Below are 55,626 nucleotides of genomic sequence, written 5' to 3'. Positions count from 1 at the left end.
GAGGAGTTTTACGCGGCGGTCGAGAATTGGCGGACATCACCTCTGTTCAGCCCGCGCGAGCGGACGGCGATCGAATTTGCCGAGCGTTTTGCGCAGGAGCCCAAATCCATCGCCCAGGATGAGGATTTCTGGGCACGGGCGCATGCGCTGTTTTCCGACGAGGAGATCGTGGACCTGGCGCATAGTGTTGCGGCCTGGGTTGGACTGGGTCGGGTGGCACATGTGCTGGGGTTCGACAGCGTGTGTCTGCCTTTTGCCGAGGTGGCGTGAGTTTAGCGCCTACCCATTTTTAATGAACGGAGTGTTTTAAGTACGTGCTCCCTCTCCCCTTTAGGAGAGAGGGGCAGTGCGGGGAGAGCGCTATTATTCTCCCCCTCTCCCGGCTTCGCGTCGCTCGCCACCTCGGCCAGAGTCACGTGCCTCTCGCCGACCCCTAAAGGGGAGAGGGGAGTTTTCGCTAAGGCCTGCGAAACCCGACCGATTAACCGAGATTGCCGGGCTCAGCGTGGAGGATCATCGGATCGCCGGTATGCGCGGCCCAGATCGCGTCGCGGCGCACGATACGCCATCCTTCGGCACGCCGTTCCCATTGGTCGACATATTCGCCATTGGAATCAAAGATCGGGCCAGCCGGGTCGTCCATCCGCTGGTGCCGGGCCTGCACATAGGAACGGCTCGTCGCGCGATCGCCTTCGACGTCTACCAGGATGCTGCCGATCAGATGCTGGGTGCCGCCGCAGCGGTCGAGAAAACGGCGCATGTTGGTGGTGAGCGCCGCCATGCCACGCTGATCGCCGCCCGTGCCATAATCGAAGCTGAGATCATCGGCGAAGACATCGCTCAAGCGATCCCATTGCTTGTTGTCGAGGATGCGGGCGAAGCGGGACAAGCCGCGCATGATCTCCCGTTCGTCCAGCAGCGCCTGAGGTGTGATGGCCTTGGCCATGTCCGCGCCCTTTTCATCGACCACCATCATGCGGGTTGCCGCACGATCCAGGAAATTTTCCTCATCCTGCGCGATTTGCCGGGCGATGTCCTCTTGCGCGGCGGCCGCGGTGAAGCGGTCATAGGCGGCGCGGTCGGCAAGCCATATTTCGGTGATGACGTCGAAGTCGATGGGGGCGGCTCCAGGAAACAGGAACGCGCCCTCCAGTTCGACATAGTTGCGGCGATAATCGACTATGCCCGGCAGCAGGCGCCGGATCAGGGGCGCGTGCTGCCTTTCATAATAGTCGATGAACGCTTCGCGGGAGAGATCCGGCCTGCGCCTGAGCAGTGCGATGCATTTGAACATCGGCCACCTCCCTTAAAGGATCAGGGCGCCATCCACTGGCCGCCATTGACGTCGAGCGAAGCGCCGCTGACGACGCGCGAATAGTCCGAGATCATCATCAGGACGGCGCGGGCGCAGTCATCTTCCGGCGGGATGATGCCGATCGGGATGTTCTTGGTAACGCCAGCGACCACATCCTCGCGCTTGAACCCGGCGTCGACCTGCGACGCGATGAAACCTTCGACCGGCTCGCCATGAATCCAGCCCATGCGGCAGGTGTTGACGCGGATGCCGTGGCGGCCAAGATCGCTGGCCATATATTTGCCCAGGGTATTGAGCGCGCCCTTTGCCACTGCATAGGGCATCTCCATGCCGCCTTCGTGGCCATAGGGGTTGACCGACGCCATGGTGGACACGTTCACGACTGCGCCGCCGTCGCGCAGATAGGGGATGCAGGCGCGAGTGAGGCGGAGGGCGCCGACGCAGTTGACGTCGAACGCCTTCGTGAAGTCGCCAATGTCGGCATTGTCGACGAAGCACCAGTCGCCATGATAATAAGCGCTGTTGACGAGGCCATGGACCCGGCCGCCAAATTCCGCGGCGGCGCGTTCTGCCAGCGCCTTGCACTGACCCTCATCGCTGACGTCGCAGGCGACGGCGATCGCCTTGCCACCCTTTGCCGTGATGTCGGCGCACACTTCATCGAGAAAGGCCTGGTTGCGGGCGGCGAGGACGACGCTTGCGCCTTCGGAGGCGGCGATGCGGGCCAGCGCCTGGCCCATGCCGGGGCCGACGCCGCTGACGATCACGACTTTGTCCTTCAGCAACATCCTCTTTCCTTTCTCATTGCTTGCGCGGCCGATCCGCGAAATCCGGTCGGCAGCTTTGCGGCGCAGGATAAGAGAAAAAAACATTTGTTCAATGCGCTTTTTGCGGGAAGCGCCCGCTTCTATTCGGGATATGCGTAGCGGCAGGCGGAATCGCGCACGAAAGAGATTGCCGCCGCTGTTGACTGTATTTTCCGCCGAAGGGATAAGGTGAGGAGCACCCGGCGCTAGCAAGCAAAGCCGCCGCGGATGAATAAAGCGAGATGGAAGGAGAGGGCGATGCGCTTTCATTTGGGCGAATCGATGACCGCGATCAACTATTACGCGCCGCTTGCCAAGGCGGCGGAAGCGGCGGGCTATGCGGGCTTCACGGTGCCCGACAGCCTGATCTACCCGAAAAGCTCTGGCACCAAATATAGCTATACCGACGATGGCGGGCGCGAATTCCTGGAGAACAAGCCGTTCCTGGAGTCGTTCATCCATGTGACCGCGATGCTCGCCGCGACCGAGAAGCTGGAGGTCACGACCAACGTCGTGAAGCTGCCGGTGCGCCCGCCGCTCTATGTCGCGAAGATAGTGGCATCGATCGAGGCGCTCTACGACAACCGCTTCAACTTTGGCGTGGGCCTGAGCGTTTGGCCTGAGGATTATGAGGTCATGGGCGTGGCATGGGAAGGGCGCGGCAAGCGCTTCGACGAGTGCATCGACATCGTGCGCGGCCTCACCAATGGCGGCTATTTCGAATATCATGGCGAGTTTTTCGATCTGCCGCCGGTAAAGCTCAATCCTGTCCCGACCAAGCCGGTGCCGATCCTGATCGGTGGCCATTCCGACGCGGCGCTGAAGCGGGCGGCGCGCAATGATGGCTGGATGTTCGCAGGCGGCGGAATGGACATGATGCTGCCGATGCTGGATAAGCTGTCCACCTATCGCGAGGAACTGGGGCGCAAGGACGCACCGTTCCGCATCTTCGGTTCGGCGATGGGGGGTGCCGATCTGGATATGATCCGGCGGCAGGAAGATGCGGGCGTGACCGATGTCGTCGCTTCTTTCCGCAACCTTTATGCGGTGGAAGAGGACAGCCAGCCTCTGCAGGAAAAGATCGACGATCTCAACCGCTTCGCCGACGATATCATCGCCCGCTATTGATCGGCTTGCCCGCCGCCCTGGCGCAATTCGCGCCAGCGGCTCGGCGATGATCCGGTCCATTGCTGGAAGGCGCGGCGGAAGGCGCCTGTGTCGCTGAACTGCGTCCGGCGACCGACTTCGGTGATGGTGAGGCGGGGATCGTCCAGCAGCCGGGTGGCGAGGGCGCGCCGTGCCTCGGTCTTGAGCTGGACGAGGGACGTGCCTTCATCGGCCAGGCGTCGCTTCAGCGTGGCGACGCTGATGCTGAACTGGCGCGCGAGCCTGGACGCGGTGGCGGGCGCTTCGCCACTGGCGAGCATCGCGCTGAAGAGATGCTGGATGCGTTCCGACAGCGGGGCATCCAGCGACTGAGGCTGTTCGACGTCGAAAGGGAAGCGTTCGAGCAGATGCTCAAGCTCATGATGGCTGCGCAGCACCGGGCGGTCGAGATAGCTGGCGGGGAAGCGCAGGCTGTTTTCGGGCGCGCCATGCTGCATGGGGACGGGCATGAGGTAGGAAATGGTCTGCTCGTCCAGCAGGGGCGGATAGCGCATCGCCGCGCCCAGTAGCGGAATATCCTCACCGATGAGCCAGCCGAACAGGCGGTAGTAGGTAGAGAGGCCCGCAAGGTCCGACACATAGGCGCTCGCATTGCGGATTTTACGCGGCGTGGCCATGTCCAGACGCGCGACCCCGTCATCGACCTTCAGCCGCAGTCGACCGGCGCGCGGGCCGATAAGGGCGGAAAAGCGATCCGTGCGCTCGATCACGTCCGCCAATGTGCGGCAGGTGATGATGCAGTGGCACAGCATGTCCACCCCTTCCTTCGTCAGCGGCTCGCGTCCTTCCTGCCGCGCCGCCTGCGCGTCCAGAGCCCAGGTGCAATGGGCATAGAGGCGGGTGAAGTCATCCTGGACAACCCCGCGCTGCGCGGCGGCTCCCCCGATCGGCGGCCCAATGAGATGGGCGAGGCTCGCCTGCCGCAGTAGCTCTGCCGGATCGACGCCGATCTCCTCGACCAGCCGCAGCAGATCGCGGGCGATGGCGACCGGAACGCGGGTCGCGACCGGGCGGGACAGATGTTTGGTGTTGAGCCTTTTTGTCATGACCTTTGAGCTATTTTGGCATTTTCAGAACCAAGGGGATAGCGGAAACAAGCGGTCCAACGAGAAAGGATCGAGAGGGTGGCGGACGAGAGCCTGATTGCGCGGATAGACCGACTGGAATCGCTGGATGCGATCCGGCAACTGGCCGCGAAATATTCCCTGGCGCTGGACATGCGCGACTCCGATGCCTGGGTGAACCTGTTCCCCGAAGATGTGAAGGTCGGCGGCGGCAAGCAGGGCCGCAAGGCGCTGCGCGACTGGTTCGACGAAACCCATTCGATGCAGTTCGACGGCACGTCCCACCATATTGGCGGGCATGTCATCGATTTCGACGATCCGGACCATGCGCAGGGCGTCGTCTATTCCAAGAATGAGCATGAGACGGGCGCCGAATGGGTCATCATGCAGATGATGTATTTCGACAAATATGAGCGGATCGAAGGCCGCTGGTACTTCCGCCGCCGCCTGCCGCTTTATTGGTACGCGACCGACCTCAACAAGCCGCCGATTGGCGATCGCAAGATGCGCTGGCCCGGCGTGCAGCCCTATCATGGCAGCTTCCACGACCTGTTCCCGAGCTGGAAAAGCTATTGGGACCGTCTGGGGCAGCCGCATGACGGCCCGGTCGAAGCGCCCGCTCCGCTGGAAAAATTCATCGAAACGATGCGTCGGGGCGCGCCGCTGCCCAAGCCGCGCGTGCGGAGTTGATTGCCATGACGGATATTTTCTCACCCGTGACGCTGGGTGACATTGCGCTGTCCAACCGGATCGTCATGGCGCCGATGACCCGCGACCGGGCGGGGCCGGGCGACGTGCCGACCGACATCATGGTCGAATATTACCGCCAGCGCGCCAGTGCCGGGTTGATCGTGACGGAGGGGACGCAGCCGTCGCCCACGGGCAAGGGATATTGGCGCACGCCTGGCATCCATAGCGAAGCGCAGGTCGAAGGCTGGCGCAAGGTTGCCGACGCTGTCCATGGCGCGGGCGGAAAGATCGTCATGCAGTTGATGCATGTCGGCCGTGCTGCCGTGCAGGCGAACAAGGATGCGGACGCGGAAACCGTTTCGCCGTCAGCCATTCAGTGCCCGGACAAGATTCCCGGACCCGATGGCGTTCCGGTGGAAACGGTCGTGCCGCGCGCGCTGGAAACCGACGAAATTCCCGGCGTCATCGCCGAATATGTGAAGGCTGCCCGCAACGCGATCGCGGCTGGTCTGGACGGGATAGAACTGCATTGCGCCAGCGGATACCTGCCGATGCAGTTCCTTTCTTCGAACAGCAACCAGCGCACGGACCGCTATGGCGGATCGGTCGAGAACCGCATCCGTTTCGTGGTCGAGTTGTTGCAGGCACTTGCCGCAGCCGTGGGTGCGGGCCGGGTCGGTTTCCGCATCTGTCCCGGCGTCAAGTTCAACGGCATGGACGATGCGAACCCGCATGAAACCTATGCGGCATTGCTCAGGGCCATCGATGGCCTGGGCCTTGCCTACTGCCATTTGATCCACATTCCGCTGGAGGGGCAGGACGCGCTCGACCTGGTTCGCGACAATTGGAGCGGCCCGCTGATCGAGAATGGTGGCCTCAACCTGGAAAAGGCGTCTGCCGTGATTGCGGAGGGCAAGGCGGAGGCAGTGTCCTTCGGCTATCTCTACATCGCCAATCCCGATCTGGTCGAACGTTTCCAAACGGGTGCGGCGCTCAACAAGGCGAATCGCGCCAATTTCTACACCGGGGATGGCGACGATCGGATCGGCTATCTGGATTATGCGCTGCTGGACGCCTGAAGCGTCGAGAAACATCACAAGAATATAGGAGAGCTAAAATGGCAAAGCTGCTGGAAGGGCGCACGGCGCTCGTCACCGGGGGCGGGCAGGGCGTGGGGCAGGGCATCGCCCGCGCGCTGGCCCACGCCGGTGCGAATGTCGCGATCGCTCAGCGCAAGGCTGATCAGGGCGAGGAAGAAGCGCAATATCTGCGCGACACGCATGGGGTGGACGCCTTTTTCATCCGCACCGATGTGACGCAGCGCGCCGAGGTGGAAGCCATGGTTGAGGCGGTCCACCAGCGGTTCGGACGGCTCGACATATTGGTCAACAATGCTGGAGCCAGCTTCCCCAAGCGGATCGAAAAGCATAGCGACGAGGACATGGAGGGTTCCTTCGCGCTCAACTATTATGCCGTGTTCTGGGCGATGAAGGCGGCTTTCCCGATCATGAAGGCGCAAGGCTATGGCCGCGTGATCAACCTGGGGTCGCTGAACGGCGTCAATGCGCATATGTTCACCGTCGCCTATAATGCCAGCAAGGAAGCGATGCGGGCGCTGACCCGGACTGCGGCGGTGGAATGGGGGCCGCACGGCATCACCTGCAACACCATCTGTCCTTCGGCGACGAGCCCGCAGGCGCGCGACTATTTCGCCGCCAACCCGGAAATGACGCAGGCGATCCTGCAGCAGGTTCCGGCAGGCCGATTTGGCGATGCGGAAAAGGATATCGGCCCGGTCGCCGTCTTCCTGGCCAGCGAAGGCGGCGGCTATATGAGCGGCAACACCCTCTTTGCCGATGGTGGCGCGCAGGTGAACGGCGTCGCCTGGCGGCCTGAAGTAGAGGATTGATCCCATGGAAGGGCTGAAGGGAAAGCGCGCGGTCGTGACGGGCGGCGCGCAAGGGATTGGCGCTGCCATCGCGCGCCGTCTTGCCGCGGAAGGCGCAACGGTCGCGGTGCTGGACCTGGATGCGGCGGCGGCTGGCGCAGTGCTGCCCGCGCCGCATGTCGGCATCGCTTGCAACGTGGCGGACACGGCGTCGGTGGACAGGGCCTTTGCCGAGGTGAAGCAGGCGCTGGGCGGCGTTGATGTGCTGGTCAACAATGCCGGGCGGGGTAGCGCGGCGGGCGACGGCATGGACCGCTATTATGCGGCACAGGCGGAGAGGGCGGAGCAGATCGCGCGTGGCGAGGAGCCGACCACCTTTGTCGACCAGACCATCCATTGCGGGGATGATGGCTGGTCGGGCGTGCTGGCGGTGACGCTGGACGGTACGTTCAAATGCAGCCGGGCTGCGGTTCGGCTGATGGCGGAGCAAGGCACCGGCGGCAACATCGTCAACATCGGATCGACGTCCGGCGTAAAGGGCGATGGACCTATCCCCTATTGCGCGGCGAAGGCAGCGGTGCTGGGCATGACGAGGGCCATGGCCCGGGAGCTTGCCGATCGCGGTATCCGAGTGAATGCGGTCAATCCCGGCGCTACCGAAACGCCGATCTATGCAACCTTGCCTGCCGAGATGAAGGACATGATCGCCGCCGACAGCCTGATGAAGCGTCTTGCCCATCCGGACGAGATCGCCGGGGCGGTGGCGTTTCTGGCCGGGGATGACGGCAGCTTCGCCACCGGGAGCATCGTGACGGTGAACGGCGGGGCCTATTTCACATAACAAGGCTGATGGGAGCAGGACATGAAGGCACTGGAAGGCAAGGCAGCGATCGTAACAGGCGGCGCGCGCGGGGTGGCCAAGGGTGTGGCGACCGCCTTCGTCAAGGCGGGTGCGCGTGTTCTGATCGTCGACCGGGAGGAGGAGCTTGGCCGCGCGACCGAGGCCGAGCTGCGCGCTCTGGGCGGAGAAGCGCATTTCCTGGCGGTTGATCTGGCGCAGCGAGCCGAGTTACCGAAGATCGTCGAGGCGGCGATCGGCCATTTCGGCGGGCTTGATGTGCTGGTGAACGCGGCGCAGGCTTCGCGCCAGTTGCCGCTTGCCGAGACGACTGACGAGGCCATGGAGGTCGCGTTCGACACGGGCTTCTGGCCGACCTTCGTGTTGATGCGCGAGGCCTATCCGCATCTGGTTAGAGCCAAGGGATCCGTCATCAACTTCGCGACTGGCGCGGCGTTTGATGCGATCCCGACGCAGGGCTCCTACTGCGCGGCGAAGGAAGCGATCCGCGCCATTTCCAAGATCGCTGCCAGCGAATGGGGTGCGGAAGCGGTGCGGGTGAACATCATCTGCCCGTTCGCCAATTCTCCGGGCGTGATGGCGTGGAAGGAATGGGCGCCCGCCGATTATGATACGCAGATCAACAAGGTTTCCTTGAAGCGCATTGGCGATTGCGAAAAAGACATTGGAGCAGCCGCCGTATTCTTGGCAAGCGATGCGGCAGGCTATATCACCGGGCAAACGCTGATGGTGGATGGGGGGCAGACAAAGGCTTTCTGATACCGATCGCACAAGGAGAGGACAGTCTTTCGTGGCCGACATTTCGCTTCATCGCCCCTATCCCGCCAGCAAGGTTGAACGGTGGGATTTCGAAACCGACGTCGCGGTTATCGGCTTTGGCGCGACGGGTGCATGCGCGGCGATCGAAGCGGCAGCCGGTGGTGCGCGGGTCATGCTGTTTGAACGGGGTTCGGGCAGCGGCGGGGCGTCGGCGCTGTCGGGCGGCGAAATCTACATCGGCGGTGGCGGCGGCACGGATGCTCAGCGCGCGGCGGGGTTCGAGGACAGCACGGAGGATTTGGCCGCCTATCTGAAGGCGGCAGGCGGGCCGTGCGCGGATGAAGCGAAGTGCGACCTTTATGCGCGGGAATCGCTTGGCCATTATGCCTGGCTGAAGGAGCAGGGCATCCCCTATCGCGGCAACTTCCTGCCTGGCAAGCATATCGAGCCGACCGACGATTCCACGCTGATCTGGTCGGGGAGCGAGGCGGCATGGCCGTTCTGCGAGATCGCGAAGCCTGCGCCGCGCGGCCATGTGATCGCTCATATGGGCTGGGGCGGGGGTCGGCCGCTGGTCGATCTGCTGGAGGCTCGGGCAAAGGCGCTGGGCGTTGAAGTGACAACCGATGCGCGCGCCGTTGCGCTGGTGCAGGATGACGATCGGCGAGTGGTCGGCGTCATCGTGCGCATCGACAATGTCAATCGCTTCGTCCGTGCGGCAAAGGGCGTCATCCTCTGCACGGGCGGCTTTGCCTTCAACGAGGATATGCGGCGGCGCTATTGCCCCGACACGTTCAAGATCAGCAGCCCGATCGGCGATCAGGATGACGGCGTGGGCATCGAACTGGGCGTCAGCGCGGGCGGCGACGCCATCCATATGGAACAGTTCTTCACGACCTGTCCCTGGACCATGCCCGAACCGCAGGCGCATGGCGTGTTCGTCAACCAGATGGGCCAGCGCTTCATCAATGAGGATTGCTATCACGGCCGGGTCAGCCGCGTTGCCATCGACCAGATGGGCGACAGGGTCTATCTGCTGCTGGACATCGCTCATTTCGACGAGCCGCTGCCGATGGCGGGGATGACGATAGCGGGTACGGGCGACAGCTGGGAAGAAGTCGAGGCCGAGCTGGAAATGGCGCCGGGTACGCTCTCTGCCACCATGGCATTCTACAATGCGCATGCGCGGGAAGGGCGCGATCCGCTGTTCCACAAGCGCGCGCCGATCCTGACGCCGCTGGATCAGGGGCCGTTCGTGGCCCTGGAGCTGAATTTCGCGACCAGCTATTTCAGCTTCTTCACGCTGGGGGGCTTGAGGACCTCGACCGATGGCGAGGTGCTGGACCGGGCCGGTGCGCCGGTCGCTGGACTGTTCGCGGCGGGGCGCTGTACTTCGGGGCTGCCGGCATGGGGGCATGGTTATAGCTCTGGCCTCAGCCTTGCCGACTGCACCTTCTTCGGACGGCAGGCGGGGCGGAAGGCGTCGCGGGGGTGATCTTCGCCTGTTGGTGAGGGCCTGATCCATTTGAATGATGTGCGGCATTGCCGGTTGCGGCATCATGATGGTCAGGAACACAGCCAACAGGAGAGTGACTTGTCCATCGATCAGGGCCGCAAAGGCCTGCGCTTCGCCGTTATCGGAGCAGGCATGGCTGGCATCCTTGCCGCCATTCGCCTGCGCCAGGCGGGCGAGGATTTCACGGTTTTCGAAAAGGCCGGGCGGCTAGGCGGCACCTGGCGGGAAAACCGGTATCCGGGCCTGACCTGCGACGTGCCCGCGCACGCCTATACCTATAGTTTCGAGCCCTATGCGGAATGGGACGCCTATTATGCCAAGGGCGGCGAGATCCAGACCTATTTCGAGAAGACGGCGGAAAAATACGGCATCATGCCGCACGTCCGCTTCGACAGCGAAGTCGTGTCCACGGTATGGGACGAAGGCGCTGGCGTCTGGCGTCTGAGACTGATCACCGGTGAAGAGGTCGAGGCGGAGGTCGTCATCGCGGCTTCGGGCGTTCTGCACCATCCCAAGCTCCCCGATATCGAAGGGCTGGACAGCTTCGAGGGGCAGGCGTTCCACAGCGCCCGCTGGCAGGATGATGCGCTGGTCGACGGCGCGAGGGTGGGTGTGGTCGGCAACGGGTCCACCGGCGTGCAGATCGTCACCGCGCTGAGCAAGCGTGCATCGAAGCTGGTGCATTTCCAGCGCTCGCCGCAGTGGATCATGCCTGTCCCCTATTTCCAGTATAGCGAGGAAGAAAAGGAAGCCTTCCGCCGCGACCCTGCGCTGATCGAGGATATTCGCAACAACAAGGAATATTGGGACAGCATCTTCCGCTTCACCCATGCCATCACGGATACGCATGGTCCGGAGATCGCGGCGATCGAGCAAATCTGCCTCGATAATCTGGAGAACAGCATCCGCGATCCCGAGCTCAAGGAAAAACTGCGCCCCAATTATCGCGCGGCGTGCAAGCGGCTGATCTACAGCTGGTCCTATTATGACGCCGTGCAATCGCCGAACGTAGAGGTGGAGCGGAATCGCATCGCCCGCGTCGAGGCCAAGGGCGTGCGGATGGAAGACGGGCGGCTGCACGAACTTGATACGCTGGTGCTGGCGACCGGCTTCCATGCGGACCGCTTCATCCGCCCGACAACGGTTCTGGGCCGGGGTGGCGTTTCGCTGGACGATGTGTGGTCTGTTCGTCCGACTGCCTATTATGCCGTGACCATCCCAGGCTTTCCGAACTTCTTCATGTTGAATGGTCCGACCGGTCCTGTTGGCAACTTCTCCCTGATCGACATCGCAGAGAAGCAATGGGCCTATGTGGATCAGCTGATCGATCTGCTGCGATCGGGCGAGGCCCGGACGATCGAACCGAGCGCTGACGCTCACGCCGATTATGAGGAGCGGCGGATCGCGGCGGCGCGCACGACGATCTTCGGATCGGGTTGTAACAGCTGGTATCTGGATGCCACCGGCGTTCCGGCAAGCTGGCCCTGGAGCTATGAGGCATTTGCCGATGCCATGGCGGCTCCGGTGCTGACGGATTATCGAGTTGAGGCTGCGGCTGAACTGGTTGAGCGGTGAGGGGTTTTTAATCCACCAAATCCGTTCGGGCTGAGTTTGTAGAAGCTATTTACTTCTAAAAAAGTAAGGCCCTTCGACAGGCTCAGGGCGAACGGTTGTTGGGTGGTCTCGATAAGGGGCAGCTTAGATACAAAAAGGGGAGCGTTGCGGCGCTCCCCTTTTCTTTGAGCTTGAAGATCCGATCAGCGGCCCATGGCGGCCACGGCTTCGGCCGCACCACGGATTGCGCCTTCGATATAGGTTACGCCCGTGCCGTCGCCGACCTCCACCACATCATGGCCCTGCGCACGGAGCGCATTGGCAAGGGTGGAGTCGCCATGCGCGCCCATGGCCACCACCACATGATCGGCAGCAACGCTCTTATGCTCACCGTCTGCGCTGGTGAAGGTGACGCTGTTCTTGCCGATCGCGATGCCGCTCGCGCCGGGGAACATGGCCACGCCATGTTCGCGCAGTTCCGCCAGCAGGCGCATGCGGCGCACCAGCAGCAGGCCGCCGCCGAACCTGGGTGCTTCGCCGACAACCGTAACTTCACGGCCGCGTTCCATCAGGAATTCGGCCAGCTCAACGCCGACCAACTCGCCGCCGATGATCACGACGCGCTTGCCGAGCGGCATCCAAGCATGGGTCGCCTTGCGCACCAGATCGAGATTAGCGGTGGCGCCGGTCGCTGCGCCGAGCTTTGTCGCGACGCGGGTGGTCCAGCTGGTCTTGCGGCGGATTTCAGCAGAGTCCTCACCCAACATCATGCCGCGCAGATCGTCGCCCGACAGCACGAAGTCCTGATCATTGCCGGGGATCGGCGGCATGTCGCGCACGGCGCCGGTCGCGACGATGACCTTGTCGGGCTTCAGGCTGGCGATGAGGTCCGGGGTCGCGACAGTCTTCAGGCGCACATCGACCTTCGACTGACCGATCTGGTCGCGCAGCCAGTTGAGCAGCCGTTCATTGGGTTCATAGGCGAGCCCTGCGAAGCGCAGCGTGCCGCCCAGGCGATCGGATTTTTCAAGAAGCGTGACCTTCGCGCCCGCAAGGTCCAGCCTGCGCGCGGCTTCCATGCCGCCGGGGCCGCCGCCGATAACCACGACATGGCCGGGAACCTTGGCCGGGGACCAGTCGAGATCCTCATAACCGGTTTCCGACCGCACGGCGCAGCGCACCTGTTCGCGAAGATAGGCGGTGCTGACGCAGGTGTAGCAATAGATGCACGGGCGGATATCGGCCACCCGGCCTTCGGTCAGCTTGCGGGGCAGATCAGGGTCGGCGAGGAGCTTGCGACCCATGGCAAGGAAGTCGAACTCGCCCTGCGCCAGCCCCTTGTCACCACGATCGAGCTCGACCCGACCCGACGCGATCACGGGGATCGAAACCACCTTCCGGATTGCGGCGGCGGCTTCCAGGTTGAAGGCGGGCTCATGCGGGATGTTGGAACCCGAATGGAGCTTGCCCTGGCCGACGTCATGATAGGCAGTGACGGTAAGCGCGTCGGCACCGGCCGCTTCGATCATAGGCGCAAGTTCAAGCGCATGGTCGATGGTGATGCCGTTTTTGCCCAGCTCTCGTGAATCCATCTTCACCCAGACGGGGAAATCTGGGCCGACCGCAGCGCGCACCGCGCGCACCACCTCAAGGAGCAGGCGCGCGCGACCTGCCACGTCGCCGCCATATTCATCCTCGCGCGTATTGGTGTAAGGCGAAACGAAAGAGGAGAGCAGATAGCCGTGGCCACCGTGGATCTCCAGGCCGTCCATTCCAGCGCGCTTAGCGCGTAGCGCGGCGTCGGCGAACTGGCGGATCGCATGATCAATGTCGGCCTTCTCCAGCACCTTGATCTGCGGCACCACGCCTCCGGCGAAAGCGGCCATCTCTTCGGGCAGGAAAAAGTCTGGGAAGTCGCCCGCGAAGGGGGGCGGATATGCCGGAGCCCAGAGAGGATGCCCATCCTGCGCGCTGTGCCCGGCGACAAGGCCGCCATGGTGAAGCTGAGCAGCGATGCGCCCGCCTGCTGCATGGACGGCCTCTGTCAGCTTCGTCAGGCCGGGCAGGAAGCGATCGTCCGAGATGGCGGTCTGGTTTGGCTGGACCGCGCCTACCGGCCACGCGACGCCGGTCACGCCCATGATGATGAGGCCAGCGCCGCCCTTAGCCTGGGCAACATGATAGTCGATCAGGCGCTGGCCGACCGTACCGTCGGCTTCTGCCAGGCTGACGCCCATGGCGGTGACGATGATGCGGTTGGGAAGGGTGAGCGTGCCGATCTGGCCGGGCGTGGTGAGAGATGCAGGCGCTGCGCCCGAACGGGATTGTGAAAGGGCAGGGGCAGCAGTCATGAGAGTCTCCTAATTCGCCACATGCGTATGGTCTGCTCGTCTTTTACCGCCTTGTTCACTGTTAGTCAGGCGAAAATAACGGCGATCGCGTAAGAATTTGTACGATTCTTTCCCGATTGATCGATTCGCAAAAGAATGATCGGATCTGACAATAAAAAGGGGAGCGATCGTATCGATCGCTCCCCTTTCCATTCTTTCAGGCTTAGAAGATCAGCCGATCTTAAGCGCCGCCAGTTCGTCGGCCGACAGGGTGAGCGAGGCGGCCTTGACCGCTTCCTCGATACGGGCCGGGCTCGACGCGCCGAAGATGGGGATCACTTGCTGCGGCTGGTTCAGCAGATAGGCGAGCACGACGTCCGAAACGCTGACGCCATGCTTGGCGGCCACGTCCTTGGCAGCGGCCAGACGGTCCTTGTTGACCGGGTTGTCGTAGAAGCCCTGGAGATGCTCGGGCACTTCGCCCTTTTCAGCGAAGGCGAAGTAGCCGCGGCTCTGCGAGCAATAGGGGATGATGGCCAGGCCAGCGTCCTTGAGCTTGCCGCCATGATCTTCGAAATACATCTGGTAGCCCTGTGCCGTGGCAGCCTCTTCATTGGGCTTGGCGAGGCCCCAGAAGGGTTCGACGGCGACGAAGCCAGCCTTGCCGTTCGCCTTGGCATAGTCATTGGCTTCCAGCACGCGGGCGTCGGACCAGTTGGACGCGCCGAAATAACGGATCTTGCCCGCATTCTTGGCTTCGTTGAGGAAGTCGACCAGTTCGGCAACCGGGGTTTCCGGATTGTCCATGTGGACCCAGTAAAGGTCGATCGTGTCGACGCCGAGATGCTCAAGGCTCTCGTTCAGGTCGTTGCCGATGTCGGCCGGGTTGACGCGGTTGCGATAGTCGCCAGCGCGCATGTCGAAATGACCGCCCTTGGTCGCGACGATCACGTCTTCGCGCTTCTTGCCCTTCAGCCAGGCGCCGATGGCGCGCTCGCTGGCACCCTTGGGCGCGTCGGGCATCCAGTCACCATAGGAACGGGCGGTGTCGACGAAATTGCCGCCCAGCTCCAGGAACTTGTCGAGGATGGCGTTGCTGCGGTCCTGGTCGATCGACCAGCCGAGCATGTTGGTGCCATAGCACAGACGGCTGACCGAGAGGTCGGTATTGGCGAGCGTGACCTTTGAAAGCATGGCTAACTCCTGCATGGCGGCGTCTCTTGCGGGTGCAAAAGCGTGCCCTAAACTACCCCGCGAACCGGGACCGGATCGCATCCGAACTAGCGCTCAGCGCCGTTCCGGACATCCCGCAACGCACAGACAACCCTTGTTGCGCGCGTCATGGCGAGAGCGGACAGTTACGCAGCAGTTGGGGAAAAGGAAAGGGGGATTGTTCATATTCGTAGACGTTACGGAAGGGTGGAGCGCCAGGCCCGTCAATAGCTGCCGTTGGTGACGATGACGGTCGCGCCGAGCGTGGTCGAGGGCAACGGAATGAAGCTGGCATAGCGTATCAGCGGCGACCTGCTCATGTCGTAGCGGACCTGCACCTTGAACTGTCCTACGCCGTCGGGTTGCGCCTGAATGTCCGGCGCGCCTCCGGAGCCGAGCAGCGCGCCGTAGCCGTTGATCACTGCTTGGGCTCGGCTGCGCGCGAGGTCGGCGCGTTCGCTGCTGGAAAGGCCCGCCATCGCCGCCCTTGCTCCTTCGGCCGCGGCATGGCGCACGCCGAGCAGCGCGGAGAACCAGAAGGAATAGATGATGATCGCGAAGATGAGCATCAGCAGCGCTGGAGTGACGAGTGCGAACTCCAGCGCGGCTATGCCTTTCTGACAGTGGAGGAGCCGGAGCGCGGGCGTGCGGCTCCTCCTGCGGCGGGTGGTCATTGGCGGGTCAGCTGACGCTGTTGAACAGGGCGGTGAAGGCGCCCTTCAACCCATTGGTGAAGTCGGTCTGAAGCGCGGTGATCGCGGCCACGATCACGCCGCCCAGCACGGCATATTCCACCGCCGTCAGGCCCTTCTGGTCGCGTGCAAGCCGCTTCATGAACTTGCGTACCGGTTCGATCTTCATCGTCATTCTCCTCTTATCCCTCCGGTTGAAGATCGTCGGCGCGTGGAGGGGGTCGCGCCGCCGATTTCCCTAAATCAGCACCGGCACGCCGCAGCGCGCTCCCGTGACCCACACCGTCGCATGGCCAAGCTGAATGCCGAGCGCAGCCAGCAGATTGTCGAGCAGGGGATCGGCGGTGCTGCCGAGCAGCGCCCCCAGTGGGGCCGTGATCGCGCCGAGCAGTTGGGATCGCGTGGCGGTGGCGTCGCAGACCGGCCATAGGCAGAGGTCGAGCGCTTTCACCTGAATGCCGCTTGGGGCCCCGAGGCTGTTGGTGAGCGACGTCAGCAGCGTTCCGGTCTGCGCGCCATTGCCGATGCTGGCGGCCGCGCCCGGCGTTCCGGGGCGGCCGATCGTCCCCGGGCCGCCTGGGCCGAAGACCAGCGTCCCGCTGTTGCCGGTGACTGGCTGGGCGATCGCGCGGACGTCTGCGGTGATGAGGTTGAGGACGTTCAATATTCGTGCAGGCGCTATGTCGCTGGCTGAGAGCGGCGGCATCGGGCGGGTCATGGCGCTGGCGGGGGCCTGACCGATATAGGCGTTGACGAGGCCCGAGCTGGCAAGCACGCTGACCCGGCTGTCGCGCGCTTGCTCGGCTGTGCTGGCGCAATCGATCGCGCTGACGTCCGCCCTTGCTGCGGCGACATCGATCAGGACGGGCACCGCGCCGACGCTGATCCCCAGAATGTTGAGGTTGAGGCCCAGGTTGAGCTGTAACCGCAGCGCCGAAGTGCTGGCGCTGGTCTCGCCTGCCGGGCCGAAGGAGAAGCGTGGCCTGTCGATCGGGCCAGTGGCGACGGCGGCGAGGCGGATCGTGCTGCCCGCCGCGACGCGGCTGATCGCGTCAGTGAGGTCAATGCTGCCCTCGCCCGCCTGCACGGCGAAAGTGAACAGCTGATAGGCGTTGATCCCGGCGCGAAGGCCCGGCTGCTCGTTCGCCTCGCCCACGGGCATGTTCTTCCACACGCCGAGCCCGAACAGGCCCTGAAGCGGAACGGGGTAGCCATTGGTGATCCGGCCTGCGACGAGGTTCAGGGTAGCTGCGGTCGCGGGCTGATCGGCAGCCTCCGCCGCTGCCAGCATCAGCGCGCGCAGGTCCACGGTGCGGCTGGTGAGCGCGCCATAGGTGCCGGTCTCGCCCACGCGCGCCGCGAGAGCGTCGAAGAAACGCCCGGCGTCGACATAGCCGTTCGCCAGGGTCTGAACGTCATTCGCGCCCAGTTGCAACTTGATGCCAAGAAGAGCGCCGAGCAGGTCGTTGACGCTGTTTACCAGCGCGTTGGTGACGGTCAGGATGCCGGAACTGACGCCCACGCCCGCTTCGTCGATGCGCGCGGCGGTAGCGGTGGCGGACAGGTCCGGGATGGGATCTGCTCCGCCCAGGACGCGGGTGAAGAATTGGCGGCTGGGCTTTCCGGTGCGGATGCGGACGGCGGTGGATTGTCCGTTGCCGGGGCAGCGGGTGAAGCTGGCGTCGAACCGCTGGGGCGAGGAAAGGGCTGCGTCAGCGCAATAGCGGCCAAGCTCCACCGAACGCAGGATAGCCGGATCATAGCCGTTGCGGCTGAGGCTGTCGCGCGCGCGCGCCTCTGCCTGCGCGGGATACATGGCAGCGGCGAGCGCGGCGCTTTCGGTCGCGGCGCGCAGGTCGCGGCTCCCCGCATAATAGAGGCCTGCGTCGAGTGCAAAGCCCATCGCGCCGACCAGCGCGGCCCCGAATGCCGCGACCATCGGCACCACGGAAGCGCGCCGGTCGTGCCACAAGGCTGGGAGGCGGCGGAGCGGCATCATGGGATGGTGGTGGCATCCTGATCGGCGGATCGGGGAAGGGTTTGGCCGATGGATTGCAGATAGCGGCTGCGGATGACCTCCGCTTCTTCGGCGCTGAGACCGGTGCTTTCCTCGGCGCGGGGCGGTGAGCGCAGCTGCCATTCGACGACGCGGCGCGCCTGATCGGGCTGGGGGAGCGTGGGGGCGGAAGCCAGCAGGAGACACAGGCAGAACATCAGCGGTCTTTCGGGGTAGCGAGGCGAGCAGCTTCGAGGGCGATCTGACGGCGCAAGGCGTCGCGTTCGCTCCCATCGCGGACGGTGGAGAGGAGGGCTTCGGCTTCGGCATTCTGACCGGCAGCTCTAAGTGCCAGCAGCAGATTGTTGCGGATCACCGCCGTCCCGGGCGACAGGTCCAGCGCGCCGCGCAGGCTCTCTATCGCCTCTGCCGCGAAGCCAGCGCGCAGCTGGGCGAAGCCGAGTGCGTTGCGGAGCATGGAGTCGGCGGGGCTCGCCTGAACGGCTTGCTGGTAAGGCGTTATTGCCTCTGCCCAGCGGCCGCGCGCGGCGAGCAGATGGCCGCGTATCGCGCTGCCGCCGCCATCGGGGAGCGCCGCTGCCGCTGCTTCCGCTCCGTTGAGATCGTTAAGGTCGAGCAGGCTGTTGACGCGCAGGATGCGCGCGTCGCGGTCGCCCGGGTAGCGGCGGTCGAAATCGTCGAGATAGGCGATGGCGGCGCGCGGCCTGCCATCGGCGCGCGCCTGATGGATGAGTTGCAGATAGAGGCTGCGCGTCGATCCCGAGGTGTCGGCGGCTGCAAGCAGCAGGGGAAGCAGCCACATCATCGCGCGCTTGCCCGCAAAGTGTCGAGGATGGCGACGACCGGCGGCCCGCCCAGAACGATGAAGAGGGCGGGCATGAAGAAGAGGATCATCAGCACAACCATGCGCACAGTGATCCCGCCCATTGCCTCCCGCGCGCGCGCAACGCGGCGCTGGGTGAATTCGCGGGCGAATTCGCGCAGGGCCGGGGCAAGTTCGATCCCCTGGAACATGGCCTGGCGGAACAGGGAGGCAAGTTCCTTAGCGCCGCTGACGGCTACCCGCGCGGCCCAGCGGTCGAGCGCCAGTTCATAGCGCATGCCCCGATCAAGGTCGCTCACCAGCAGGCCGATCAACTCGCCATGATGCGGCACCGCCACCTGCTCGTCCCGCGCGATCGAGCGGAAACATTGGTCGAGCGACACGCCGCTTTCCAGCATCATCAGCATGAGGTCGAGCAGAAAGGGAAATTCGGCGGTGATCTTCCGTGCCCGTCCCGAAGCGAGCAGGTTCAGCATCTGTCGCGCGCCGACAAAGGCAAGCCCTGCGGCGATGACGATCAGCATCGGGCGTGACAGAAATTCGCCCCATGCGATGCGGCACAGGAGCGCGGCCAGTAGCGCCGCCAGTATCGTCCCGGCCAGCCGCAGCCAGAGGAACCGGTTGACCGCGCGGGGATCCTGATAGCCTGCCAACTGCAACTGGCGCTCCAGGCTCGACCGGTTGCGGCCTTCCGCGCCCAAAATGGTTGGCAGGCGGATGGCTGTCTTCGCTTGCGCCGACGTTGAGGGCGCCAATCGCGACAGCCGCGCCTCCAGCCGCCGATCGGCCATCAGCATCCGGCCGCCGAGCACGGCTATGCCAAGCCCCAAAAGCGCCATGAGGAAGCAGGCGAGGAGAAAGGGCGAAGGCATCAGAAGGCGAGCCTCATCACGCGGCGCATGACGAGCATGCCCGCGATCTGGAGTCCGATCGCGATGACCGCCATTCGATGCCCCCGCGCATCGTCGAGGAAGAAGTCGATATAGGCGGGGTTGGATGCCATCAGCAGCGCCATTGCGACGATCGGCATGGCGATGAGCACGCGGGAACTGACCTTGGCTTCGGACGTCGCGGCTTTCAGTTCGCGGGCGATGCGGATGCGTTCGCGCAGGATCGCGGAAAGGTTCGACAGGACGGCGCTGACCGGGCCGCCATAGCGCATGTTGGTGCGGATCGCCGCTGCCAGCATCGACATTTCAGGAACGTGGAGACGGTCGGCGAGCTGCTGCATCGCCTCGCTCACCGGCGCGCCGAGTTCAAGCCGCCGTGCGGCTGGGGCAAGATAGCTGCGCACGATCGCGGGGGCATCGGGGAGCGACCGTTCCAGCGCCTGGGGCAAGGAGCTGCCGACCGCCTGCATCTGCCGCACGGCATCGATGTAGAAGGGCAGCGCTTCGATGAGGGCGTTCACCCGGCGCTGCGCCCGTGCCCTGATCCACAGGAACAAAATGGCGGGGGGCAGTGGCAACAGGAGTACCGTGGCCACCGGACCAGCGGCGAGCAGCACCGCAAGGGCGAACAACACCATGCACCCGCCGAAGATACCGATTGCGCGCGTCGTCACTTCCAGCTGTGCCCGCGCCAGCATCGGCGCGGCGAGACTGGGCACTGTCAGGCGGGCGCTTTGGCGAAGAGCCGGGGCGTCGCCGGGCGCGATCGCCGCCAGCCGCCGCGAAAGCCGCGCCCTTTCCCGCGCTCGCAGGGCGAGCAGCGGCGAGACCGCCGCCGCCAGCGTCAACAGCCCGAGCAGGAGGAACGCCGCTGCCTTCACAATATGCCCTGCCGGACAGCAGCCGCCGTGTAGTCGCGCAGACGCGCTTCGAAATAGGGGCGGGGCGAGTGGCTGCGAAATTCGCCCATGCCGGACATGGCGGGCTGTTCGTGAAAGCTGAACAACTCGTTGAAGGAGTATGCCTCGCCCTCGATGCCGGTGACTTCCGTTACGCCGGTCACGCGGCGGCTGCCGTTCGCCAGGCGTTGGATATGCACCACGACATGCACGCTGCTGGCGATAAAGCGCCGGATTGCGCGAATGTCATTCTGAACCCCGGCAAAGCCCATCAGCATCTCCAGGCGAGCAAAGGCGTCGCGCGGGGAATTGCCGTGCAGCGTCGCCATCGACCCGTCATGGCCGGTGGACATGGCTTGCAGCATTTCCACCACTTCCACCCCGCGCACTTCGCCCAGGATGATGCGGTCGGGCCGCATGCGCAGCGCGTTGCGGACCAGTTCCCGCGCGCTGATTTCCCGATTGCCATCGACATTGGGTGGGCGGGTTTCCAGCCGGACGACATGATCCTGCCGCAACTGCAATTCGGCGGCATCCTCTATGGTGATCAGCCGCTCGCGGTCGCTGATGAAATGGGACAGCATGTTGAGCAGGGTGGATTTCCCCGCGCCCGTGCCTCCGCAGATCAGGATGTTGAGCCGCGACCGCACGGCGGCGGCGAGGTAGGCGGCCATTTCGGCGCTCATCACCTGACGATTGATGAAATCCTCCAACCCCAGCGCCTGCATGCGGAACTTGCGGATGGACAGCAGCGGCCCGTCGAGCGCGACCGGCGGGATGACGATGTTGACGCGCGATCCGTCGGCCAATCGGGCGTCGACATAGGGGCTGGCTTCATCCACGCGGCGGCCGATCGGGCCGACGATCCGCTGGATGATGTTCATCAGGTGGGCGTCGTCGCGGAAGCGCCGGTCGACCTTCTCCAGCATGCCGCTGCGTTCGACATAGATGGTGCCGGGGCCGTTGACGATGATGTCGTCGATGCTGCCATCGCGCAGCAGCGGCGCGAGCGGGCCGAGCCCGGCGACCTCGTCCTCCACATCCTCGATCAGCAGCAGCCTTTCCGCTGCATTGAGCGCGAGTTGCCCGCGCCTGCTGCGGCTGGTGATGACCTGCTCGATTTCGGTGCGCAACGCCCGCGGCCCGAGCGTTTCAGCGGTGCTGCCGCGTGCTTCCAGCTGTTCGATGACCTGCGCGCAGGTTTGGGCCATCACCGCCTGATAGCTGTCGCTCATCCGCTGGGCGGCTGGCTGCGCCACTGGAGCGGGCCGCGCTGCGCCGCGCGGCAGGCTTGTGTCGAAGAGCAGGCTCATGCCGCTGGCTCCACCGTTCGCTGGAGCAGGCGGCGAAGTCGTTCGAGGCTTTTGGACGATCGTTGCGGTTCGATGCCGCAGGCGGTGCGGATCGCGCGCATGTAGCGGTCGGGCGCAGCCTCCAGACCAAGCGGGCGACCGGCGTTCAGGGCATTGCGCAAGCGTATCTGGTCGATGGGGAGCGGCAGGGTGCTGCTGGTGCGCAAGATCTCGCCCATGCGGCGGCTGTCCAGCAATATGCCGGGTTGATGATCCCACACCAGCAGCCGCGTTCGTGACAAGCTCGCCTCGTCATCACCGATGCGCTCCAGCAGGCGGCGGCAGGCGTCCATCTCGCGGATCGACTGCGCGCAGACCAGTTCGACGCGGTCGGCGAGCGAAGCCAGCGTGCGCAGCAGCACCGGATGGCGCAGGCTGCCCGCGCAGATGACAAGATCGCCGCAGCATGCCCGGAGCAGCCGGACCAGCGCGGCGATGTCGGCAGGCGCGATGCCCGCAGGCTCGGCACCCGAACCGCCGTCTAGGGTGAGGAGCATCAGGCCGCTTGGACCATGCCGGGCCAAGGTGCTGGACAGCAGGCTGGCGTCCAGCCGCTCTATGTCGGCGATGGCTGACGCGATGCCGTAGCTTACCGGCAGGTCGAGATAGGCCTCAGCCGCGCTGGTCGGCATGGTGAAGTCTATCAGCAGCGTCGAAGACCCGGTGCGGGCGCGGCTGACCGCCATGTCGGTTGCGACTAGCGCGGCGGCTTCGGCGTCGGCGCCAAGGATCAGTGTCAGTCGGCCGCCCTTGCCATGATCGGCGGTCGAGCGATTGAGCAGGCGTCCGATTATGGTGGCGATTTCGTCGCCTCCTGCGTCGCGGCGGATGACGTCGTCAGCGCCGGATCGAATGGCGTGCAATATTTCTTCCGCGGCGGTTTCCCCGGTCACGAGCACCACCGGCCGCCCGGCTGCGCCTTCCGTCGCTGCCGACAAGGCCGTGGCTATCGAGCGCTCTGGCGGCACGGCGTCTCTGTCCACCAGAATGACGCAGGGCCCTTCGACCAGATCCGGCGTGACCGCCTGCGCCAGTTCGACCGCCGCGCGGCCCTGCATCGCGTCGCCGATCCGCCCGGCGAGGCTGTGATCGACCGATAGAAGGATGATCCGTGCCATGGTCATGGCCTCACCACGCCGAAGGGCACGACCGGGTCTTTCGTGTCGAGCAGCGATCCGGGCAATGCGGGGATGTCCTTCGCCTGCACCGGTCCTACCAGGCGGGGGGTGGCGACGATCACCAGTTCCTGCCGTTCCTTTTGCATCTGTTGCCGCCGGAAGAAGGCGCCGATCACCGGGATGTCGCCCAGCAGCGGCGTCTTCTCCCGCGTTGTCGACTGGCTCGAATAGCTTAAGCCTGCGATCACAAAGCTCTGGCCGCTGCCGAGTTCTACCGTGGTTTCGGCCGACCGGCGGCGCAGGCCCGGCACGACATAGCCCTGCAACTGGACGCCGCTATTATAGTCGAGTTCGCTGACTTCCGGCGCGATCTTCAGCACGATCTGATCGGGCGACAGGACGAAAGGGGTGACGGACAGGCGGACGCCGAATTCCTTATATTGGATGGAGATGGCATTGCCGGTTCCCGACGCCTGCGGCACGGGCACGGGAATCTCGCCGCCAGCAAGGAAGCTCGCCTGTTCGCCGGAGCGCACCAACAGGGTGGGCTGGGCCAGCAATTCGGACAGCCCGTTGGAGGAGAGGGCGCTCAGCACCGCATTGATGCCGCGATTGGGTGCGGACAGGAACAGGTTGAACGCGTTCTGGATCGGGACGCTGGCGTCGAGTGATGAGCCAACGGGCGCGAAGCTGGCGCTCTTGAAGCTGCTGGGCGATACGACCGCGCCCTGTATGTCGCCGCTGAGCTTTGAGAAGTTGAACCCCAATGCCTTCAGGGTAGAGGAGGACACGGCGGCGAACTGCACATCGACGGCGACGACCTGCTCGCCTGCGACGATGCGGGGGCCGACAAGAGCGCCCGGCTCCCGGGCGCTTGCGGTTGGCGGCGATATGGCGAAGCGCGTCTCCGCCATCAGCGTACCGTCCCTTCCAAAGACGCTGATCGTCGCGCTTCCCGCGCCGATGCCAGTCACGCTCAAGGACCGCGCGGTAGGCGCGGTGACCGAAATCACGTCATCGCGATCCACCTCGATCCTCCCGATGGGGCGCGGATAGCTGAGCGTGCGCTTCTGCTGGATGGCAAGCGGCCTTTGTTCCTGTGCGCGCAGGATTGCGGGAGCAGTCATGGCAAGCACTGCTGCGAGGGCGTGGATGCACTTCAACGCTGGGCGCTCCCCGAATAGATGGTTTCGCGCCGGTCGCCGATGACCAGCTCTATGGGTTGCCGCGGGGCGGGGGCGGGACGTGCCTGCATGGGCGCGGTCAGGGCTTGCGCCGGGAGCGTTGCGGCGACCGGGGTTGGATCAGGGCCTCTGGAGCTTGCGGGCGCGACTGCCACTTGCTCGCTGTCTACGGGGTTGCGCAGCGACAGAGTGAGCGCGCCGGTGCTTTTCGCGAGTGACAGGGTGGAGACCTGTTCCGGGTTGAGCGCCAGCGTCACCGTTCGTGCGGGGACTGGCGCTGCGGACAAGGCGTCCTTCGCGCCGGAAGGAGGAGCGGTGCCAAGAACCGCGTCACCCACTGCAAGCACCTGGACCATCTGCAACAATGTCTGGGCACGGCTGCGCCCTGCTCCGCGCGCGCCGCTGATGGCGTCTGCGCCGGGATAGACGACCTGCACGTCCACCCGGTCACCGGGGCGGACCAGGCCTGCGACGGCGATCTCCGCCGTGGTGTCTATGCTGATTGCCCGCATGCCAACCGGCACGCGGATGGCGAGCTTTTCCTCGCCGCCGACCGCATCACGCGGGATGAGCGCGCCTGCCGCAATCGTGCGGGTGGCGACCTTGCCAATCAGTTCGGCAGGCGTGGCGGCAGCGGGATGGCGCGCAGGGTCGGCCATGGCATTGCGGATCATGGCGGCGGTGATCGTCTCGCCGGTCCGGATTGGCCGTGCAGCAGCCGCAAGGACCACCGGCTGCGGCGATATGTGTTGGGCCGACTGGTCAGGCGCGATTTCGGCGGCGGAGGACCGCTGCATTTCCCGCATGCCGAGCATCAGGAACAGCAGGGCGCACAGCGTCCCTGCCACCATCATGATCCTGGCTTTCCATCCCCAATGCATCAATTCCCCCTTGATCTTGCGTCCACGCAAAGCGGGTCGCCGGGACAGACAAGATCCTGTTTCGAAGGGGATATTATGCTTTACGCTACGGACATGGGATCGGAGATGCCGCCGATTTGAGGGGATCGGATGGGCAAAGATTGCCGCGCGTTAACCTCTGACCCGCTGCTTTATGTGAAGCGTCGGTGGCAACGGCATTTGGTCCGCCCGGCCATTGAAGGGAAAGGTCCGATCTGGCGCAATTTCCAAAGGGCCGGATGGCTGCGGACGGTCAGTGCGCCAGCAACAAGGGAACCTGTGCGTCGCGGAGCATCGTCCGCGTCACGCCGCCGAACACAAGCTCCCGCCAGCGGCTATGTCCAAAAGCGCCCATCACCATCCAGTCCGGCTTCAGCACGCCGATCGCAGCTTTCAAAGTCGCTTCCACGGTGCGGCCATCCTGCGGCCAGCTATGAAATTGTGACTTGATGCCGTGGCGGCAGAGATATTCTGGCGCATCCGTTGCCGGGAAGGGGTATTTGCCCGCTTCCTCGACCGTCACCACATGCACTTCACCGGCATGTTTCAGCAGCGGCACACCCAGCCGGAGTGCGGCGGAAGCTTCTCGCGAGCCGTCCCAGGCGACGAGCGCGCGGCCCGTGATCATGACGCCCCGCGCCGCATCCGGCACGGCAAGGACTGGCGTGCGCCCGCCTATCGCCAGATCTGCCGCAAGATCCAGCGGATCGCTCATGTCGCGGCGGGGACGGCCCGGCAGGGTCACGACCATGAAGTCGCACAGGGGGGAGGCGGACAACAGACCACTGACGATATCGCCATCGGCGTGCCGCCAGTTCCAACTCACGCCCTCACGATGAAGCCGCTGCTCGAGCCGCTGCCGCATCCGCATGTCGATTTCGTGCAATTCCGCCATGATCGATGGCGCCATGGCCGCCCCGCCATAGACATCCCCCGCCACCAGATTGGGCATGGCGGTGATTTGAACGCAGTGAATATGCGCGTCCGTTGCGCGGGCAATGTCGCAGGCGGCCTGCAATCGGCTTTCCATGCCGCTATCGTCATGGATGTGAAGCAGAATGGATGTCATCGCATCTCTCCATATGCTGCTGCCTGGCGAAACGTCTTTCCCAAGCCGTTTCCTTATACCCTCTTTTTGCCGGTCCTTGTTAGAGGCTTTTGACCGCTGCCCGCGCGCTGCCCTCCCCTTTGGAGCGGAACGGCGCGGAAACATGTCTGCCTGCCGGTTCCTTATTGCGAACTATTCGGATGTGCAGGAATAAAAATTTTGCAATTGTCCAACTGCAAGGGCCTGTTTTTGCAGTCTCGTGCGTATTATATTCGTAACATGACTACTGCGGCGGGAGTCGTCAGTGACGAAAAACGAACTGTTTTCGAGCTTCACGCGGAATTTTGACGAACGGCGTCAAGCCGAAATGTCGATCGAGGATTATTTGCTGGGATGCCGCAATGATCCTCTCATGCACGCATCAGCACCGGAACGCCTGCTGGCGGCGATCGGCGAACCGGAGATCATAGATACTTCCCGCGACCAGCGGCTCGGCCGGATCTTCATGAACCGCACCATTCGCCGCTATAAAAGCTTCGCGAACTTCTACGGCATGGAAGCGACGATCGAGCATATCGTCAGTTTCCTGCGCCACGCGTCCCAGGGCCTCGAGGAACGTAAGCAGATCCTCTACCTGCTCGGGCCTGTGGGCGGCGGTAAGTCCTCGCTCGCCGAACGGCTGAAGTCGCTGATGGAGGCGCACCCTATCTATGCGCTGAAGGCTGGGGACGAGATCAGCCCCATCTTCGAAAGCCCGCTCGCCCTGTTCGATGCGGAACAGCATGGCGCCTTCATCGAAGATAATTACGGCATCCCCCGCCGCCGGCTGACCGGCATGATCAGCCCATGGGCGCGCAAGCGGCTGGATGAATTTTCCGGCGATATCTCCCAGTTCAAGGTCATCCGCCTGATGCCGTCGCGCATGCGGCAGATCGCGATCGCGAAGACCGAGCCGGGTGATGAGAATAATCAGGACATCAGTTCGCTGGTCGGCAAGGTCGATATCCGGAAGCTGGAAATGCTGTCGCAGAACGATCCCGATGCCTACAGCTATTCGGGTGGTCTTAACCGCGCCAATCAGGGCATGCTCGAGTTTGTCGAGATGTTCAAGGCGCCGATCAAGATGCTGCATCCGCTGCTGACGGCGACTCAGGAAGGCAATTATATCGGCACCGAGAATATCGGCGCTATCCCCTTCAACGGCATCATCATGGCCCATTCCAATGAATCGGAATGGGCGAATTTCAAGAATAACAAGAATAACGAAGCTTTCATCGACCGTATCTACGTCATCAAGGTGCCCTATAGCTTGCAGGCGACCGAGGAGCGGCACGTCTATGAAAAGCTGCTGCGCGAGTCCGACCTGAACAAGGCTCCGTGCGCGCCGGGCACATTGGACATGCTGGCGCGCTTTTCGGTGCTTACCCGGCTGCGGGAGCATGAGAACAGCAACCTTTATTCCAAGATGCGCGTCTATGATGGCGAAATGCTGCGGGAAATCGATCCGCGCGCCAAGAGCATCCAGGAGTATCGCGACGCCGCTGGCGTGGATGAGGGCATGTCCGGCACATCGACGCGCTTTGCCTTCAAGGCGCTATCAGCGACGTTCAATCATGACAGTAGCGAGATCGCCGCCGATCCGGTCCATCTCATGTATGTGCTGGAACAGATGGTCCGGCAGGAACAATTCCCCGCCGACGTCGAGGCCAAATATCTGGAGTTCATCAAGGGCGAACTGGCGCCGCGCTATGCCGAATTCATCGGCAACGAAATCCAGAAAGCCTATCTGGAATCCTACAATGATTATGGCCAGAACCTGTTTGATCGCTACGTCGCCTATGCCGACGCGTGGATAGAGGATCTGGATTTCAAGGACCCGGACACGGGGCAGCTTCTCGACCGCGAAGTCATCAATCAGGAGCTGACCAAGACCGAAAAACCCGCCGGGATCGCCAATCCCAAGGATTTCCGGAACGAGGTTGTGAAATTCGCCCTGCGGATGCGGGCCAGCAATGACGGGCGCAATCCCAGCTGGACCTCTTATGAAAAGATCCGCGAAGTCATCGAAAAGCGGATGTTCAGCCAGGTCGAGGACCTTTTGCCCGTCATCAGCTTCGGGTCTAAGAAGGATGGCGATACCGCCAGCAAGCATGACGAGTTCGTCGCCCGCATGGTCGAGCGCGGCTATACCGAGCGGCAGGTCCGGCGGCTCGTCGAATGGTATATCAGGGTCAAGCAGGCGGGATAGACAGATGGAGGCGCCCTCTTCGTGACAGCGCAGTGGCCACCATGCACATAGTCGACAGACGGCTGAACCCGGGGGGCAAGAGCCTGGTAAACCGGCAACGGTTCCTGAGGAGAGCGAAAGCCTATGTCAGTCAGGCGGTGCGTGACAGCCTGAAGGATCGCAGCATCAAGGACCTGGCCGGAGAAGGCGAGGTGACAATCCGCCGCGACGCGATCCATGAGCCCACGCTGCACCGGGCGGAAAAGGGCGGTAATCGGGAACGGGTGCTGCCCGGCAATCGCGAATTTCTGGAAGGGGACCGGATCAAGCGGCCGGATGGTAGTGGTGGCGGTGGGTCTCAGCCGGGTGAGGGCGAGGATCAGGACGACTTCCGTTTCGCGCTCAGCCGGGAGGAGTTTCTCGATCTTTTCCTGGAAGACCTGGAACTGCCCGACATGGCCAAGAAGAAGCTGGTCGCTGGCAAGATCGAGGGCGTACGCCGCGCGGGTTACGCCACCATCGGAAACCCGTCCAATCTTTCGGTTCCGCGCACGATGCAAAAGGCGATGTCCCGCCGTATCGCGCTGCGCCGCCCGAGTGGGCGTGACTTGAGCCGCATTGAAGATGCCATTGCCGAGATTGAGGGGCGCGCGGTGCCTCTGCCGGATGATGACGTTGCGCTGGAACGGCTGCGGGAGGAGCGGGCGCACATCATCCGCCGCCGTAACCTCATTGCTTATATCGACCCGGTGGACCTGCGCTTCCGCCGTTTCGAACCCGTGCCCCGGCCGGTCGCCCAAGCGGTCATGTTCTGCCTGATGGACGTGTCTGGCTCCATGACCGCGCATATGAAGGACCTTGCCAAGCGCTTCTTCGCGTTGCTGCACCTCTTCCTGTCGCGCTGTTATGAGCATGTGGAGGTGGTGTTCATCCATCATACTGACCGCGCGGCGGAGGTGGATGAGGAGACCTTTTTCTATAGTAGCGTAACCGGCGGTACGCTGGTGTCGAGCGCGCTGGACAAGCTGATCGAGGTGGTGAAGGACCGCTATAGTCCCACCGACTGGAACATCTATGTGGCGCAGGCTTCTGACGGCGACACGCTGGCATCCGACAATGCCCGGGTGGTCGGCCTGATGCAGGACGAAATCCTGCCCTTCTGCCAATATTTTGCCTATCTGGAGGTCGGTCGCGAGGAGTTTGCTTCGATCGAGTCCGCGACCTCCACCACCGGTTTGTGGGACGCCTATCTGCCGGTTTCGCAGGCCAATCGGCAATTCACGATGCGAAAAGTGTCGCATCGCCGGGAAATATATCCCGTTTTCCGCGAGCTTTTCCAGCGGCGCGGCGTGGGTGAAAGGGCCTCTACCTGATGGCGTCGGTTGCTCCCGCTCCGCTGTTCACCGGCAGCGACTGGGACTTTTCGCTGATCAACCGCATCTATGATACGGTGGAGCCGATCGCGCTTCAGGAGATGAAGCTCAACATCTATCCCAACCAGATAGAGATCATCAGTGCCGAGCAGATGCTGGACGCCTATTCGTCCATCGGCATGCCGTTGTTCTACAAACATTGGTCATTCGGCAAGCAGTTCGTGACCAATGAAATGCTGTACCGCAAGGGACTTCGCGGCCTTGCCTATGAGCTGGTGATCAACTCCAATCCGTGCATCAACTATCTGATGCAGGAAAACAGCGCCACCATGCAGACGCTGGTGATTGCCCATGCGGCATTTGGACATAATCACTTCTTCAAGAATAATTATGTGTTCCGTCAATGGACGGATGCGGAGGGCATTCTCGATTATCTGGAGTTCGCCAAGCGCTACATATCGCAATGCGAAGAGCGCTACGGGCAACTCGCGGTCGAGCGGGTGCTGGACGCCGCCCATGCCCTGATGAACCAGGGGGTCCACCGCTATCCGCGCATCCGCCCGCGCGACATGCGGGCGGAGGCCGAGCGTGAGGCAGAACGGCAAGCCTATCGCGACCGCATCTATGACGACCTTTGGCGCACGGTGCCGGTGGGCGCGAAGGCGGCGGCCGTGCCGTCGGACGAACGCCGCGCAGCGCTTGGGCTGCCGCAGGAAAATATCCTCTACTTCCTGGAAAAGACCGGACCGCGCCTCGAAAGCTGGCAGCGGGAAATCCTGCGGATCGTCCGGCTGATCGCGCAATATTTCTATCCGCAGCGCCAGACCAAGGCGATGAACGAGGGCTGCGCGACCTATACCCATTATCGCATCATGACGATCCTGCATGATCGCGGCTGGATTACCGATGGCGCGTTCATGGAGTTCATCCAGTCGCATACCAATGTCGTCTATCAACCAACATTCGATTCCGGCCATTTCGGCGGCTTCAATCCCTATTCTCTGGGCTTTGGCATCATGTCCGACATCGAGCGGATCTGCATGGACCCGACTGCGGAGGATCGCGAGTGGTTCAGCGACATTGCCGGGTCACGCGATCCGGTAGAGGTGCTAAAGGACATCTGGATCAACTATCGCGACGAAAGCTTCGTCTCGCAGTTCCTCAGTCCTCATCTCATACGCCAGTGGCGGCTCTTCAAGCTCCTCGACCATGAAGGCGAGTCGGAACTGCGCGTCGACGCCATTCATGACGAGCGCGGCTACAGGCGTATTCGCCGCGCGCTCGCCCGCGAATATGACATTGCCCGGCAGGAGCCCGATATCCAGGTGGTCGATGTCGATCTGGCTGGCGACCGTACGCTGATGCTGGAGCATGTGGTGAATGACGGCGTGGTGCTGGACGCTTCGGACGCGACGATGGTGCTGCAAAGCCTGGCCAATCTGTGGGGCTACGAAGTCGCCCTGAGCGAGGTGCATGGCGAGAGCCGCAAGGAGTTGAAAAGCCATCGCTGCCAACCGCAACAGGGATGGATCGGCTGAAGCGGTGCGCGGCGGCGGCAGGCCCAACGGCAACAAGAAGATTCCATTTCCAAAGCTCTGCGGAAAGGCGTAAATTCCGCCGGGTTTCGTAAGTGGCTTCCTTGGCTGGCCGCGCCCTGCGCCGCTTGGGATTGGCTCGAAACCTTTAGCAGGAGAGCATTTTCATGACACATGCCCTCAATGCACAGGAATGCCTGGAAAGAGCGCGGATGCATGAGCAATTGGCGGCGACGACCGCCGACGCGTCCGCGCGAACCATGCATCAGGCCATGGCCGCCGAATTTCGCCGCCGCGCTGCGATGGGTTCGATCGACGGTAGTGGACCGATGATCAGCAAGCCAATGATCGAGTTGAGAGTTCCGGCCGCCTGATCCTGAATCGTCAGGCGTCCTGCCGCAGCAAAAAGACGTCCATGATCCATCCATGCTTCTGCCGCAATGCTGCGCGGCGCTCGATGATCTTTGGTCCTGCCAGCGCGAGTGGCCCCTTTGCCAACGCCTGATGTTCCATGCCGAGATAGGCGCCCCACCAGATCATGAGATGCTCCGGTTCCAGCGTTTGAAAGGCGCAATGTCCGTCGAGCATTACGACGATGTCCCGCACGCCGTTCGGCCAGCCGTGATCGCGCAACTGCCTGCCTGTGGTGATCAGCACCGGGCCGGCCAGGCGGTTGAGGCAAATGCCATGCGCGGCCGTCAGCGCCTGAATACTGGTGATGCCTGGAACGACGCTTATCTCAACGGAGGGACCTAGCCGCTCGGCGATGCGCAGGCTGCTGTCGTAGAGCGAAGGGTCGCCCCAGACGAGCAGCGCTACGGTGCCGCCATCGGGCAGGTTCCGGGCGATCTGTTCCATCCAGATTGCGGCGATCGCGTCATGCCATTCCATAACCACATCGACATACATGCCCTGCTCCTCTCTGCTGGGCATGTCGAACTCTGCGATGCGCACGGGCCGGGTCAGCACCTCCGCACATATGGCGCGGCGCAGGTCGAGAAGGTCGGATTTTGCTTCACCCTTGTGCGGCAGCAGGATGAGGTCCGCCGCGTTCATCGCGCGGATAGCGGCGCGTGTCAGATGATCGGGATTACCTGTCCCGATACCAATGAGCGACAGGTGGATCATGTGGCACTCGCGATCAAGTGGAAGAAGCTGCCCGTCACCCGGCCCCGGCGCGAACCGCTGCTGGCCACCGGCACGCCCATCGCGTCAGTCACATGAGCGAGCGGCTCGTCCGGTTGTTCGACGACGGTCGAATAATGAAATTCATGCCCGCGCAGTGGCGCGCCTGAATTATGGCCGCCCATCGGCGCCAGCAGCCGCGCCTGACGATAGCCCAGGTGCAAGCGCCGCTCTGCAAAGCTGGAAACCAGGCCGAGCAGTCCCGCCATGGCATGGGATTGCCCCTGCGCATCGATGATCGCCTGCCCCAGCACCATATAGCCGCCGCATTCGCCATGGATCGGCCGACCCTCTGCATGGCTGCGCAGGCCGTTCAGAAAGCGGCTCGCCTGCGCAAGCCTTGGCGCATGCAGTTCGGGGTAGCCGCCGGGCAGCCAGACGGCGTCGGCCACAGGATCGGGCGCTTCGTCGGCCAGCGGGGAGAAGGGAATGATCTCCGCCCCGGCTGCGCGCCAGCCACTCAGCATATGGGCATAGGTGAAGGAAAAGGCCGCGTCCTGTGCCAACGCGACACGCTGCCCCGGCGGCGGACAGTGATAAGCGGCAGGAGGCAGGGCCGGGAGGGCGTCCGCTGCCGCCTGGAGAACTGGAACATCGACATGCGCTTCGATCAGGTCTGCGATGGCGTCGATCATCCGGTCCGCCTCTCCCTGCTCACTCGGTTGAACAAGCCCCAGATGCCGTTCGGGAATGGCGAGGGCAGGCGACCTTGGGATAGCGCCCAGCACTGGCATGGCGATGTCCTCCATCGCCTGCCGGATCATCGCTTCGTGACGCGGGCTGGCGACACGGTTGATGATGACGCCTGCCACGCCGACATCGGGGCGGAGCGTGCGGAATCCCTGGGCGATGGCGGCTGCCGACTGGCTCTGCCCCGACGCGTCGATGATCAGGATTACAGGCCAGCCCAGCAAGGCGGCTATGTCGGCGCTGCTGCCGTTGCCGCTCGCCCCGCGTGCTGGCGCGCCGTCGAACAGCCCCATCACGCCTTCCGCGACGATCAGCTCTGCGTCCGCCGCTTCACCGGCGAGACCGTGGAGCATGGCCGCATCCATTGCCCAGCTGTCGAGATTGAAGGAAGACCGCCCACTCGCCAGCCGGTGAAATCCCGTGTCGATATAATCCGGACCACATTTGTAGGGCTGGACGCCCACGCCTTGGCGTCTCAGCGATCGGAGCAGCCCCAATGTGATGACCGTCTTGCCGGATCCCGATCGCGGTGCGGCGATGAGGAGGCCAGGCGTCATTCACCCGATCCGGCGAAGGGGGAGTCCGCCGTCGCTGGCCGAAATCGCCGGTCGTAACCGGGCGCGTAAAGCTGGCTTTCTGCGAAATCGGTGTCGCCCAGCACCGACCCGACAAGAATTATGGCCGTCCGCTCCGGGCCGCCTGCCGCCAGACCTTCGATGGTGGCGAGTGTTCCTCGAACCACGCGTTGATCGGGCCAGCTCGCTCGCCATATGATCGCCGCCGGGCAGTCTGGGCCATGGAGCGGTACGAGGTCTGCCACCACCTGCGGCAGATTATGGATCGAAAGATGGATTGCCAGCGTCGCTCCCGTCGCGCCGAAGGCCGCCAGCGTTTCGCCTGGGGGCATGGCGCTTGCCCGGCCTGGCGTGCGCGTGAGGATCAGCGACTGGCCTAGCCCCGGCAGCGTCAGTTCCGCCTCTAGAGCGGCGGCGGCGGCGGCGAAGGATGGGACGCCCGGCGTCACCGTATAGCTGATGCCTAGCGCCTTGAGACGGCGGATTTGCTCGCCCATCGCCGACCACACCGACAGGTCGCCTGAATGCAGCCGGGCGACATCCTGGCCCGCCGCATCCGCCTCTGCGATGAGGGCGATGATTTCGTCCAGTGTCAGCGGCGCGCTGTTGACGATCCGCGCGCCCGCCGGGCAGTGGTCGAGCAGCGCCCGGGGTATGAGCGACCCGGCATAGAGGCAGACGGGGGAGGCCGCGATCAGGTCGCGGCCACGTAGCGTCAAGAGGTCGGGCGCGCCGGGGCCAGCGCCGATGAAATGGACGGTCATGACGATACTCCTCGGGCAAGCGCGCAGGTGGCTTGGCCATCGGGTGAAATGATGCGGGATGCGGCCAATTGCGCGCCGGGGCCTGCGGCGATGAGGGCGACGGCTTCGGCCACGCTGCCGGTGCCATGGGCGGCGAGGCTGGCGGCGGATTGGGTTGGCGTGTTCACCGCCGCGACCGCCGCCGGATCGACAAGGATTAGTGGTAGACCCAAGGCGCTGGCGAGGGGAGCGAGCAGCGCTTGCCTATGCGTCAGCGTCGCCAGCGCCGCGACGGCTTCGCCATGCGCGCCGAGCGCCGCTTGCAAGGACCGTTCGCTAGCCCCGCTGCGGCAGCCGAAACCCGCCACGATCATAGCGTGACGCTCCACTGCACAAGCGGATAGGCGGCTTTCCACCCGCGCCGGGTGCCGATCGGCGCGGCGCTGGCCATCTCGATCCGTAGCAACTCGCCGCCCAGCCGCTCATGCCAGCGCGCCAGCAGCGCTTCCGATTCCAACGTGACCGCATTGGCGACCAGCCTTGTGCGCTCGCCTGGCAAAGCGATGATCGTTTCGATCAATGCATCGCTCAGACCGCCGCCGATGAAGATCGCGTTGGGCCGTACCCGTCCTGCCAGCGCCGCCGGAGCGCGTCCCTCGACCAGCAGGAGCCGATCCACGCCCAACCGCCGCGCATTGGCCACCGCGCGTTTGGCGCGTACTGGGTCAGCTTCGAAAGCCAGCGCCTGCGTGGACGGATGGCTTAGCAGCCATTCGATCGCGATTGATCCCGATCCCGCTCCGATATCCCACAATGTCTCGCCAGGACGCGGGGCGAGCGCCGACAGCGTCAACGCACGGGCGGGCCGCTTGCTGATCTGCCCGTCATGTTCGAACCAGCTGTCGGCAAGGCCACTTGCACATGGCATCGCCTCGCCGTCGCCCGAAATTTCAACGCCGACCGCCACGGGATGCGCGATATCTTCGAAGGCGAGCTTGTCAGCCTCCTCCGACCGGATACGCTCGCGCGGTCCACCGAGGGCTTCCATGATGTGCAGCTTTGACGCGCCAAAGCCTGTTTCTGCCAGATAGGCGGCAAGTGCCTGCACCGCCGCTCCATCCCGCAGCAGCACCAGCGCGCGGCGTCCCGGCGCAAGCATGGGCCTCAACCGATCGAGCGGCGCGGCGTGGAGGCCATGGCAGGTCACATCCTGCAACGCCCAGCCCAAACGGGAACCCGCCAGCGAGAAGGTCGATGGTGCAGGATGCGCAATCCACTCGCCGGGCGTCAGATGCCGCGAAACCCTGATGCCAGCGCCGAACCAGAAGGGATCGCCCGACGCCAGCATCACCGTCGGCTTTCCACGCCGGGCAAGCAGGGCCTCTACCCCATCATCGAATGGCACTGGCCAGTTAAGCCGTTCCGCTTTAAGGGGTGGCAGCAGCGCCAGCTGGCGCGGAGCGCCCATGATGAGGCGCGCCTCTTCCAGCGCCGCGCGTGCGGTGTCGGACAAGCCTTCCGCCCCGTCCTCGCCTATGCCGATGATCGTCAGCCAGGGAACTTCAGTCGCCATGCGCAACATCCTGATCCTTGGCGGCACCATGGAAGCGAGCGCGCTCGCCAGAGCCTTGGCCGAGCGCGGCGAACAGGCGACGCTGAGCTATGCCGGGCGCACCGGCAATCCCCGTGCACAGCCGGTGCCGATCCGCGTCGGCGGCTTTGGCGGCGCTGACGGCTTGGCGGCGTTCCTGAAGGCGGGGGCTTTCACCCACCTTGTCGACGCCACCCATCCCTTCGCCGCTGCGATCAGCGCCAATGCCGCCGCCGCCGCGCGTGCTTCTGATGTCGCCCATCTGATGCTCACCCGTCCGGAATGGCAGGCAGTGGACGGCGACCGCTGGACCCACGTCCCTGATATCGCCAGCGCCGTCCGCGCGCTCGATGGCCCGCCCCGGCGCGTGATGCTCGCTCTGGGTCGGATGCATGTCGAAGCCTTCGCCGCGCAGCCACAGCATCAATATCTGTTGAGGTTCGTAGATGCGCCTGATGCGCCGCCCACATTGCTGCGCCACCATTTGCTGGTGGATCGTGGCCCTTTCACACCAGCGGGTGACCTTGCCCTTATGAGGGATCACGGCATCGATCTGGTCGTCGCAAAGAATGCGGGAGGGGAGGGTGCCCGCGCCAAGATCGACGCCGCGCGAGCGCTCGGCCTGCCGGTCATCATGATCGATCGCCCGCCCATGCCGCAGGCGCGAGCCGTCCATGACATCGGCGATGTGCTGGCGTGGGTCGATCATTCGGCCCATCGTGGCGTGTAGAGGATCGGGCGAGGCGCTCCTTCGATAAAGCGCGTCCGGCTTGACCCGACGATCACCATCGTGCGCATATCCGCCATTTCAGGGGCCGCCTCGGCCAGTGTCACGACGCGCAACTGCTCCTCCGCCGTCGATACCGCGCGAGCGAAGAGGATCAGCCGATCCCCGCCGCATTCCTCCCGCAACAGATCGAGCACGCGCGCAAAGCCATCAGGCCGCGCCTTCGACCGGGGGTTGTAAAATGCCATGGCGAAATCGGCCTGCGCGGCAAGGCGCAGCCGCCGTTCGATCAGCGCCCATGGTTTCAGATTATCCGACAGGTTGATTGCGCAGAAATCATGGCCCAGCGGCGCGCCCGCCCGCGCGGCGGCGGCGAGCATGGCGGTGATGCCCGGCAGCACACGAACGTCGATCGCGCGCCAAGCTCGCGGCCCGGCCTCCAGCGCCTCAAACAACGCGGACGCCATGGCGAACACGCCGGGATCGCCAGAGGACGCCACCACCACGCGCCGCCCCGCCGCCGCCAGTTCCAGCGCATGCGCTGCCCGGTCCAGCTCAACCCGATTGTCCGATGCATGGCGCACCAGATCCGCGCGATCCGCCACCCGCGCGACATAAGGCGCATAGCCGACCAGATCGGTTGCCTCGGCCAATGCTTCCGTCACCTCCGGCGTCACCAGTGCGCCAGCGCCCGGACCAAGGCCCGCCACCGCTACCCATCCGCTCATGGCCGCCGTCCCTGACCATGGATCAACAGGATGGAAAAATAGCTGGTGACCGCCTGCGCTTGCCCCAATGGCGTGATCTTCTGATCCGCCATGGTCGCATATTCGACCAGCCAGGCGCAGTCGTCCTTGCCCGCCGCCTCCACCGCGCGGCGCAGCTTGGCGAGGTTGCGGCCGATCTTCATGACGACCAACGCATTGCTGTCACGGATGCGCCGCGCCAGCTCCTCTTCCGGCAAGGTCGCCATCAGCACGGTCAGCACATCGTCGCCCCAGCTGATCGGCATGCCGCTCGCGGTCCAGGCGCCTGACATGCCAGTGATGCCGGGCACGATCCGGACGGGCGCGAGCGGAGAGAGGCGGCTGTGCAAATGCATGAAGCTGCCGTAAAAAAAGGGATCGCCTTCGCAGAGCACGACCACATCCTCGCCCGCCTCCACCAAGCCGTGCAGATGTGCGGTGCATTCGGCGTAAAAGGCCGACAGGCATTGATTATAGCGCGGATCGCTTACCGGAATTTCGGTCGTCACCGGATATTCCATCGCATATTCGACCGCATCCGGGCGCAACAGCCCATCCACGATTTTCCGAGCATGGCCGTGACGGCCGGGCTTGCGGAAATAGGCGATGTGGCGCGCCTCGCGGATCAGCCGGTCCGCGCGTACGCTCATCAGGTCCTGTGCACCGGGACCGAGCCCCACGCCATGGATCGTCCCGCTCATTCCGCCGCACTCGCGAGAGCGTTGACCGCCGCGACCGTGATCGCGCTGCCGCCTAGCCGTCCTTCCACGATGCAGCAGGGCACGGGTTGGCTTTCCCATAGCGCCTGTTTCGATTCCGCCGCGCCGACGAAACCGACAGGACAGCCGACGATCGCCGCCGGACGCGGACATGCAGGGTCTTCCAGCATGTTGAGCAGGTGGAATAGCGCGGTAGGAGCGTTGCCGATCGCGACAACCGCTCCGGCCAGACGGGGGCGCCACAATTCTAGCGCGGCCGCCGACCGGGTGTTCGCCATCGACCGGGCGAGGTCTGGAACTTGTGGATCGTTAAGGGTGCAGATGATGGCGTTGCCATTAGGCAGGCGGGCGCGCGTGATCCCTTCCGACACCATTCGCGCATCACACAGGATCGGCGCGCCAGCCTCCAGCGCGGCGATCGCGGCTTTGGCAAATCCCGGCGAGAAGCGAATATGCGGCGCCAGACCTACCATGCCCGCCGCATGGATCATCCGCACGGCAACCCGCTCTTCCTCGGTGGAGAAGCGGTCCAGCGCCGATTCCGCGCGGATCATGCGGAAGGACTGGCGATAGATTTCCGCGCCGTCTGTTTCATAAAGATGCGGCATCAATGGGCTCCGAAATGGGCGAATATCTGATCAGGCCACAGGCCCGCGTGCAGCGGCGGCGCACCCGCGCGCGCATTAAAGGCAAGGTCGAAGACGCCCTCTCGCCCGGTCAGGACGACCGCCGCTTGTGAAGGCCGGGCGCAACCCTTGGCACATCCAGACACATGCAGCCCCGGCACATAGGGCGCGAGCCGGGCGGCAAGTTCACGGGTGGCGACGCTCGACTGCGGGCAGGCTGGAGCGCCCGGACAGGCATCGGCGGCAAGGCGCGGGTCGGACGGATCGTCGGCAGGTGCGCCGCTGCCCTCCAGCACCAACCCTCGCCATGGCGTGACCCGCACCGCACGCGCGTCATCGGCGATGATGGCGAGGAGTTCCGCCGCCTCGATCCGGCCGAAGGGCGCGGCATGAAAGGGGCCGGGCGTAGCGGCCAAAGCGACGGCGCGGGAACGTGCCGGGGCGGGCGCCTCGATCGCCTCTTCAGACAGCGGGGCGTTGTGCCGCGCCATGCGGCCAGCCTGAACGCCGCCGCTTGCCACGAACCGATGGGCCATGCGGATCAACCCTTCCGCCGCGTCTGCCGTGTTGACCGGAGTACCTTTTATGCGCCCGTCCGCCCGCAGGATCAGCGCGCCGCTCGCGGCCCGTTCCACCCTGAAATCGGCCGACGCGTCGCTCAGCACCGGGGCAGGGCCAGCGTCGATCGCGAAGCCGACCTTCGCGGGAAGGTCCGGCAGTTCGCGCAGGCGCGCCGTCAGTTCCGTCGCAATCAGCGCGCTATCATCGCCCTCATGCCAATCCGGGTTGATCAGTATAGGAACGTGAGCGTCTCGCTCCTCATCGGCATGCGCGAGCCCAATAGCGATCAATCGCTCCATCAGCGCACGATGGTCAGCCTCCGGCACGCCCCTGATCTGAAAGGCGGCGCGGTTCGTGACGTCGATATGGCCACTGCCAAGGGTAAGCGCCGCCTCGCAAAATCCTATCGCCTGTTCCCGGCTCATCCGGCCAAGCGACGGACGCACCCGCACCAGCAGCCCGTCGCCCGCCATCATCGGCCGCCATGCCGTCGGGCACCAGCCGCGTACACCGTGGCGCGTGCCGGTGCTGGCGGTATCCCGCCGCATCTGCTCCTGCATTGCTTCAGCCCTCCAGCACTTGCGCCACGACCAGCGGACGGCGCGCGCAGGAAGGCGGCCAAGCCGCTCGCCTGCACGGCCGCAGCCGCACCAAATTCGTCGCTCAAACGGAGAACCGAGCCGTGACCATCCCCTGGATCATGGCAAGAGCGACCTTTGCTCCGGCAGGTCTCCTGGCTTGCGGGTCACAGCTTGGCATGGGGCCTTCCCGGATCGCTCCAGTGGCTGGCCGTCCCATTGTCAGAACTGGCCGGTCCATGCTTCGCTCGCCGCTCACAGTTGCAGGGACAGCCACGGATTTGGGAGAGAGCCTCCCGCACCGCATTCCCATTTAAGCCCCTATACCGGGGCACCGGCGCGATCGATGAACCGGGCGAACCGGCTCGACGCGCTTCATAATGGCGATGCGAGCGAAAGGGAAGTAGTCAACGCCCGCTTCCTTGCGTCCATCGCGCATCGCCGCTACGCCCTCGCCAAATAGTGCAAAAATGGAGAGGAAAAGATGGGCGATTTCAGCTTCGAAGGCACCAGCCGCTTCCTGGAAACGGATAAGGGGCGGCTTCATTATCATGAAGCGGGATCAGGCCCTGCGCTGCTGCTGCTCCATGGGTCCGGCCCCGGCGTCACCGGCTGGGCCAATTTCCGAGGCAATCTGCCCTTCTTCTCCCAGCATTTCCGCACCATCATCCTGGACGCACCGGGATATGGGAAGAGCGATCCCGTGGATGGCGACCCGGTAGGAGTAGCCCGCGATGCAGTCGTCGCGCTGATGGACGGCCTTGGCATCGACCGCGCCCATATTGTTGGCAACAGCTATGGGGGGATTGTCGGCGGACATCTGGCGGCCTCTCATCCCGACCGCGTGCTGCGCTACATCACGATCGGCGGCATCGGTTTCAACATCACCTCGACCTTCCCCAATGAAGGGCTGACCCGCCTGGTGGATTTCATCGAAGATCCGACGCGGGAGAACATCGTCGCCTGGCTCGAATCCATGGTGTACGACAAATCGATCATCACCGATGAATTGATCGACATGCGCTACAAGGCGGCGCTGGAACCGGTGACGATGGAAAGCAGCCGCAAGATGTACACGCGCGCCGCCCTCGGCTTCATCGCGCAGTCGATGAGCGGGCCGGGCGTGTCGCAGCGTATCGACTATCTTGGCAAAATCCAGGCGCCGACGCTCATCATGTGGGGCCGCGATGACAAGGTCAGTCCGCTCGACGGCGCGCTGCTGCCCATGCGCATCATCCCCAATGCCGAACTGCACGTCTTTCCGCGCTGCGGCCATTGGACGATGATCGAGCACAAGGACCGGTTCGAAACGCTGGCGCTGGATTTCCTCCGGGGTGAATAGCTGATCTCGGTCCGAACGGGGGGGCGTATGCGGATGCGGAACTAACGCCGCACCACCACGGAATGCCAGTCGGTCCGCTGCTCCCAACCCCGCCGTTCCAGTTCCGGCACATCCTCTTCACTGACAGGCCGGCCAAGGCAGAGCAGCCCCAGGCACTCCCAGCTTGCGGGAATATCGAGCATCGCGTTCACGCCTTCGGGCTCCATGATCGACACCCAACCCATGCCGATGCGCCGCGTCTGCGCCGCCAGCCATAGCGTATGCACCGCCATGACGCAGCTGTAGCGGCGCGCTTCGGGCATCGTGACGGCGCCCAGATGATGGCCCGTCTCCGTCCCATCGTCGCAATAGACGGCGAACAGGACCGGCGCCTCGCGCAAGCCATGCAGCTTCAGGCTGCGATAGAGCTTGTCCTGATCGCCATCATATTCCTTGCCGGCTTCCTTGACCTGCCGGTCGACATGACAGGCCAGCCGCTCGCGTAGCTCCACGGTTTCCACACGCACGAAACGCCACGGCTGCGACAAGCCCACTGATGGCGCGCGATGCGCCATGCTGAGCAGCCATTCGACGTCCGTCTCATCGATCGGGTCCGTCCTGAAATGGCGAATGTCCCTTCGCGCCCTTACCAGCGCCTCGAACTGCGCGCTGTCGATCGGGGTGATGGCGGGACCGCTCATGTCAGAATTCGATCCCCGCCTGTGCCTTCACGCCGCTGCGGAAGGGGTGCTTGATCAGCGTCATTTCGGTGACGAGGTCCGCCGCTTCGATCAGGGGCTCGGGCGCGTTGCGGCCGGTGATGAGGACATGCTTCATCTCGTCCCTGTTCGTCACGGCTTCCAGCACCTCTTCGACCGGCAGATAATCGTAGCGCAGGACGATATTCAGTTCGTCCGCCAGCACCATATCATAGGCCGGATCGGCAATCATCCGCTTGACCTCATCCCATGCTTCGCGGGCAAGGGCGATGTCGCGGGTCTTGTCCTGCGTGTTCCAGGTGAAGCCTTCGCCCATCGGCTTGAATGTGACATTATCGGGAAACGCATCGAACACCGCTTTTTCTCCGGTGGTCATCGCACCCTTTACGAACTGGACGACGCCGACCCGCTTGCCATGGCCGATGGCGCGGATGACCATGCCGAGCGCGGCGGTCGTCTTGCCCTTGCCCTTGCCGGTATGGACGATCAGCAAGCCCTTTTCCTGCGTCTTGGTCGCCATGATCTTGTCATGGGCGGCCTGCTTCTTCTTCATCTTTTCGGCATGCTGTTCCGGCGTGCGTTCGATCATGGGCGATCTTCCTTCAGTTGGGCAAGGATCATGGCGGCGCTGTTCGAACGTGGGCGCCACAGCCCCCGGTCCAGCGCTTCGTGGAGGCGTGCCGCGGTTTCGCGCAGCGCGGCGGGGTTGGCTTCGGCCATGAAGGCGCGCACGGCTTCGTCCTCGATGAAGGCGGCGTGGACGGCGTCGAAATGATGGTCTTTGACGCCATGCGTCGTCGCGGCGAAGGCGAAGAGATAATCGACGGAGGCAGCAATTTCGAACGCGCCCTTGTAGCCATGGCGCATCATGCCCGCGATCCATTTGGGATTGGTGACGCGCGCCCGCACCACCCGGCCGATCTCGTCCTCCAGCGTCCGGATGACCGGCCGTTCGGGCCTGCTATGGTCATTATGATAGCTGAGTGGCTGGCGGCCCGACAGATGCTCGACCGCCGCTGCGATCCCGCCTTCGAACTGATAATAATCATCGCTGTCGAGCAGGTCATGCTCGCGATTATCCTGATTCTGGATGAGAGCATCAGCCTCGCCCAGCCGCCGGGCGAACAGGTCGCGTTCCGCATCGCCCTCGACGCCGCCGCCATAGGCGTGGCTTCCCCAATCGAGATAGATGTTCGCCAGGTCCGAACGATCATGCCACAGCCGCTCGTCGATCATCGCCTGCAATCCCGCGCCATAGGCGCCCGGTTTCGATCCGAAGACACGCGTTCCCGCACGGCGCAGCGCTGCCTTTTCAGCCGCGCCCTCAGCCATCAGGGCCGTTGCTTCCGCCCGGTGACGCGCGGCGGCGGGATTGTCCTCTTCCGGCTCGTCCAGTCCCATGACGGCGCGGGCGGCGCTGTCGACCAGGTCGATCTGTTCGGGAAAGGCGTCGCGGAAGAATCCGGACACGCGCAACGTCACGTCCACGCGGGGCCGGTTGAGTTCGGCGATCGTCATCACCTCAAACCCGACCACCCGTCCCGATCCCCAGTCCCACCGCGGCCGCACCCCCATCAGCGCGAGCGCCTGCGCGATGTCGTCACCGCCGGTACGCATGTTCGCCGTGCCCCACGCGGACAGGGCGATGGAGCGCGGATATTCGCCTTCGCGCTGGAGATAGTCCTGCACGACTAGCTCTGCCGATTTCTGGCCCAGGTTCCACGCCGCGACGGTCGGCACCGCGCGCGTATCGACCGAATAGAAATTCCGTCCGGTCGGCAATACATCGGGCCGTCCCCGTGTCGGTGCCCCGGAGGGACCGGGCGCCACGAACCTTCCGTCGAGCGCCTGAAGCAGTGCCGTCCTCTCCGCCTCTCCGCAAGCGTCGACGCGGGGCGCGAGGTCATTGCGGATCGTCTCCAGAACCTGCGCACTTGCAGGCCCGGGACCGGCTTCTCCCGTATCGAGTAGCTGCATGGCATAGAGCTCGAGTCGCTCGACCGTATCGCCGGTGCTGCGCCAGACGTCAGGTGTCGTATCCGCCAGAATCTGCGGTCTCGGCCCCGTCCACGGCATGCCCATGCCGCAGTCGATCGGATCGAACCCAAGCGCCAGATCATCCGCCAGCGCCCGCAGCAGCGATTGCTGCCCTCCGTCCAATCCCCTGGGGCAGCGAGCCAAGGCGATCAGCAAATCGCGGCGCAATGCCCGCTCGGGCGATAGGGTGAAGACATGCAGACCATCGCGGATCTGCATTTCTTTCAACTCACACAGATAATTGTCGATCGCCGCCAGCGCATCATCACCGCTGCCCTGAGCCCCTGCATCCTTGTCCAGCCCCTGCGCCGCAGCCAGCGCCAATATGTCCCGCCGCAGCGTCTCCAGCCGGCGCGGGTCCATACCAGCCGCCAGATAATATTCGTCGACCAGCGCCTCCAACTCCTTGAGCGGCCCATAGGTCTCTGCCCGTGTCAGTGGCGGCGTCAGATGGTCGATGATGCACGCGCCGATCCGGCGCTTCGCCTGCGTGCCTTCGCCCGGATCATTGACGATGAAGGGATAGATTTGCGGGATCGGTCCGGCGCAGATTTCGGGGAAGCAGTTTTCCGAAAGCGCAATCGCCTTGCCGGGCAGCCATTCCAGATTGCCATGCTTGCCCACATGCACCACCGCGTGGGCGCCAAATTCTTGAGCCAGCCAGATGTGGAAGGCGAGATAGGCATGCGGCGGCGGCAGCGCTGGATCATGATAGCTGCTCTTGGGATCGACATCATAGCCGCGTGAGGGTTGCACCGTGACCGCGACATGGCCGAAGCGATGCACCCGCAGGCGAAACGCGCCATCCTCGCAGAATGGATCATCCTCCGGCTCTCCCCATCGGTCCGTCACCAGCTGGCGAACGCTTCCAGGCAGGCCTGCGAACGCAGCACGATAATCCGCGAGGGGCAGCGCGCACGTTGTTTCGCTACCCGTCATCAGCTGCATCAGCGCCGCGCCCTCGGCGGGCGCACCGCTAATGGCATAGCCAGCCTCTCCCAGCGCCCGCAGGATCGCCGCTGCGCTTTCGGGGGTGTCGAGTCCGACGCCATTGCCGATCCGGCCGTCCCGGTTTGGGTAATTGGCGAGCACCAGCGCCACGCGCCGCTCACCCGAAGGAGTACGCCGCAACCTCGCCCAATTTCCAGCAAGTTGCGCGACGAAGCTCACTCTGTCCGCCAGCACCTGCGGCACGATTATGCTGCATTCGGTGCGCGCGTCGAACCGCGCCGCCGCCTTGAAAGCGACCGCCCGCGTAAAGATCCGCCCGTCCACCTCGGGCAAGGCGATATGCATCGCCAGATCGCGCGGCCCCAGGCCCCGCGCGCTGTCCTGCCATGTCGCCTGTTCGGCGCTGGCGAACATGGTCTGGAGGACAGGGCAGTCCGCCTGCTCCAATATCGACGGCGTGCGCGGCTCGCCCGGCGCGGATGCAGCAAAGGCGGTCGCGTTCAGGATGACATCAGGACCCACCGACGATATCACCCCTTCCAAGAAATCCCGCGCAAAGGGTTCGCGCAGCGCGCGCACATGCACTGCCAGCACATTCAGCCCCGCTGCCTGCAGTCCGGCGATCATCGCGTCCACCGCCTCCAGCGTCCCGGCGATCAGCAGCGCACGGTAGAATAGGAACAGCACTACAGGCTGCCCATCCGTCCAGCCCGCCTTCACCTGATCCAGCACGGGACGCTCGACACCCGGCAAATACAGCCCCGCGTCGGCGACCGGCACCGGCGGGTCGGCATAGCCCGCATCCAGTCCCGCGATCCCCGCAGCCGTCTTCAGAAAGGCGATCGCATTGGCGATGCCTCCCTGTCGCAAATAATCCCGCAGCAGATCGCATGTTTCGGGCGGCAGGGTGGAGGCGAGGCGCAGTTCCGGATCATCCTCCCGCCCATCGGCGATCGCGGCGAACGCTATGCCCTTTTCGCGCGCGACATTGGCAATTTCCTCAATGCCATAGGGCCAGTAGCTCTTGCCCCCCAGCAACACGACGCAGATAAAATTCGCGTGGGAAATCACCTTTTCGACATAGAGATCGACCGAATAGGGATGCTTCAATTGCAGAAGGTTGGCGAGCCGGATGGAAGGCGCGCCATCGCCCAGCATCGCCGCCGCGCTCGCAAAGCAGGCAAGGTCGCTGTCCGCCACGGTCAGCAGTACGATGTCGCCCGGCGACTGGCCAAGATCGATGGCTTCATCCCCGTTCGAAACGGTGCCCGGCGTGGCGGTCAGCAAATGCATCAGGCGTCTGCCAGCTGTCCTGACAGCGCATCTTCGATGGCGGCGCGATCCAATCCGGCCTGACCGATCACCACCAGCTGCGACGTGCGCACCTCGTCTGCCTGCCACTGCCGGTCGAAATGATGCTGGATGCGGGGTCCCACCGCCTGAATGACCAGCCGTGCGGGGCGCCCGGCGATGGCGATAAAGCCCTTCACGCGCAGAATGTCATGGTCGGTGATGAGCTTCTCCAAAGCCGCCAGCAGCGGCGCGGGATTGCCGATTTCCTCCAGTTGCAGGACGAAGCTGTCGAAATCCTCATGATCATGATCCTCCTCATCATCATGATGGGACGGGCGCGCATCAATCTGGTCCTCGACGCCCGCACCAAGGCCGAGCAGGACGGCGGGGTCGATCTCGCCGCGCGCGGTGCGCAGGAGGCGGACGCCCGGCCGCACTTCCCCGCCCAGCTGCTGCTCCAGTTCCGCCAGCTTTTCAGGCGCGACAAGGTCGGTCTTGTTCAGCAGCACCAGGTCGGCGCAGGCCAGCTGGTCTTCGAACAGCTCCTCGATGGGGCTGTCATGGTCCAGCGTCGGGTCGGCCGCCCGCGCCGCAGCGAGCGCGGCTTCATCATGGGCAAAGCGCCCGGCTGCCAGCGCATCCGCATCGATGAGCGCAATGACGCCGTCCACGGTCGCCCGCGTCCGGATATCGGGCCACTGAAACGCTTTCACCAGTGGCTTGGGCAGTGCGAGCCCTGAGGTTTCGATGATGATGTGATCGGGCGGCACGTCCCGGTCCAGCAGCCGCTGCATGGTGGGCAGGAAATCGTCCGCCACGGTGCAACAGATGCAGCCATTGGCAAGCTCGATGATATCCTCGTCCGGACAGGCTTCGTCGCCGCAGCCCTTCACCAGCGAACCGTCTACGCCGACATCGCCAAATTCGTTGATGATGAGGGCGAGCCGACGCCCGCCCGCATTTTCGATCAGGTGGCGGATCAGCGTCGTCTTTCCGGCACCCAGAAAGCCCGTGATGACCGTGGCGGAAACCTTGCTCATAATGTCTGTCCTTTGTTGGGGATGAGCACGTCGATCTCGTCGAAGCGCTTCCAGCGGTAGATGATCCAGCTCACCAGCCAGCAGGCGGCGAACAGGCCGATGATGAAAAAGCCGAGGCTGTTGAAATGCTCGCCCAGACGGGCGGTGATCGACCAGATGCCGCCGGTCAGGCCCAGCTTGTCGCCCAGCAGCGCCGCCGCTTCGATCCCGCCGATGACGATGGCGACCAGCGCCGACACCAGCGTGATGGTGATGTTATAGTAAAGCTTGCGGATCGGCTTCACGAATGCCCAATGATAAGCGCCCATCATCAGCGCGCCGTCCGCCGTGTCGATGAGCGCCATGCCCGCCGCGAACAGCAAGGGGAAGATCAGTACCGTTGCGATCGAAAGACCGCTCGCCGCCTGACCCGCCGACAGGCCGAGGATGGCCACCTCCGTCGCCGTGTCGAACCCCAGACCAAAGAGAAATCCGAGCGGCGCCATGTGCCAGCTACGCGTGACGAGGCGGAACAGCGGCCGGAACAGGCGCGACAACATGCCCCGATTGCCCAGCAGAATGTCCATGTCCTCATCGACATAGCTTCCACCGTTGCGAACATGATTGAACGTCTTCAGAACAGACCGCAGGATGATGAGGTTCATCGCCGCGATAGCGAAGAGGAAGCTTGCTGAGATGATCGTGGCGATCGTGCCGCCGATCTCCCCCGCCGCCTCGACGCGGCTGAGGGCACTGGCGGCAAAGGCGATGAGGACCGCCGCGATCAGCACGATCGCGCTATGCCCGATGGCGAACCACAGGCCCACGGTCAGCGGCTGCTGCCCGTCCTGCATCAGTTTGCGCGTCACATTGTCGATCGCGGCGATATGGTCGGCGTCCACCGCATGTCGCAGGCCCAGGCTCCAGGCGAGCAGGGCGGTGCCCAGCATCATCGTATCGCCCGAGAAGATCATCAGGGCGCATATCCAAAGGCCGATATTGGCGGCGATCAGCAGCGCGAACATCCATGTCGCGCGGCGGCGCAGCGCCGGAACTTGCATAACCATCGGACGGCTTGGCTCCCGTCTGCGTCAGCGAGACTGGACGGGACCTCCGCTATGCGGCCAGCACGACGCGCCGGACGGACGCATCTTAGCGCCCGGCACGCATGCCGGTGCGGTCCCGCCGCACGCGTCGCTCAGACGGAATACCGTGCCCCGGCCATCCCCTGGGCCAAAGCAAGAGCGACCAGACGCCGGCAGGTCTCCTGGCTTGCGGGTCATCGCTCGACACATGGCCTTCCCAGGCCTCGCATGATTTAGCGTCCGGCCCAGTGGCTGACCCTCCGGCGGTAACGGAAAGTCGCTATGCGTCTCGCTCACCGCTTACAGTTGCAGGGACAGCCGCGGATTTGGGCGCCTGACCGGCAGCCCGCACCGCATTCCCTTTGAAGCCCGTTCGGGCACCGGCGCGATCGGGGCTGTGCATAGATGGCTTGACCGGCAAAGGAAAGCGGCAGTTGCATGGTTGCGTGATATTGCAGGGCGCATCCCGCCCGCCTAGACCGGCGCTATGCCGTCTCCTTTCTCCTTCACCCGCATTAGCCCAGAGGGCGACGCATCGCCCGTGGAGCGCGATCTGGCGGAAGAGATGCCAGTCGCGATAGAGTTCAACGGCGTCGGCTATGCGGTGCTGATGGCGACGCCAGGGGACGTGGCCGAACTGGTTCAGGGCTTCGCGCTTGCCGAGCGGCTGGTCCTGCCATCGGACGCGCCGCTCGACGTTGACGTCCATGTAACGGAGCAGGGCCTCGTCGCCCGCGCTACGCTTCCGCCGGAGCGGGTGGAGGGACTGCTCGGCCGCGTCCGTCACCGCGTCTCCGATTCCTCCTGCGGCTTATGCGGCGTCGAAAATCTGGAGCAGGCGCTGCGGCCCCTGCCCGCCGTGACAGCCCGCTCGGCCGCAGGCCGGGCGGCTATCTTCCGGGCGTTGGGCGATCTTGCCGCGCATCAACCGCTCAATCGGCAAACCGGTGCTGTCCATGCCGCTGCTCTGGCGGGGGCAGATGGCGCAATCCGCCTCGCCTATGAGGATGTGGGCCGCCACAACGCGTTCGACAAGCTGATCGGGGCGATGCGGCGGCGGCAATTGTCATGGGATGGCGGCTTTGCGCTACTGTCCTCGCGTTGTTCCTATGAGCTGGTGGAGAAGGCCGCGCTCGCCGACTGCCCGCTGCTTGTCACCATATCCGCCCCCACCCGCCTCGCTGCCGAACGCGCCGCCAGCGCCGGGTTGCCGATCATCGTGCTGGCCCGGGCAGACGCCGTGCTGGCGGCGGGCAGGCCGCCCGGCTGACGAGGCGCCGCTTCATCTACCGCTTGCGGGCTTGGTCCTGCCTCATTATCAGCAGCGCCGCGACAGGTTCCCCGCTTGGGGATCAAAAGGGAAGTCGGGTGCAATGCCCGCGCTGCCCCTGCAACTGTAAGCGGTGAGTGGACCGGCCACGCAGCCATTGGGGGAGTATCTCCCGAGAAGGCGGCCGATGCGCATCGACCCGTGAGCCAGGAGACCTGCCTGCCGCAGTCGTTCTTCGACCGGACAGGGTGTACCGGACGAACGGGGTTCCCCGCGCGGACGACAGCCATCGCCTTGCCCGCCACTGGCCGGGCAGGGCCGTTGCGGTTCGATTTTGCAGGGAGGGCCATGATGCCCGTCTTTCATGTTCAGATGATTATAAAAGCGTGCCGCTGATGCTGCGTGCCGTCGAAAACAGCGCGTCGGTGGTCGTCTGTTCGGCCTGCCGCCTGTCCGCAGACCAACGGGAAGACAGCGAAGGGCGCCGCGGCGGTGCGCTGCTGGTCGATGCCATGCGTGGCCTTCAGGCGCAGGAGCCTGCCTATGAAGCGATCGCCGTGCAGGACATGCCCTGCCTCTTCGCCTGCCAGCGGCATTGCACCGTCCATGTGCGCGGCCCTGGCAAGGTCGGTTATGTGCTGGGCGACTTCACCCCGGACGCGGATGCCGCGCGCGCCATCCTCGACTATGCCCTGCGCCATGCCGCCAGCGAAGAGGGCGTCGTGCGCTACGCCGAATGGCCGCAGGGGGTTAAGGGGCACTTCATCGTCCGGACGCCGCCCGAGGGCTTTGTCTGCACATGATCCGCTTTGAAGACCGCGACGGTTTTCAGGCCGCGCTCGCAACACTTCCTGGGAACGACGCGACGGCGATCGACGCTGCGGCGGCGCGGCAGGCTTCTTTGACGAAGCCCGCCGGATCACTAGGCCGCCTGGAGGAAATTGCCCTCTTCATGGCGGGCTGGCAGAGCCGCGAGTATCCGCGCGCCGACCGTATCCGCGCCGCCATCTTCGCTGGCAATCACGGCGTTTCCGCACGGGGCGTCAGCGCCTTTCCAGCGTCCGTCACTGCGCAGATGGTCGCTAACTTCCAATCTGGCGGCGCGGCGATCAATGCGCTTGCGGGCGCTTGCGGAGCCGATCTGGTGATCGTCCCGCTTTCCCTTGAACAGCCCACCGCCGACATATGCGAGGCCCCGGCCATGACGGAGGCCGAGTGCCTCGAATCCCTGAACGCAGGCGCTGCCGTGGTCCCTGAAGATTGCGACCTGCTCTTCGCCGGAGAGATGGGCATCGCCAACACCACCCCCGCCGCCGCGCTGTGCCTTCACGCCTTCGGCGGCGAGGCGCAGGACTGGACGGGGAGGGGAACGGGCATCGACGAAGTAGCCCTCGCCCGCAAGACGGAGGCCGTCCGCGTCGCGCTTGCCCTGCATGCATCCCATTGCACCGACGCCTTCGAAACGCTCCGCCGCCTCGGCGGTCGGGAGATCGCCGCCATGGCAGGTGCGATCCTAGCCGCGCGGATGATGCGCGTGCCGGTGCTGCTCGACGGCTTTATCTGCGGCGCCGCGATCGCTCCCCTCGCGCGCGACAATCCCGCCATCACTCAACATTGCCTGGCTGCCCACTGCTCAGCCGAAGCAGGCCATGCCCGGCTGCTCGAAAAGCTCGGCCTCAACCCGCTGCTGCACCTCGGCATGCGCTTGGGCGAGGGAAGCGGCGCGGCCGTCGCGGCACAGCTCATCCGCTCGGCCCTCGCGGCGCATGCGCATATGGCGACCTTCGCGCAAGCCGCCGTCGCGGGCGCGCTATGAGCCCGTTGACGCTCCACCTGATGCGGCATGGAGCACCACAAACGCCCGGACTTCTGCTCGGTCACACGGACATGCCGCCTGATCCAGCCGCCATGCAGCTGTGCATTGATCGGTCACGCGCGCTCGCATTCGACTGCCTGACCAGCTCCGGCCTGGCACGCGCCAGCGCGCCCGCCGCGCTGATCGCGACCGACCGCCAAGCCGCTCATCGGATCGACCCGCGCTGGCGCGAACTGAACTTCGGCGAATGGGAGGGCATGGACCCCGCCACGCTTCCAGCCGGCGACACTGCCCGCTTCTGGTCGTCTCCCGACGACTATCCTCCGCCAGGCGGCGAAAGCTGGTCCGACCTCTGCCACCGTGTTAGCGCGGCACTGCTAGACGTAGGGGAGCCCACCCTCATCCTTACGCACGCAGGAGCGATCCGTGCTGCGCTGACGGCGCTTTGCGGCCTGAATTATCAGCAGGCCTGGGCGATCGATCTCCCCTATTCGGCGGTGCTCACGCTGCGCTTCTGGCCCGGAGACAATCCCGGCGCGCAGATCACAGGTCTCGTGACATGACCCGCCTCATCCTTGCCCTGCAACTCATGACCCGCCTGCCGCTCCCGAACGTAGGCGCGGACGAAAACGACTTCGTCGCCGCTATCCGCTGGTTCCCCGCAACAGGCATCATCGTCGGCCTGACGATCGCCGCCGCCATGACAATGGGCTTGCAGAGCGATCCCTGGATCGCCGCCTTGCTCAGCCTCATTGCCTGGGTCGCCATGACGGGAGCGCTCCATCTCGATGGCCTGGGCGACATAGCCGACGGGGCCGGAGCAGCGCATCATGACCGGGAAAAGCTGTCCGCCGTCCTTGCTGATCCGCACATCGGCAGCTTCGGCGTCGTCTCGATCGCCCTGCAATTGCTCACAAAGCTCGTCCTGCTCCGCCTGTGCGCGGAGCATGTCCCGCCGCTAGCCCTTGTCGCCGTGCCCTTCGCAGCCCGGATTGGCCCGCTCGCCTGGACCCTGTGGCTCCCGCCGCTTCACCAGGGTCTCGCCAGCCGCTTCCGCGACGGTATCGGCGCGTCGCATCTGTTGGGCTGGACAGTATTGGCCGCAGCCCTCTGCCTGATGATCCCCCCGCTCTTGTCCGCCGCCCTCTTCATCCCATTATGGGCATGGTGGTTGCGCAGTCGCATCGGCGGCATTTCGGGAGACGGCCATGGCGCGGGCATAGAGCTTGTTGAAAGCGGCTTGCTCTTCGCGCTGGTGCTGGCGCGATGAGCGGCATCTTCCACTGGCATGGCGGGCGCCTCGCCGCTGCGCGTCAGCATTACAAGGAGGCGCGCCTTCCCTGGATCGATCTCTCTACCGGCATAAACCCGCTCGCCTGGCCCGGCGCGACTGCGATAAAGACCGATTGGCGATCGCTCCCAGATCCCGCAGCACTCGCCGATCTCGAACAGGCCGCCGCCGCCCATTTCGGCGTTACCACCGGCCATATCTGCGCTTTGCCCGGCAGCGAGACCGGCCTGCGCCTGCTCGGCCATCTGCTCGACGCCCCCGCCTGCCACATCCAACCGTCCTACCGCACCCATGCGCAGGCTTTCCCGAATATGCATGCCTTGCAGCAGCCGGAAGCTGCACCGCCGGGCACCGCGCTCCTCCTCGCCAATCCCAACAATCCTGATGGCCGCCTCTACACGCGGGCGCAGATGCGGCAGCTTCTGTGCCGTCAGGAAAAGCGGCGCGGCTGGCTGATCGTCGATGAAGCCTTCGCCGACTGCATGCCTGCCGCCAGCATCGCCAGCGACGTTGCCGATGGCCGAAGCCTGATCATCCTCCGATCCTTCGGCAAATTCTTCGGCTTGGCGGGGGTGAGATTAGGTTTCCTCCTCGCGCCATCCGCCATTGTCGCTGCCTGCCGCCGCCTGCTGGGAGATTGGCCGCTATCCGCGGCGGCGATTGATTTCGGCCGGGCTGCCTATCGCGACCGGCGCTGGATCGACGAGACGGTCGCGAGCTTGACCACTCGCGCGGCCCGCCTTGACGCGCTGCTCATCCGCCACGGCTTCAGCCCGCGCGGCGATTGCCCGTTATTCCGCCTGATCGATACGCCAGACGCTGCTTCGTTGTTCGATCGCCTTGCGCGGCAAGCGATCCTCACGCGTCCGTTCGAAGATTATCCCCACTGGCTGCGCTTTGGCCTTCCTGCCGGCGATGTCGATCTGGCCCGGCTGGACGAAGCCCTTGGTTGAGTTGGCCGCGCTCTTCCTCGACGCAGTTCTCGGCTGGCCAGCCAGGCTGCACGCGCGCGTCGGACATCCGGTCGGCGCCTTCGCCCGGATCATCACCGCCTGCGAACGCCGCCTCAACCACCCCGGCTTCAGCACCCCGCGCCGCCGGACAGGTGGCATCCTCACGCTGCTGATCCTTTTGGCGATCACCATCGCGGTCGCCTGGGGTGCCGATCGCCTTCTTCGCCACCTGCTCGGCTCCTGGGCCTGGGTGGGTCTCGCGCTTGCGGCCTGGCCTGCTCTCGCACAGCGCAGCCTGTTCGATCATGTCTTGCCCGTCGTGCAGGCGCTGGAGGCTGGCAATCTCTTCGCCGCCCGCCGCGCCGTCGGCCACATCGTCGGCCGCGACACCGCCGCGCTGGATGAAGCAGGCGTTGCGCGCGCCGCTATAGAAAGCCTCGCGGAAAGCTTCTGCGACGGCGTCGTCGCGCCGCTTTTCTGGCTGCTCGTCGGCGGCCTTCCCGGCATATGGGCTTATAAGGCCGTCAACACCGCCGACAGTTTGATCGGGCACCGGGAAGAACCGTTCGCAGCATTTGGCTGGGCCGCCGCCCGCTTTGATGACCTTTTGAACCTCATCCCTGCGCGCTTGTCGGGCTTCCTCATCTGCTTGGGCGGCCTGGGCGGCTGGCGTATTTTGTGGCGCGATCATAGCCGCCATGCCTCCCCCAATGCGGGTTGGCCGGAGGCGGCGATGGCGGGCGCGCTCCATATCCGGCTCGCCGGGCCGATCGCCTATGAGGGGCAGTTTCATGCCAAGCCATGGATTGGGGGGGAGGGTGCGGAAGCCACCCCCGCCGCCGCGCGCGCGGCGCTTTCGCTGTATATCCGGGCTTGCGCCTTGCTCTGGCTCATGACTGCGGCAACCGGAGGATTTCGCTGATGGACGCTTGGCAGAAAATGCTCGTGCTCGGTGGCGCCCGCTCAGGCAAGAGCCGCCATGCCGAAGCGCAGTGCGAGGGCTTGCCCGGCACCATCACCTATATCGCCACGGCGCAGGCCTTCGATGCCGAGATGCGCGACAGAATCGCCGCGCATCGCGTCCGGCGGAGCAAGCGATGGCAGACGATAGAGGCGCCGATCGATCTGCCCGCCGCCATCGCGCAGGCGCAACAATCTGGCCCCATCCTTGTCGACTGCCTTACTCTCTGGCTGTCAAACCTCTTGCTCGCGGGTGAAGATATTGACCGTTGGAGCAAGGATCTGGTCACCGCTGTTGGTGGTTGCACCGTGCCTATGGTGCTTGTCAGCAATGAAGTCGGGCTGTCGATCGTTCCTGAAAATACCCTTGCTCGCCGCTTCAGAGATGAGGCAGGCCTTCTCAATCAACATGTCGCGGCTGTCTGCGACAGGGTTCATTTCGTCGCTGCCGGTCTGCCCGTGACACTCAAGCAAACCGGATGAAGACGCGTCGGCGCATCTGCTCATATTGAAAATCGCGCGAGCCATCCGGGCAGCTTGCCGTAGAGGCTGAATAAATTCATTGCGCGAATCGATGGCGTGATAAATGGGTGCGGCGGCTTGCCTGCGATCGACTGGATCAATATGGGACGCCCAATAATGGTTGGAGGGGTTTTATGGGAGCCAGCGATCATGGCAGGGGCGCTATGTCCCGGACCGGGGGGGAATCGGAAGACCGCCAAGGTGTCTTGATCGGATCGCGGCTTCTGGACAGGGGATAAGTCAGTGAACGCATTGAATGCAGATTATCTGTTCGTCTTCATTTTGGCGGCTTTTCTTGGTTTTCAGCTGATCAAGAAGGTGTCGCCGCTGCTGCACTCGCCGTTGATGTCGCTGACCAATGCGATTGCGGCGGTGGTGATTGTGGGGGCGATCACGATCACGGGTGAGGAAGGGGCGACGCCTCTTGCCAA

Annotated in this window: 55 protein-coding genes and 3 riboswitches (1 of these 58 only partly in view); of the genes, 24 read left to right on the top strand and 31 right to left on the bottom strand. The window is 64.4% G+C overall.

Translation table 11 applies throughout. From position 1 onward, the window contains the following. Nucleotides 1-270, top strand: partial view of a carboxymuconolactone decarboxylase family protein gene (locus MU848_RS00275; protein ID WP_176502303.1) — the 3' end only. It extends 288 nt beyond the left edge of the window; only the last 270 of its 558 coding nucleotides appear in the window; the start codon falls outside the window, past its left edge; the stop codon is at nucleotides 268-270. A gap of 211 nt (nucleotides 271-481) precedes the next feature. Here the strand turns inward: MU848_RS00275 and MU848_RS00270 are convergent, their stop codons facing one another. Together MU848_RS00270 and MU848_RS00265 are read right to left on the bottom strand one after the other, a co-directional pair. Beyond that, a complete protein-coding gene (locus tag MU848_RS00270; RefSeq protein ID WP_247229420.1) occupies nucleotides 482-1,294 on the bottom strand; it encodes an EthD family reductase in 813 nt (270 codons plus the stop codon). Between the two features lie 20 nt (nucleotides 1,295-1,314). Beyond that, entirely contained in the window at nucleotides 1,315-2,103 is a 789-nt protein-coding gene (locus MU848_RS00265; RefSeq protein WP_097093640.1) for an SDR family oxidoreductase, read from the bottom strand. Nucleotides 2,104-2,379: 276 nt separating this feature from the next. Between MU848_RS00265 and MU848_RS00260 the strand changes: the two genes are divergently transcribed. Next, complete coding sequence (locus MU848_RS00260) at nucleotides 2,380-3,249, top strand: LLM class flavin-dependent oxidoreductase (protein WP_247229418.1); 870 nt, start codon at nucleotides 2,380-2,382, stop codon at nucleotides 3,247-3,249. On the opposite strand, the gene MU848_RS00255 is transcribed toward MU848_RS00260, so the two are convergent. Further along, entirely contained in the window at nucleotides 3,243-4,334 is a 1,092-nt protein-coding gene (locus MU848_RS00255) for a helix-turn-helix transcriptional regulator (RefSeq protein ID WP_247229416.1), read from the bottom strand. The genes MU848_RS00260 and MU848_RS00255 overlap by 7 nt on opposite strands. A 78-nt stretch (nucleotides 4,335-4,412) precedes the next feature. Between MU848_RS00255 and MU848_RS00250 the strand changes: the two genes are divergently transcribed. From MU848_RS00250 to MU848_RS00220, 7 genes are all read left to right on the top strand, one after another. Beyond that, nucleotides 4,413-5,042, top strand: a complete 630-nt coding sequence (locus MU848_RS00250; protein WP_097093359.1) for a nuclear transport factor 2 family protein — start codon at nucleotides 4,413-4,415, stop codon at nucleotides 5,040-5,042. 5 nt (nucleotides 5,043-5,047) lie between these two features. Next, nucleotides 5,048-6,121, top strand: coding sequence for an alkene reductase (locus MU848_RS00245; RefSeq protein WP_247229415.1), 1,074 nt, complete (start codon nucleotides 5,048-5,050; stop codon nucleotides 6,119-6,121). A 38-nt stretch (nucleotides 6,122-6,159) separates the two neighbouring features. After that, nucleotides 6,160-6,951: an SDR family NAD(P)-dependent oxidoreductase gene (locus tag MU848_RS00240; RefSeq protein ID WP_247229414.1), complete on the top strand. Its 792-nt coding sequence runs from the start codon at nucleotides 6,160-6,162 to the stop codon at nucleotides 6,949-6,951. Between the two features lie 4 nt (nucleotides 6,952-6,955). Continuing rightward, entirely contained in the window at nucleotides 6,956-7,771 is an 816-nt protein-coding gene (locus MU848_RS00235; RefSeq protein ID WP_247229413.1) for an SDR family NAD(P)-dependent oxidoreductase, read from the top strand. Nucleotides 7,772-7,792: 21 nt separating this feature from the next. Then, the gene (locus MU848_RS00230) at nucleotides 7,793-8,548 is read left to right on the top strand and encodes an SDR family NAD(P)-dependent oxidoreductase (protein WP_201516708.1); all 756 of its coding nucleotides are present in this window, start codon (nucleotides 7,793-7,795) and stop codon (nucleotides 8,546-8,548) included. A 31-nt stretch (nucleotides 8,549-8,579) separates the two neighbouring features. Next, nucleotides 8,580-10,043: an FAD-dependent oxidoreductase gene (locus tag MU848_RS00225; protein WP_247229412.1), complete on the top strand. Its 1,464-nt coding sequence runs from the start codon at nucleotides 8,580-8,582 to the stop codon at nucleotides 10,041-10,043. 99 nt (nucleotides 10,044-10,142) lie between these two features. After that, complete coding sequence (locus MU848_RS00220) at nucleotides 10,143-11,639, top strand: flavin-containing monooxygenase (RefSeq protein WP_281494237.1); 1,497 nt, start codon at nucleotides 10,143-10,145, stop codon at nucleotides 11,637-11,639. 182 nt (nucleotides 11,640-11,821) lie between these two features. Here the strand turns inward: MU848_RS00220 and MU848_RS00215 are convergent, their stop codons facing one another. The 14 genes from MU848_RS00215 to MU848_RS00150 all read right to left on the bottom strand — a co-directional run bounded on the left by MU848_RS00215 (nucleotide 11,822) and on the right by MU848_RS00150 (nucleotide 26,103). After that, nucleotides 11,822-13,969, bottom strand: a complete 2,148-nt coding sequence (locus tag MU848_RS00215; RefSeq protein ID WP_247229411.1) for an oxidoreductase — start codon at nucleotides 13,967-13,969, stop codon at nucleotides 11,822-11,824. Nucleotides 13,970-14,179: 210 nt separating this feature from the next. Then, complete coding sequence (locus tag MU848_RS00210) at nucleotides 14,180-15,142, bottom strand: aldo/keto reductase (protein ID WP_097093642.1); 963 nt, start codon at nucleotides 15,140-15,142, stop codon at nucleotides 14,180-14,182. A 242-nt stretch (nucleotides 15,143-15,384) separates the two neighbouring features. Then, nucleotides 15,385-15,834, bottom strand: a complete 450-nt coding sequence (locus MU848_RS00205) for a TadE/TadG family type IV pilus assembly protein (protein WP_247229410.1) — start codon at nucleotides 15,832-15,834, stop codon at nucleotides 15,385-15,387. 7 nt (nucleotides 15,835-15,841) lie between these two features. Beyond that, a complete protein-coding gene (locus MU848_RS00200; RefSeq protein WP_247229409.1) occupies nucleotides 15,842-16,021 on the bottom strand; it encodes a Flp family type IVb pilin in 180 nt (59 codons plus the stop codon). 69 nt (nucleotides 16,022-16,090) lie between these two features. Beyond that, nucleotides 16,091-17,851 (bottom strand): TadG family pilus assembly protein, encoded by a 1,761-nt coding sequence (locus MU848_RS00195; protein WP_247229408.1) that lies wholly within the window; start codon nucleotides 17,849-17,851, stop codon nucleotides 16,091-16,093. After that, nucleotides 17,848-18,066 (bottom strand): hypothetical protein, encoded by a 219-nt coding sequence (locus MU848_RS00190; protein WP_247229407.1) that lies wholly within the window; start codon nucleotides 18,064-18,066, stop codon nucleotides 17,848-17,850. The genes MU848_RS00195 and MU848_RS00190 overlap by 4 nt, the downstream gene beginning before the upstream one ends. Further along, complete coding sequence (locus tag MU848_RS00185; protein WP_247229406.1) at nucleotides 18,066-18,671, bottom strand: tetratricopeptide repeat protein; 606 nt, start codon at nucleotides 18,669-18,671, stop codon at nucleotides 18,066-18,068. Before MU848_RS00185 ends, MU848_RS00190 begins: the two co-directional genes overlap by 1 nt. Further along, nucleotides 18,671-19,564 (bottom strand): type II secretion system F family protein, encoded by an 894-nt coding sequence (locus MU848_RS00180; protein ID WP_247229405.1) that lies wholly within the window; start codon nucleotides 19,562-19,564, stop codon nucleotides 18,671-18,673. Before MU848_RS00180 ends, MU848_RS00185 begins: the two co-directional genes overlap by 1 nt. Continuing rightward, nucleotides 19,564-20,463 carry a type II secretion system F family protein gene (locus MU848_RS00175; RefSeq protein WP_247229404.1) on the bottom strand — a complete coding sequence of 300 codons (900 nt, stop codon included), beginning with the start codon at nucleotides 20,461-20,463 and terminating at the stop codon, nucleotides 19,564-19,566. Before MU848_RS00175 ends, MU848_RS00180 begins: the two co-directional genes overlap by 1 nt. Beyond that, complete coding sequence (locus tag MU848_RS00170) at nucleotides 20,460-21,794, bottom strand: CpaF family protein (RefSeq protein ID WP_097093371.1); 1,335 nt, start codon at nucleotides 21,792-21,794, stop codon at nucleotides 20,460-20,462. The genes MU848_RS00175 and MU848_RS00170 overlap by 4 nt, the downstream gene beginning before the upstream one ends. Then, complete coding sequence (locus tag MU848_RS00165) at nucleotides 21,791-22,951, bottom strand: AAA family ATPase (RefSeq protein WP_247229403.1); 1,161 nt, start codon at nucleotides 22,949-22,951, stop codon at nucleotides 21,791-21,793. The genes MU848_RS00170 and MU848_RS00165 overlap by 4 nt, the downstream gene beginning before the upstream one ends. 2 nt (nucleotides 22,952-22,953) lie before the next feature. Next, nucleotides 22,954-24,078: a type II and III secretion system protein family protein gene (locus MU848_RS00160; RefSeq protein ID WP_097093373.1), complete on the bottom strand. Its 1,125-nt coding sequence runs from the start codon at nucleotides 24,076-24,078 to the stop codon at nucleotides 22,954-22,956. Nucleotides 24,079-24,110: 32 nt separating this feature from the next. Beyond that, complete coding sequence (cpaB, locus tag MU848_RS00155) at nucleotides 24,111-25,046, bottom strand: Flp pilus assembly protein CpaB (RefSeq protein ID WP_315862398.1); 936 nt, start codon at nucleotides 25,044-25,046, stop codon at nucleotides 24,111-24,113. Between the two features lie 241 nt (nucleotides 25,047-25,287). Further along, the gene (locus MU848_RS00150) at nucleotides 25,288-26,103 is read right to left on the bottom strand and encodes a universal stress protein (protein WP_097093374.1); all 816 of its coding nucleotides are present in this window, start codon (nucleotides 26,101-26,103) and stop codon (nucleotides 25,288-25,290) included. A 283-nt stretch (nucleotides 26,104-26,386) separates the two neighbouring features. On the opposite strand from MU848_RS00150, the gene MU848_RS00145 reads away from it, so the two are divergent. From MU848_RS00145 to MU848_RS00130, 4 genes are all read left to right on the top strand, one after another. Then, nucleotides 26,387-28,330, top strand: coding sequence for a PrkA family serine protein kinase (locus MU848_RS00145; RefSeq protein ID WP_315862397.1), 1,944 nt, complete (start codon nucleotides 26,387-26,389; stop codon nucleotides 28,328-28,330). A gap of 41 nt (nucleotides 28,331-28,371) precedes the next feature. Continuing rightward, nucleotides 28,372-29,682: a YeaH/YhbH family protein gene (locus MU848_RS00140; protein WP_247229402.1), complete on the top strand. Its 1,311-nt coding sequence runs from the start codon at nucleotides 28,372-28,374 to the stop codon at nucleotides 29,680-29,682. After that, nucleotides 29,682-31,220, top strand: a complete 1,539-nt coding sequence (locus MU848_RS00135; RefSeq protein ID WP_247229401.1) for a SpoVR family protein — start codon at nucleotides 29,682-29,684, stop codon at nucleotides 31,218-31,220. The genes MU848_RS00140 and MU848_RS00135 overlap by 1 nt, the downstream gene beginning before the upstream one ends. 164 nt (nucleotides 31,221-31,384) lie before the next feature. After that, nucleotides 31,385-31,591: a hypothetical protein gene (locus MU848_RS00130; protein WP_097093378.1), complete on the top strand. Its 207-nt coding sequence runs from the start codon at nucleotides 31,385-31,387 to the stop codon at nucleotides 31,589-31,591. A gap of 10 nt (nucleotides 31,592-31,601) precedes the next feature. On the opposite strand, the gene cobF is transcribed toward MU848_RS00130, so the two are convergent. The 5 genes from cobF to cbiE are packed head-to-tail and all read right to left on the bottom strand — an operon-like array spanning nucleotide 31,602 to nucleotide 35,983. Further along, entirely contained in the window at nucleotides 31,602-32,345 is a 744-nt protein-coding gene (gene cobF / locus MU848_RS00125; protein WP_247229400.1) for a precorrin-6A synthase (deacetylating), read from the bottom strand. After that, entirely contained in the window at nucleotides 32,342-33,649 is a 1,308-nt protein-coding gene (locus tag MU848_RS00120; RefSeq protein WP_247229399.1) for a cobyrinate a,c-diamide synthase, read from the bottom strand. The genes cobF and MU848_RS00120 overlap by 4 nt, the downstream gene beginning before the upstream one ends. Further along, entirely contained in the window at nucleotides 33,646-34,431 is a 786-nt protein-coding gene (gene cobM / locus MU848_RS00115; RefSeq protein WP_247229398.1) for a precorrin-4 C(11)-methyltransferase, read from the bottom strand. Before cobM ends, MU848_RS00120 begins: the two co-directional genes overlap by 4 nt. Beyond that, nucleotides 34,428-34,784, bottom strand: coding sequence for a cobalamin biosynthesis protein (locus MU848_RS00110; RefSeq protein ID WP_247229397.1), 357 nt, complete (start codon nucleotides 34,782-34,784; stop codon nucleotides 34,428-34,430). Before MU848_RS00110 ends, cobM begins: the two co-directional genes overlap by 4 nt. After that, nucleotides 34,781-35,983: a precorrin-6y C5,15-methyltransferase (decarboxylating) subunit CbiE gene (gene cbiE / locus MU848_RS00105; protein WP_247229396.1), complete on the bottom strand. Its 1,203-nt coding sequence runs from the start codon at nucleotides 35,981-35,983 to the stop codon at nucleotides 34,781-34,783. Before cbiE ends, MU848_RS00110 begins: the two co-directional genes overlap by 4 nt. Here cbiE and MU848_RS00100 point away from each other — a divergent pair. Next, the gene (locus MU848_RS00100) at nucleotides 35,982-36,731 is read left to right on the top strand and encodes a cobalt-precorrin-6A reductase (RefSeq protein ID WP_247229395.1); all 750 of its coding nucleotides are present in this window, start codon (nucleotides 35,982-35,984) and stop codon (nucleotides 36,729-36,731) included. The genes cbiE and MU848_RS00100 overlap by 2 nt on opposite strands. Here MU848_RS00100 and cobJ read toward each other — a convergent pair. The 4 genes from cobJ to MU848_RS00080 are packed head-to-tail and all read right to left on the bottom strand — an operon-like array spanning nucleotide 36,707 to nucleotide 39,856. Next, nucleotides 36,707-37,456 (bottom strand): precorrin-3B C(17)-methyltransferase, encoded by a 750-nt coding sequence (gene cobJ, locus MU848_RS00095; protein ID WP_201516730.1) that lies wholly within the window; start codon nucleotides 37,454-37,456, stop codon nucleotides 36,707-36,709. The two genes, MU848_RS00100 and cobJ, sit on opposite strands and share 25 nt — an antisense overlap. Beyond that, a complete protein-coding gene (gene cobI / locus MU848_RS00090) occupies nucleotides 37,453-38,175 on the bottom strand; it encodes a precorrin-2 C(20)-methyltransferase (protein WP_247229394.1) in 723 nt (240 codons plus the stop codon). The genes cobJ and cobI overlap by 4 nt, the downstream gene beginning before the upstream one ends. Beyond that, nucleotides 38,172-38,801: a precorrin-8X methylmutase gene (locus MU848_RS00085; RefSeq protein WP_247229393.1), complete on the bottom strand. Its 630-nt coding sequence runs from the start codon at nucleotides 38,799-38,801 to the stop codon at nucleotides 38,172-38,174. Before MU848_RS00085 ends, cobI begins: the two co-directional genes overlap by 4 nt. Next, nucleotides 38,801-39,856: a cobalamin biosynthesis protein CobG gene (locus MU848_RS00080; protein ID WP_247229428.1), complete on the bottom strand. Its 1,056-nt coding sequence runs from the start codon at nucleotides 39,854-39,856 to the stop codon at nucleotides 38,801-38,803. Before MU848_RS00080 ends, MU848_RS00085 begins: the two co-directional genes overlap by 1 nt. A 230-nt stretch (nucleotides 39,857-40,086) precedes the next feature. Continuing rightward, nucleotides 40,087-40,312: riboswitch (cobalamin riboswitch) on the bottom strand. A gap of 130 nt (nucleotides 40,313-40,442) precedes the next feature. Between MU848_RS00080 and MU848_RS00075 the strand changes: the two genes are divergently transcribed. Further along, a complete protein-coding gene (locus MU848_RS00075) occupies nucleotides 40,443-41,300 on the top strand; it encodes an alpha/beta fold hydrolase (RefSeq protein ID WP_247229392.1) in 858 nt (285 codons plus the stop codon). Between the two features lie 41 nt (nucleotides 41,301-41,341). On the opposite strand, the gene bluB is transcribed toward MU848_RS00075, so the two are convergent. From bluB to MU848_RS00050, 5 genes are read right to left on the bottom strand one after another with little or no spacing between them, the layout of a single operon-like run. Beyond that, entirely contained in the window at nucleotides 41,342-41,980 is a 639-nt protein-coding gene (gene bluB, locus MU848_RS00070) for a 5,6-dimethylbenzimidazole synthase (protein ID WP_281494236.1), read from the bottom strand. A gap of 1 nt (nucleotide 41,981) precedes the next feature. Next, nucleotides 41,982-42,587 (bottom strand): cob(I)yrinic acid a,c-diamide adenosyltransferase, encoded by a 606-nt coding sequence (cobO, locus tag MU848_RS00065; protein ID WP_097093389.1) that lies wholly within the window; start codon nucleotides 42,585-42,587, stop codon nucleotides 41,982-41,984. Further along, nucleotides 42,584-46,279 carry a cobaltochelatase subunit CobN gene (gene cobN / locus MU848_RS00060; RefSeq protein ID WP_247229391.1) on the bottom strand — a complete coding sequence of 1,232 codons (3,696 nt, stop codon included), beginning with the start codon at nucleotides 46,277-46,279 and terminating at the stop codon, nucleotides 42,584-42,586. Before cobN ends, cobO begins: the two co-directional genes overlap by 4 nt. Next, nucleotides 46,279-47,319, bottom strand: a complete 1,041-nt coding sequence (gene cobW, locus MU848_RS00055; RefSeq protein WP_247229390.1) for a cobalamin biosynthesis protein CobW — start codon at nucleotides 47,317-47,319, stop codon at nucleotides 46,279-46,281. Before cobW ends, cobN begins: the two co-directional genes overlap by 1 nt. Beyond that, on the bottom strand, nucleotides 47,316-48,365 hold the full coding sequence (locus MU848_RS00050; protein WP_247229389.1) for a HoxN/HupN/NixA family nickel/cobalt transporter: 1,050 nt from the start codon (nucleotides 48,363-48,365) through the stop codon (nucleotides 47,316-47,318). Before MU848_RS00050 ends, cobW begins: the two co-directional genes overlap by 4 nt. A gap of 173 nt (nucleotides 48,366-48,538) precedes the next feature. Continuing rightward, nucleotides 48,539-48,783, bottom strand: a riboswitch (cobalamin riboswitch). Between the two features lie 87 nt (nucleotides 48,784-48,870). Here MU848_RS00050 and MU848_RS00045 point away from each other — a divergent pair. From MU848_RS00045 to MU848_RS00005, 9 genes are all read left to right on the top strand, one after another. Next, nucleotides 48,871-49,653, top strand: coding sequence for a formate dehydrogenase accessory sulfurtransferase FdhD (locus MU848_RS00045; protein ID WP_247229388.1), 783 nt, complete (start codon nucleotides 48,871-48,873; stop codon nucleotides 49,651-49,653). Between the two features lie 47 nt (nucleotides 49,654-49,700). Beyond that, nucleotides 49,701-49,890, top strand: a riboswitch (cobalamin riboswitch). Nucleotides 49,891-50,048: 158 nt separating this feature from the next. Beyond that, nucleotides 50,049-50,456, top strand: coding sequence for a DUF1636 domain-containing protein (locus MU848_RS00040; RefSeq protein ID WP_247229424.1), 408 nt, complete (start codon nucleotides 50,049-50,051; stop codon nucleotides 50,454-50,456). Then, nucleotides 50,453-51,469: a nicotinate-nucleotide--dimethylbenzimidazole phosphoribosyltransferase gene (gene cobT / locus MU848_RS00035; RefSeq protein WP_247229387.1), complete on the top strand. Its 1,017-nt coding sequence runs from the start codon at nucleotides 50,453-50,455 to the stop codon at nucleotides 51,467-51,469. Before MU848_RS00040 ends, cobT begins: the two co-directional genes overlap by 4 nt. Then, nucleotides 51,466-52,032, top strand: coding sequence for a histidine phosphatase family protein (locus tag MU848_RS00030; protein WP_247229386.1), 567 nt, complete (start codon nucleotides 51,466-51,468; stop codon nucleotides 52,030-52,032). Before cobT ends, MU848_RS00030 begins: the two co-directional genes overlap by 4 nt. Then, complete coding sequence (locus tag MU848_RS00025; RefSeq protein ID WP_247229385.1) at nucleotides 52,029-52,739, top strand: adenosylcobinamide-GDP ribazoletransferase; 711 nt, start codon at nucleotides 52,029-52,031, stop codon at nucleotides 52,737-52,739. Before MU848_RS00030 ends, MU848_RS00025 begins: the two co-directional genes overlap by 4 nt. Next, the gene (locus MU848_RS00020) at nucleotides 52,736-53,713 is read left to right on the top strand and encodes a threonine-phosphate decarboxylase (protein WP_247229384.1); all 978 of its coding nucleotides are present in this window, start codon (nucleotides 52,736-52,738) and stop codon (nucleotides 53,711-53,713) included. The genes MU848_RS00025 and MU848_RS00020 overlap by 4 nt, the downstream gene beginning before the upstream one ends. Beyond that, nucleotides 53,676-54,635: an adenosylcobinamide-phosphate synthase CbiB gene (gene cbiB / locus MU848_RS00015; protein WP_247229383.1), complete on the top strand. Its 960-nt coding sequence runs from the start codon at nucleotides 53,676-53,678 to the stop codon at nucleotides 54,633-54,635. The genes MU848_RS00020 and cbiB overlap by 38 nt, the downstream gene beginning before the upstream one ends. Beyond that, nucleotides 54,635-55,156, top strand: coding sequence for a bifunctional adenosylcobinamide kinase/adenosylcobinamide-phosphate guanylyltransferase (gene cobU / locus MU848_RS00010; protein WP_247229382.1), 522 nt, complete (start codon nucleotides 54,635-54,637; stop codon nucleotides 55,154-55,156). Before cbiB ends, cobU begins: the two co-directional genes overlap by 1 nt. 282 nt (nucleotides 55,157-55,438) lie before the next feature. Further along, a partial coding sequence (locus MU848_RS00005; RefSeq protein WP_247229381.1) for a proton-translocating transhydrogenase family protein occupies nucleotides 55,439-55,626 on the top strand: 188 nt, incomplete at its 3' end.

Origin of the sequence: Sphingobium agri, assembly GCF_023051225.1 — a bacterium.
Taxonomy (GTDB): Bacteria; Pseudomonadota; Alphaproteobacteria; order Sphingomonadales; family Sphingomonadaceae; genus Sphingobium; species Sphingobium agri.
This window is presented reverse-complemented; position numbering and strand designations above follow the sequence as displayed.

Excerpts from the sequence above, each read along its gene's own strand:
- MU848_RS00240 (WP_247229414.1), top strand. The coding sequence starts at position 6,160 with ATGGCAAAGCTGCTGGAAGGGCGCACGGCGCTCGTCACCGGGGGCGGG.
- cobI (WP_247229394.1), bottom strand. The coding sequence starts at position 38,175 with ATGAGCGGGACGATCCATGGCGTGGGGCTCGGTCCCGGTGCACAGGAC.
- cobJ (WP_201516730.1), bottom strand. The coding sequence starts at position 37,456 with ATGAGCGGATGGGTAGCGGTGGCGGGCCTTGGTCCGGGCGCTGGCGCA.
- MU848_RS00080 (WP_247229428.1), bottom strand. The coding sequence starts at position 39,856 with ATGATGGCGGGCGACGGGCTGCTGGTGCGGGTGCGTCCGTCGCTTGGC.
- cobT (WP_247229387.1), top strand. The coding sequence starts at position 50,453 with ATGATCCGCTTTGAAGACCGCGACGGTTTTCAGGCCGCGCTCGCAACA.
- cobN (WP_247229391.1), bottom strand. The coding sequence starts at position 46,279 with ATGCATTTGCTGACCGCCACGCCGGGCACCGTTTCGAACGGGGATGAA.
- cobO (WP_097093389.1), bottom strand. The coding sequence starts at position 42,587 with ATGATCGAACGCACGCCGGAACAGCATGCCGAAAAGATGAAGAAGAAG.
- MU848_RS00135 (WP_247229401.1), top strand. The coding sequence starts at position 29,682 with ATGGCGTCGGTTGCTCCCGCTCCGCTGTTCACCGGCAGCGACTGGGAC.
- MU848_RS00030 (WP_247229386.1), top strand. The coding sequence starts at position 51,466 with ATGAGCCCGTTGACGCTCCACCTGATGCGGCATGGAGCACCACAAACG.
- MU848_RS00205 (WP_247229410.1), bottom strand. The coding sequence starts at position 15,834 with ATGACCACCCGCCGCAGGAGGAGCCGCACGCCCGCGCTCCGGCTCCTC.
- MU848_RS00215 (WP_247229411.1), bottom strand. The coding sequence starts at position 13,969 with ATGACTGCTGCCCCTGCCCTTTCACAATCCCGTTCGGGCGCAGCGCCT.
- cobW (WP_247229390.1), bottom strand. The coding sequence starts at position 47,319 with ATGAGCAAGGTTTCCGCCACGGTCATCACGGGCTTTCTGGGTGCCGGA.
- MU848_RS00170 (WP_097093371.1), bottom strand. The coding sequence starts at position 21,794 with ATGAGCCTGCTCTTCGACACAAGCCTGCCGCGCGGCGCAGCGCGGCCC.
- cobF (WP_247229400.1), bottom strand. The coding sequence starts at position 32,345 with ATGATCCACCTGTCGCTCATTGGTATCGGGACAGGTAATCCCGATCAT.
- MU848_RS00255 (WP_247229416.1), bottom strand. The coding sequence starts at position 4,334 with ATGACAAAAAGGCTCAACACCAAACATCTGTCCCGCCCGGTCGCGACC.
- cbiE (WP_247229396.1), bottom strand. The coding sequence starts at position 35,983 with ATGGCGACTGAAGTTCCCTGGCTGACGATCATCGGCATAGGCGAGGAC.
- MU848_RS00140 (WP_247229402.1), top strand. The coding sequence starts at position 28,372 with ATGCACATAGTCGACAGACGGCTGAACCCGGGGGGCAAGAGCCTGGTA.
- MU848_RS00200 (WP_247229409.1), bottom strand. The coding sequence starts at position 16,021 with ATGAAGATCGAACCGGTACGCAAGTTCATGAAGCGGCTTGCACGCGAC.
- MU848_RS00025 (WP_247229385.1), top strand. The coding sequence starts at position 52,029 with ATGACCCGCCTCATCCTTGCCCTGCAACTCATGACCCGCCTGCCGCTC.
- MU848_RS00245 (WP_247229415.1), top strand. The coding sequence starts at position 5,048 with ATGACGGATATTTTCTCACCCGTGACGCTGGGTGACATTGCGCTGTCC.
- MU848_RS00210 (WP_097093642.1), bottom strand. The coding sequence starts at position 15,142 with ATGCTTTCAAAGGTCACGCTCGCCAATACCGACCTCTCGGTCAGCCGT.
- MU848_RS00130 (WP_097093378.1), top strand. The coding sequence starts at position 31,385 with ATGACACATGCCCTCAATGCACAGGAATGCCTGGAAAGAGCGCGGATG.
- MU848_RS00195 (WP_247229408.1), bottom strand. The coding sequence starts at position 17,851 with ATGATGCCGCTCCGCCGCCTCCCAGCCTTGTGGCACGACCGGCGCGCT.
- MU848_RS00085 (WP_247229393.1), bottom strand. The coding sequence starts at position 38,801 with ATGCCGCATCTTTATGAAACAGACGGCGCGGAAATCTATCGCCAGTCC.
- bluB (WP_281494236.1), bottom strand. The coding sequence starts at position 41,980 with ATGAGCGGTCCCGCCATCACCCCGATCGACAGCGCGCAGTTCGAGGCG.
- MU848_RS00045 (WP_247229388.1), top strand. The coding sequence starts at position 48,871 with ATGCCGTCTCCTTTCTCCTTCACCCGCATTAGCCCAGAGGGCGACGCA.
- cobM (WP_247229398.1), bottom strand. The coding sequence starts at position 34,431 with ATGACCGTCCATTTCATCGGCGCTGGCCCCGGCGCGCCCGACCTCTTG.
- cobU (WP_247229382.1), top strand. The coding sequence starts at position 54,635 with ATGGACGCTTGGCAGAAAATGCTCGTGCTCGGTGGCGCCCGCTCAGGC.
- MU848_RS00165 (WP_247229403.1), bottom strand. The coding sequence starts at position 22,951 with ATGGCACGGATCATCCTTCTATCGGTCGATCACAGCCTCGCCGGGCGG.
- MU848_RS00185 (WP_247229406.1), bottom strand. The coding sequence starts at position 18,671 with ATGTGGCTGCTTCCCCTGCTGCTTGCAGCCGCCGACACCTCGGGATCG.
- MU848_RS00180 (WP_247229405.1), bottom strand. The coding sequence starts at position 19,564 with ATGCCTTCGCCCTTTCTCCTCGCCTGCTTCCTCATGGCGCTTTTGGGG.
- MU848_RS00265 (WP_097093640.1), bottom strand. The coding sequence starts at position 2,103 with ATGTTGCTGAAGGACAAAGTCGTGATCGTCAGCGGCGTCGGCCCCGGC.
- MU848_RS00040 (WP_247229424.1), top strand. The coding sequence starts at position 50,049 with ATGCTGCGTGCCGTCGAAAACAGCGCGTCGGTGGTCGTCTGTTCGGCC.
- cbiB (WP_247229383.1), top strand. The coding sequence starts at position 53,676 with ATGTCGATCTGGCCCGGCTGGACGAAGCCCTTGGTTGAGTTGGCCGCG.
- MU848_RS00100 (WP_247229395.1), top strand. The coding sequence starts at position 35,982 with ATGCGCAACATCCTGATCCTTGGCGGCACCATGGAAGCGAGCGCGCTC.
- MU848_RS00270 (WP_247229420.1), bottom strand. The coding sequence starts at position 1,294 with ATGTTCAAATGCATCGCACTGCTCAGGCGCAGGCCGGATCTCTCCCGC.
- MU848_RS00150 (WP_097093374.1), bottom strand. The coding sequence starts at position 26,103 with ATGACATCCATTCTGCTTCACATCCATGACGATAGCGGCATGGAAAGC.
- MU848_RS00110 (WP_247229397.1), bottom strand. The coding sequence starts at position 34,784 with ATGATCGTGGCGGGTTTCGGCTGCCGCAGCGGGGCTAGCGAACGGTCC.
- MU848_RS00260 (WP_247229418.1), top strand. The coding sequence starts at position 2,380 with ATGCGCTTTCATTTGGGCGAATCGATGACCGCGATCAACTATTACGCG.
- MU848_RS00235 (WP_247229413.1), top strand. The coding sequence starts at position 6,956 with ATGGAAGGGCTGAAGGGAAAGCGCGCGGTCGTGACGGGCGGCGCGCAA.
- MU848_RS00190 (WP_247229407.1), bottom strand. The coding sequence starts at position 18,066 with ATGTTCTGCCTGTGTCTCCTGCTGGCTTCCGCCCCCACGCTCCCCCAG.
- MU848_RS00075 (WP_247229392.1), top strand. The coding sequence starts at position 40,443 with ATGGGCGATTTCAGCTTCGAAGGCACCAGCCGCTTCCTGGAAACGGAT.
- MU848_RS00020 (WP_247229384.1), top strand. The coding sequence starts at position 52,736 with ATGAGCGGCATCTTCCACTGGCATGGCGGGCGCCTCGCCGCTGCGCGT.
- MU848_RS00160 (WP_097093373.1), bottom strand. The coding sequence starts at position 24,078 with ATGACTGCTCCCGCAATCCTGCGCGCACAGGAACAAAGGCCGCTTGCC.
- MU848_RS00050 (WP_247229389.1), bottom strand. The coding sequence starts at position 48,365 with ATGGTTATGCAAGTTCCGGCGCTGCGCCGCCGCGCGACATGGATGTTC.
- MU848_RS00120 (WP_247229399.1), bottom strand. The coding sequence starts at position 33,649 with ATGACGCCTGGCCTCCTCATCGCCGCACCGCGATCGGGATCCGGCAAG.
- MU848_RS00230 (WP_201516708.1), top strand. The coding sequence starts at position 7,793 with ATGAAGGCACTGGAAGGCAAGGCAGCGATCGTAACAGGCGGCGCGCGC.